This window comes from Streptomyces cyaneofuscatus (assembly GCF_033109485.1).
In the GTDB taxonomy this organism is placed as follows: domain Bacteria; phylum Actinomycetota; class Actinomycetes; order Streptomycetales; family Streptomycetaceae; genus Streptomyces; species Streptomyces cyaneofuscatus.
In genome coordinates, this window is sequence record NZ_CP137002.1 from 2,697,644 (window position 1) to 2,754,891 (window position 57,248).

General features: G+C 69.7%; 48 protein-coding genes (2 of these 48 running past the window's edge). 16 read left to right on the forward strand and 32 right to left on the reverse strand.

All coding sequences use genetic code 11. The annotated features are described in order from the left end of the window. The 4 genes from R2B67_RS11340 to R2B67_RS11355 all read right to left on the reverse strand — a co-directional run. Positions 1–319, reverse strand: the start of a protein-coding gene (locus R2B67_RS11340; RefSeq protein WP_317817636.1) for a YdcF family protein. It extends 692 nt beyond the left edge of the window; the window shows 319 of its 1,011 coding nt (coding positions 1–319); it begins with the start codon at positions 317–319; the stop codon falls past the left edge of the window. A 76-nt stretch (positions 320–395) separates the two neighbouring features. Further along, entirely contained in the window at positions 396–854 is a 459-nt protein-coding gene (locus R2B67_RS11345; RefSeq protein WP_317817638.1) for a hypothetical protein, read from the reverse strand. A 174-nt stretch (positions 855–1,028) separates the two neighbouring features. Next, a complete protein-coding gene (locus R2B67_RS11350; protein WP_161266024.1) occupies positions 1,029–1,697 on the reverse strand; it encodes a GOLPH3/VPS74 family protein in 669 nt (222 codons plus the stop codon). 152 nt (positions 1,698–1,849) lie between these two features. Further along, positions 1,850–2,440: a hypothetical protein gene (locus tag R2B67_RS11355; RefSeq protein WP_317817640.1), complete on the reverse strand. Its 591-nt coding sequence runs from the start codon at positions 2,438–2,440 to the stop codon at positions 1,850–1,852. Between the two features lie 272 nt (positions 2,441–2,712). Here R2B67_RS11355 and R2B67_RS11360 point away from each other — a divergent pair, with 272 nt between their 5' ends. Next, positions 2,713–3,702 carry a glycoside hydrolase family 6 protein gene (locus R2B67_RS11360; protein ID WP_317817641.1) on the forward strand — a complete coding sequence of 330 codons (990 nt, stop codon included), beginning with the start codon at positions 2,713–2,715 and terminating at the stop codon, positions 3,700–3,702. Positions 3,703–3,824: 122 nt separating this feature from the next. Here R2B67_RS11360 and R2B67_RS11365 read toward each other — a convergent pair whose 3' ends face one another. After that, positions 3,825–4,010 carry a hypothetical protein gene (locus R2B67_RS11365; RefSeq protein WP_317817642.1) on the reverse strand — a complete coding sequence of 62 codons (186 nt, stop codon included), beginning with the start codon at positions 4,008–4,010 and terminating at the stop codon, positions 3,825–3,827. Between the two features lie 264 nt (positions 4,011–4,274). Here R2B67_RS11365 and R2B67_RS11370 point away from each other — a divergent pair, with 264 nt between their 5' ends. Together R2B67_RS11370 and R2B67_RS11375 are read left to right on the forward strand one after the other, a co-directional pair. Beyond that, positions 4,275–4,682, forward strand: a complete 408-nt coding sequence (locus tag R2B67_RS11370) for a YciI family protein (protein WP_018510225.1) — start codon at positions 4,275–4,277, stop codon at positions 4,680–4,682. 44 nt (positions 4,683–4,726) lie between these two features. Next, the gene (locus R2B67_RS11375) at positions 4,727–5,872 is read left to right on the forward strand and encodes an RNA polymerase sigma factor (protein ID WP_317824823.1); all 1,146 of its coding nucleotides are present in this window, start codon (positions 4,727–4,729) and stop codon (positions 5,870–5,872) included. A gap of 7 nt (positions 5,873–5,879) precedes the next feature. On the opposite strand, the gene R2B67_RS11380 is transcribed toward R2B67_RS11375, so the two are convergent. The 3 genes from R2B67_RS11380 to R2B67_RS11390 form a co-directional block, all read right to left on the reverse strand. Further along, on the reverse strand, positions 5,880–6,632 hold the full coding sequence (locus R2B67_RS11380; protein ID WP_317817644.1) for a dienelactone hydrolase family protein: 753 nt from the start codon (positions 6,630–6,632) through the stop codon (positions 5,880–5,882). Between the two features lie 214 nt (positions 6,633–6,846). Next, a complete protein-coding gene (locus R2B67_RS11385) occupies positions 6,847–8,364 on the reverse strand; it encodes a DUF6056 family protein (protein WP_317817645.1) in 1,518 nt (505 codons plus the stop codon). Next, positions 8,361–9,917, reverse strand: coding sequence for a glycosyltransferase (locus R2B67_RS11390; RefSeq protein WP_317817646.1), 1,557 nt, complete (start codon positions 9,915–9,917; stop codon positions 8,361–8,363). The genes R2B67_RS11385 and R2B67_RS11390 overlap by 4 nt, the downstream gene beginning before the upstream one ends. Positions 9,918–10,194: 277 nt before the next feature. Between R2B67_RS11390 and R2B67_RS11395 the strand changes: the two genes are divergently transcribed. After that, on the forward strand, positions 10,195–12,339 hold the full coding sequence (locus tag R2B67_RS11395; protein WP_317824824.1) for a TPM domain-containing protein: 2,145 nt from the start codon (positions 10,195–10,197) through the stop codon (positions 12,337–12,339). A 107-nt stretch (positions 12,340–12,446) separates the two neighbouring features. Next, positions 12,447–13,163, forward strand: a complete 717-nt coding sequence (locus R2B67_RS11400; protein ID WP_018510231.1) for a PspA/IM30 family protein — start codon at positions 12,447–12,449, stop codon at positions 13,161–13,163. 8 nt (positions 13,164–13,171) lie between these two features. Here the strand turns inward: R2B67_RS11400 and R2B67_RS11405 are convergent, their stop codons facing one another. From R2B67_RS11405 to R2B67_RS11425, 5 genes are all read right to left on the reverse strand, one after another. After that, positions 13,172–15,739 carry a SpoIIE family protein phosphatase gene (locus R2B67_RS11405; protein ID WP_317824825.1) on the reverse strand — a complete coding sequence of 856 codons (2,568 nt, stop codon included), beginning with the start codon at positions 15,737–15,739 and terminating at the stop codon, positions 13,172–13,174. Positions 15,740–15,932: 193 nt separating this feature from the next. Further along, positions 15,933–16,421: an ATP-binding protein gene (locus R2B67_RS11410; protein WP_030561259.1), complete on the reverse strand. Its 489-nt coding sequence runs from the start codon at positions 16,419–16,421 to the stop codon at positions 15,933–15,935. A gap of 140 nt (positions 16,422–16,561) precedes the next feature. After that, positions 16,562–16,966 carry an NUDIX hydrolase gene (locus R2B67_RS11415; RefSeq protein ID WP_317817649.1) on the reverse strand — a complete coding sequence of 135 codons (405 nt, stop codon included), beginning with the start codon at positions 16,964–16,966 and terminating at the stop codon, positions 16,562–16,564. A gap of 135 nt (positions 16,967–17,101) precedes the next feature. Continuing rightward, positions 17,102–17,305, reverse strand: coding sequence for a hypothetical protein (locus R2B67_RS11420; RefSeq protein WP_018510235.1), 204 nt, complete (start codon positions 17,303–17,305; stop codon positions 17,102–17,104). 223 nt (positions 17,306–17,528) lie between these two features. Next, positions 17,529–18,281, reverse strand: coding sequence for a GntR family transcriptional regulator (locus tag R2B67_RS11425; RefSeq protein WP_018510236.1), 753 nt, complete (start codon positions 18,279–18,281; stop codon positions 17,529–17,531). A 340-nt stretch (positions 18,282–18,621) separates the two neighbouring features. Here R2B67_RS11425 and R2B67_RS11430 point away from each other — a divergent pair, with 340 nt between their 5' ends. Further along, positions 18,622–20,040, forward strand: a complete 1,419-nt coding sequence (locus R2B67_RS11430) for a glycoside hydrolase family 18 protein (RefSeq protein WP_317817650.1) — start codon at positions 18,622–18,624, stop codon at positions 20,038–20,040. A gap of 97 nt (positions 20,041–20,137) precedes the next feature. Here the strand turns inward: R2B67_RS11430 and R2B67_RS11435 are convergent, their stop codons facing one another. After that, positions 20,138–21,730 carry a S8 family peptidase gene (locus tag R2B67_RS11435; protein ID WP_317817651.1) on the reverse strand — a complete coding sequence of 531 codons (1,593 nt, stop codon included), beginning with the start codon at positions 21,728–21,730 and terminating at the stop codon, positions 20,138–20,140. A 238-nt stretch (positions 21,731–21,968) separates the two neighbouring features. Between R2B67_RS11435 and R2B67_RS11440 the strand changes: the two genes are divergently transcribed. Continuing rightward, positions 21,969–23,075, forward strand: a complete 1,107-nt coding sequence (locus tag R2B67_RS11440; protein ID WP_381075145.1) for a threonine synthase — start codon at positions 21,969–21,971, stop codon at positions 23,073–23,075. Here R2B67_RS11440 and R2B67_RS11445 read toward each other — a convergent pair. Next, a complete protein-coding gene (locus R2B67_RS11445) occupies positions 23,072–23,878 on the reverse strand; it encodes a MerR family transcriptional regulator (protein WP_317817654.1) in 807 nt (268 codons plus the stop codon). The two genes, R2B67_RS11440 and R2B67_RS11445, sit on opposite strands and share 4 nt — an antisense overlap. A gap of 69 nt (positions 23,879–23,947) precedes the next feature. On the opposite strand from R2B67_RS11445, the gene R2B67_RS11450 reads away from it, so the two are divergent. The 3 genes from R2B67_RS11450 to R2B67_RS11460 all read left to right on the forward strand — a co-directional run bounded on the left by R2B67_RS11450 (position 23,948) and on the right by R2B67_RS11460 (position 28,267). Further along, on the forward strand, positions 23,948–25,153 hold the full coding sequence (locus R2B67_RS11450; RefSeq protein ID WP_317817655.1) for an erythromycin esterase family protein: 1,206 nt from the start codon (positions 23,948–23,950) through the stop codon (positions 25,151–25,153). A 118-nt stretch (positions 25,154–25,271) separates the two neighbouring features. Continuing rightward, the gene (locus tag R2B67_RS11455; RefSeq protein ID WP_317817656.1) at positions 25,272–27,923 is read left to right on the forward strand and encodes a glycosyl hydrolase family 65 domain-containing protein; all 2,652 of its coding nucleotides are present in this window, start codon (positions 25,272–25,274) and stop codon (positions 27,921–27,923) included. Between the two features lie 95 nt (positions 27,924–28,018). Further along, complete coding sequence (locus R2B67_RS11460; RefSeq protein ID WP_026241147.1) at positions 28,019–28,267, forward strand: SCO4226 family nickel-binding protein; 249 nt, start codon at positions 28,019–28,021, stop codon at positions 28,265–28,267. Positions 28,268–28,276: 9 nt separating this feature from the next. On the opposite strand, the gene R2B67_RS11465 is transcribed toward R2B67_RS11460, so the two are convergent. The 3 genes from R2B67_RS11465 to R2B67_RS11475 all read right to left on the reverse strand — a co-directional run bounded on the left by R2B67_RS11465 (position 28,277) and on the right by R2B67_RS11475 (position 30,981). Further along, on the reverse strand, positions 28,277–29,254 hold the full coding sequence (locus tag R2B67_RS11465) for a quinone oxidoreductase family protein (RefSeq protein ID WP_317817658.1): 978 nt from the start codon (positions 29,252–29,254) through the stop codon (positions 28,277–28,279). Positions 29,255–29,392: 138 nt separating this feature from the next. Then, positions 29,393–30,487 carry an SPFH domain-containing protein gene (locus R2B67_RS11470; protein ID WP_317817660.1) on the reverse strand — a complete coding sequence of 365 codons (1,095 nt, stop codon included), beginning with the start codon at positions 30,485–30,487 and terminating at the stop codon, positions 29,393–29,395. Between the two features lie 56 nt (positions 30,488–30,543). Continuing rightward, positions 30,544–30,981 carry an NfeD family protein gene (locus R2B67_RS11475; protein WP_317817661.1) on the reverse strand — a complete coding sequence of 146 codons (438 nt, stop codon included), beginning with the start codon at positions 30,979–30,981 and terminating at the stop codon, positions 30,544–30,546. Positions 30,982–31,188: 207 nt separating this feature from the next. On the opposite strand from R2B67_RS11475, the gene R2B67_RS11480 reads away from it, so the two are divergent. After that, positions 31,189–32,001, forward strand: a complete 813-nt coding sequence (locus R2B67_RS11480; RefSeq protein ID WP_317817662.1) for an acyltransferase — start codon at positions 31,189–31,191, stop codon at positions 31,999–32,001. A gap of 99 nt (positions 32,002–32,100) precedes the next feature. Here R2B67_RS11480 and R2B67_RS11485 read toward each other — a convergent pair whose 3' ends face one another. The 11 genes from R2B67_RS11485 to ychF all read right to left on the reverse strand — a co-directional run bounded on the left by R2B67_RS11485 (position 32,101) and on the right by ychF (position 50,255). Beyond that, positions 32,101–33,168 carry an NAD-dependent epimerase/dehydratase family protein gene (locus R2B67_RS11485; RefSeq protein WP_317824826.1) on the reverse strand — a complete coding sequence of 356 codons (1,068 nt, stop codon included), beginning with the start codon at positions 33,166–33,168 and terminating at the stop codon, positions 32,101–32,103. 5 nt (positions 33,169–33,173) lie between these two features. Next, complete coding sequence (locus tag R2B67_RS11490) at positions 33,174–33,890, reverse strand: IspD/TarI family cytidylyltransferase (RefSeq protein WP_161268341.1); 717 nt, start codon at positions 33,888–33,890, stop codon at positions 33,174–33,176. A 4-nt stretch (positions 33,891–33,894) separates the two neighbouring features. After that, a complete protein-coding gene (locus tag R2B67_RS11495) occupies positions 33,895–35,463 on the reverse strand; it encodes a CDP-glycerol glycerophosphotransferase family protein (protein ID WP_030561289.1) in 1,569 nt (522 codons plus the stop codon). Between the two features lie 1,199 nt (positions 35,464–36,662). Then, positions 36,663–36,917 (reverse strand): Txe/YoeB family addiction module toxin, encoded by a 255-nt coding sequence (locus R2B67_RS11500; protein WP_317817664.1) that lies wholly within the window; start codon positions 36,915–36,917, stop codon positions 36,663–36,665. Continuing rightward, positions 36,914–37,195: a type II toxin-antitoxin system Phd/YefM family antitoxin gene (locus R2B67_RS11505; protein WP_317817666.1), complete on the reverse strand. Its 282-nt coding sequence runs from the start codon at positions 37,193–37,195 to the stop codon at positions 36,914–36,916. The genes R2B67_RS11500 and R2B67_RS11505 overlap by 4 nt, the downstream gene beginning before the upstream one ends. Before the next feature lie 627 nt (positions 37,196–37,822). After that, complete coding sequence (locus tag R2B67_RS11510) at positions 37,823–39,973, reverse strand: AIPR family protein (protein ID WP_317817667.1); 2,151 nt, start codon at positions 39,971–39,973, stop codon at positions 37,823–37,825. Between the two features lie 58 nt (positions 39,974–40,031). Next, positions 40,032–41,543, reverse strand: coding sequence for an HsdM family class I SAM-dependent methyltransferase (locus R2B67_RS11515; protein ID WP_317817669.1), 1,512 nt, complete (start codon positions 41,541–41,543; stop codon positions 40,032–40,034). A 131-nt stretch (positions 41,544–41,674) separates the two neighbouring features. Further along, positions 41,675–43,306, reverse strand: coding sequence for a class I SAM-dependent DNA methyltransferase (locus tag R2B67_RS11520; protein WP_317824827.1), 1,632 nt, complete (start codon positions 43,304–43,306; stop codon positions 41,675–41,677). 5 nt (positions 43,307–43,311) lie between these two features. Then, positions 43,312–44,865 carry a restriction endonuclease subunit S gene (locus tag R2B67_RS11525; RefSeq protein ID WP_317817670.1) on the reverse strand — a complete coding sequence of 518 codons (1,554 nt, stop codon included), beginning with the start codon at positions 44,863–44,865 and terminating at the stop codon, positions 43,312–43,314. Beyond that, positions 44,862–48,545, reverse strand: coding sequence for a DEAD/DEAH box helicase family protein (locus R2B67_RS11530; RefSeq protein ID WP_317817671.1), 3,684 nt, complete (start codon positions 48,543–48,545; stop codon positions 44,862–44,864). The genes R2B67_RS11525 and R2B67_RS11530 overlap by 4 nt, the downstream gene beginning before the upstream one ends. Positions 48,546–49,166: 621 nt before the next feature. Next, positions 49,167–50,255 carry a redox-regulated ATPase YchF gene (gene ychF, locus R2B67_RS11535; RefSeq protein WP_237327711.1) on the reverse strand — a complete coding sequence of 363 codons (1,089 nt, stop codon included), beginning with the start codon at positions 50,253–50,255 and terminating at the stop codon, positions 49,167–49,169. Between the two features lie 353 nt (positions 50,256–50,608). Between ychF and R2B67_RS11540 the strand changes: the two genes are divergently transcribed. After that, a complete protein-coding gene (locus R2B67_RS11540; RefSeq protein ID WP_381075305.1) occupies positions 50,609–51,211 on the forward strand; it encodes a DUF6542 domain-containing protein in 603 nt (200 codons plus the stop codon). A gap of 15 nt (positions 51,212–51,226) precedes the next feature. Here the strand turns inward: R2B67_RS11540 and ppgK are convergent, their stop codons facing one another. Together ppgK and R2B67_RS11550 are read right to left on the reverse strand one after the other, a co-directional pair. Beyond that, complete coding sequence (ppgK, locus tag R2B67_RS11545) at positions 51,227–51,964, reverse strand: polyphosphate--glucose phosphotransferase (protein ID WP_030561297.1); 738 nt, start codon at positions 51,962–51,964, stop codon at positions 51,227–51,229. A gap of 57 nt (positions 51,965–52,021) precedes the next feature. Then, positions 52,022–53,011, reverse strand: a complete 990-nt coding sequence (locus tag R2B67_RS11550) for a 4-hydroxy-3-methylbut-2-enyl diphosphate reductase (protein ID WP_199784453.1) — start codon at positions 53,009–53,011, stop codon at positions 52,022–52,024. A gap of 88 nt (positions 53,012–53,099) precedes the next feature. On the opposite strand from R2B67_RS11550, the gene R2B67_RS11555 reads away from it, so the two are divergent. From R2B67_RS11555 to R2B67_RS11570, 4 genes are all read left to right on the forward strand, one after another. After that, positions 53,100–54,503 carry an APC family permease gene (locus R2B67_RS11555; protein WP_317817674.1) on the forward strand — a complete coding sequence of 468 codons (1,404 nt, stop codon included), beginning with the start codon at positions 53,100–53,102 and terminating at the stop codon, positions 54,501–54,503. 101 nt (positions 54,504–54,604) lie between these two features. Continuing rightward, positions 54,605–55,834: an exodeoxyribonuclease VII large subunit gene (gene xseA / locus R2B67_RS11560; RefSeq protein WP_317817676.1), complete on the forward strand. Its 1,230-nt coding sequence runs from the start codon at positions 54,605–54,607 to the stop codon at positions 55,832–55,834. A 72-nt stretch (positions 55,835–55,906) separates the two neighbouring features. Next, positions 55,907–56,167, forward strand: coding sequence for an exodeoxyribonuclease VII small subunit (locus R2B67_RS11565; RefSeq protein WP_317817677.1), 261 nt, complete (start codon positions 55,907–55,909; stop codon positions 56,165–56,167). A gap of 135 nt (positions 56,168–56,302) precedes the next feature. Next, positions 56,303–56,893 carry a malonic semialdehyde reductase gene (locus R2B67_RS11570; RefSeq protein WP_018510262.1) on the forward strand — a complete coding sequence of 197 codons (591 nt, stop codon included), beginning with the start codon at positions 56,303–56,305 and terminating at the stop codon, positions 56,891–56,893. 79 nt (positions 56,894–56,972) lie between these two features. On the opposite strand, the gene R2B67_RS11575 is transcribed toward R2B67_RS11570, so the two are convergent. Beyond that, positions 56,973–57,248, reverse strand: partial view of a DUF4245 domain-containing protein gene (locus tag R2B67_RS11575; protein ID WP_043184210.1) — the end only. 294 nt of this gene lie beyond the right edge of the window; the window shows 276 of its 570 coding nt (coding positions 295–570); its start codon lies off the right edge, out of view; the stop codon is at positions 56,973–56,975.

Genomic DNA, 57,248 nt, shown 5'->3' on the forward strand with positions numbered 1-57,248 from the left:
GCACGGCGAAGATACCCACACCCGCCAGCCCCGACAGGAGGTTGGCCGGGCGGCGGCCCTCCTTGCGGACCATGGTCAGTCCGTTGCCGATGAGGAAACCGCCCAGGAGCACCACCGCCAGCGCGGGCACGAAGAAGACCAGCGAGTACACCAGGACGGCCAGATTGCCCGGCAGCCGGTCCACCTGCGTCAGCAGGGCGAAGGACAGGCACAGCACGGTCAGTCCGAGCAGGACCGCGTTGCGGAACTGCCGGCGGTCCTGCCGGACGCCCCAGCAGAACCAGAGGAAGAAGACTGCTGTCGGTACGAAGGCGATCACAGGTGACCTCGGATGCGTCGGCCGCGCGGGGGCGGGAGGGGCCGGAGGGGGCTGGGCCCCCCCCCGGGGGGGTGTCCTACTCCGCGGAGGACGACCGGCGGTTCTCCTCCATCCAGTCCCCGTTCGTCTGCCAGGCGTACAGCGTGTGGCCCTCCAGCGAGACGTAGTAGGAGCCGCAGCGGCCCCGCGCCTCGCCCGCCCGGTCCGAGGGGAACCAGGAGGCGCTGATCTCCGGGTCCGGGGCCTTCTTCCCCCGCAGCTGCTCGCAGGAGCCGGGGAGCCGGTCGCCGTTGAGCGTGGCCTTGAGGATGCGCTCGCCGCCGGTGGTGCGCATGGCGTACTCGACGGACGCGGCGTCGTCGGGGAGCCAGCTGGGCACGGAGTCGCGGTCGGCCTTCGCCGCCTTGCCGGTGGCGTAGGAGGAGGTCTGCTCGTGGCGGCCGTCGTACCACTCCCTGGCCTCGGGCACGACCACCGCGGCCGTGATGCCGAGAACCACCACGCCACCCAGGGCACCTATCAGAACGCCACGCATCTTCGCTTCTCTCCTCTGCCGGTATCCGCTTCGTCTGCCGCGAGCCGGGGAACGCCCTTGCTCGCTTACGTCCATTTTCCTAGCCGTATGGCTGGAAAAAGTCAGACTATGAGGCATATGGGGGGTACGCCTCTGGTCGCACACCCCTGATACCGACCCGGACCCGACGCCGTTCTAGCTGCTCACGGCAGCCGCCGAACCGGCCGCGATCGCCGCCACGGTCCGCAGCACGGCGGAGTTGACCGCCTCCGCACCCCAGCTGGCCCGCTCCAGCTCCTTCGCCCGGTGGTAGACCTTGCCGGACCACGGGACGGTGCGGTGCAGGTTCGGCAGGGACCCGCTCGCGGAGAGCAGGCCGATCAGCGAAGCCGTACGGGCATCGGGTTCCGCGCCGTCGATCAGGACGGCCCGGACCTGCTCCAGGAGCGCCTTCTTGTACGCGCTGTCCGCGATCGTGTGCGACGTCGTACGGAAGAGGCCCAGCGTCTTCTTCGTCTCCCGGCGCAGCGTGCCCCGCTCGACGAGCCGGTCGAACACCGGCTCGCGCAGCCCGGTGCCGATCTCGATCAGAAGCGTCTGGACGCCTCGTACCTTCTCGGAGACCTTCTTGTACGCGTCGCGCAGCAGCGGGTCCTCCGGCGGCCGGCCGACGACGGCGTGCACCCGGATGCCGGTCAGCCCCTGGTCACCCTCGTCGACCCGGACATGACCGGCGAGCCCCAGCTCCACCAGGACCGCACCGCCCTGCGTGTAGTAGAGCGTGCCCGCCGTCGGGATCGCGCCGGAGGCGTCGTCCATCAGCAGCAAGGTCAGGTCTTCGACGATCAGCAGCTTGCTCGGCATGTCTCTTCCCACCGTCGGATAGGGGCCTTTCGGCCACGCTATCCACGGCGGGGCGGGGCGGCGCGGTGCGAGCTGTCACCGGCGTCGATGACAGATGTCATGACGAGCGCCGGGGAACGAGGACCGGGGACAAGGGCGACGAGGACAGGGGCTCAGTACACGCGAGGTCCGGCGTCGGTGAGGTGCACCTTCTGGTTGTAGCCGGTCGGTTCCTTGCCCTTCCAGACCTCCTCGCATTCGTAGGTCGTCTCACCGAAGGGGACGGCCATGGCCTCGGGGATGTCGTTGCAGAGGGCGTATTCGATCTCGTGGTTGTTGCCGAAGATGATCCGCGCCACTCCTTCGCGCGTGAGCAGGCCCGTCTGCGGGACGGCCTGATACTCGACGACGCTGTCGGACCAGCCCTTGTCCCCGATCGTGACGTTCCACTCGACGTCGACGCCCTTGAAGGAGACGGTGCAGGTCACCTGCGTCCCGGCCTTGGAGCTGACCTTGTCGGGGCATGTCCCGGCCGGCTTCCCGGTGGCGTTGGCCAGGCTCAGCGTCTTGCGCTCCAGTTCGTGCGCGACGATCTCGGTGAACGGGAGGCCGTCGGGTGCCTCCGGGTACTCCGGCACCTTCCCCTCGGGCGGGGTCAGCTTCTGCGGGAGGAGCGAGGGAGCCGGAGCCGCCGCCTTGTCCGAGGCCTCGTCGCCCCCTCCCCCGCACCCGCTGACCAGGAGACCAACCACACCGACAGTCACCGCAACACGCTTCATCCGCATAACCCGCCACCCTAGAGGGGCGTCAGGAACGTCTGGGGAGAGGGCCCCGCCCTCCGACGCCGGGGCGTGCCCGACTCATTGACAGCGAGGTGCCGCCCTGTCACCGTCTCGACTGACGGCGGCAGTTCCCGGACCCGGACCCCCAGGGGGCCCAGGGCCCACCGCGCGCATCCCCCACCCCACCCCGCGCCTCCCTCCCCCACCGCTCGGCCGCCGTCGAGTGGGAGCGCTCCCAGAGAAGGGCCGCACTCGTGAGACGACTTCTTCGTACGCTCGCCGCCTCGGCGTTCGCCTGTCTGCTCCTGCCGCTCAGCGCCGCCCCGAGCAGCGCCACGACCACGTCCGTCCAGGCCAGCCCCATCGACCTGACCAGCGGTTTCTACACCGACCCCTCCTCCGGCCCCGCCGCCTGGGCCGCCGCGAACCCCGGCGACGGGCGGGCCGCCGCCATCCGCGACAACATCGCATCCCGCCCCATGGCCCGCTGGTTCGGCGCCTGGAGCGGGGACATCGGGGCCGCCGTCGGCTCGTACGTGGGCGCCGCCGACGCCGCCGACAAGCTGCCCGTGCTCATCGCGTACAACATCCCCGGCCGCGACGCCTGCGGCGGCCACTCCGGCGGCGGCGCGGGCACCCCGGCCGCGTACCAGGCCTGGATCTCCGCCTTCGCCTCGGCCATCGGCTCGCGCCCCGCACTCGTGGTGATCGAGCCCGATTCGCTCGGCGACTTCAGCTGCCTGAGCCAGGCCCAGATCGCTGAGCGCAACGGGATGCTCCGGGGCGCCCTGGCCCAGTTCCGCAACCGCGCGCCCAACACCTGGACCTACCTGGACGCCGGAAACCCGGCCTGGATCGGCGCGGCCACCATGGCCCAGCACCTCGACGGCGCCGGTGCCCGCGAGGCGCACGGCTTCTCGCTGAACATCTCGAACTACTTCACCACCGGCGAGAACACCGCCTACGGCAACGCCATCAACTCGGCGCTCTCCTCGTCGTACGGCTACACGAAGCCGTACGTCGTCGACACCAGCCGCAACGGAAACGGCTCCAACGGTCAGTGGTGCAACCCGGGCGGACGCCGGATCGGAGCCGTCAGTCAGACGGGCGGCGGGGGCGGCGCCGAGATGCTGCTCTGGCTGAAGACCCCCGGGGAGTCCGACGGCAACTGCGGGGTCGGCGGCGGGTCGGCGGCGGGGCAGTTCCTGCCGGAGGTCGCTTACAAGATGATCTACGGGTACTGAGGACCCGGACAGCGGCGGCGGGCGGCGGGGCCTGGTCCGGACAGAAGGTCGGGCGGAAAGCTGCCGCCTGCCGCATGAGTGCGGCCGCCCTGCGAGTCAGGATGGCCGCACTCATGGTTTCTCTAGTTCTTCTGGGTCTTCTGGGTCTTCTGGGCCCTGATGATCACCAGGACCGTGAGCCCGCCGCAGGCCAGGCCCGCGAGAGCCCAAGGGATGCTCGGTGTACCGCCATTGAGGTGGTAGCCGATGGTGCAGAAGATGAGCGTCTCGATCAGGACGATGAGCAGCCACCAGCGCCTTCCTGGCATCCGGGCCCCTCCTTTTCGTTCATGAAATCCCGGGTTCACGCGATGTGGCGTTGCCGTGATTCTCCAGGAGAGGCGGAGAGCCGAACGCCGGGGCCTCGGACCTGCCCCTCAGGCCGCACCCGGACCTCCGGGAATCGCCCGACACCCCTGGCCCGCTCAAGAAATCCGCGAGGAGATTCAGCGACCATGTCGAGAACCCGCGTCCCGCTCCGTCTCCCGGGTGAAGGCGGCCGGAACGGGTCGCCCCGCACCGAGGAGAACCCCATGGCCAAGTACCTGATGCTCAAGCACTACCGAGGCGCCCCGGACCCGGTCAACAACGTGCCCATGGAGCGGTGGACGCCCGAGGAGTTCTCGGCGCACATCCAGTACATGAACGACTTCGCGGCCCGGCTGGTGGAGACCGGGGAGTTCGTCGGCGAGCAGGCGCTCGCGCCCGAGGGGGCGTGGGTCCGGTACGACGGGGAGGGGCGGCCGCCGGTCACCGACGGGCCGTTCGCCGAGACCAAGGACCTGATCGCCGGGTGGATGATCATCGACGTCGACTCGTACGAGCGTGCCGTCGAGCTGGCCGGTGAGCTGTCGGCCGCCCCGGGCGCGGGCGGCAAGCCGATCCACGAGTGGCTGGAGCTCCGGCCGTTCCTCACCGCGCCGCCCACCATCGCGGAGTGACCTCAGCGATGCCGACGCCCAGGCCGAAGCCCATGCCCATGCCCATGGACGAGGTGCTGCTCCGGAGCATCGTCCCGGGCGTGCTCGGGGTCCTCGTCCGCCGCGGAGCCGACTTCGCGGCGGCCGAGGACGCCGTACAGGAGGCGCTGATCGAGGCGGTCCGGGTCTGGCCTTCCGATCCGCCGCGCGATCCGAAGGCCTGGCTGGTCACCGTGGCCTGGCGGCGGTTCCTCGACGCGACCCGGGCCGATGCCGCCCGGCGCCGGCGCGAGGACGTCGTGGAGGAGGAGCCGGCGCCCGGTCCCGTACCCGGCACCGACGACACCCTCCAGCTCTACTTCCTCTGCGCCCACCCCTCCCTGACGCCCTCGTCCGCCGTCGCGCTCACCCTGCGCGCTATCGGCGGGCTGACCACGCGCCAGATCGCCCAGGCCTACCTGGTGCCCGAGGCGACCATGGCGCAGCGCATCAGCCGGGCCAAGCGCACGGTCTCCGGTGTGCCGTTCGACCGGCCCGGCGATGTCTCCACCGTGCTGCGCGTCCTCTACCTGGTCTTCAACGAGGGCTACTCCGGCGACCTCGACCTCGCCGCCGAGGCCATCCGGCTCACCCGGCAGCTCGCGGCCGCGATCGACCACCCGGAGGTGGCGGGGCTCCTCGCCCTCATGCTGCTCCACCACGCCAGGCGCGCCGCCCGCACCGCGCCCGACGGCAGCCTGGTGCCGCTCGCCGAGCAGGACCGGGGGCGGTGGGACACCACCGCGATCGCCGAGGGGGTCCGGATCCTCCAGGCGGCCCTCGCCCGGGACCGGCTGGGCGAGTACCAGGCCCAGGCCGCCGTCGCCGCGCTCCACGCCGACGCGCCGACCGCCTCGGAGACCGACTGGGTGCAGATCGTCGAGTGGTACGACGAGCTCGCGGGCCTGACCGACAGCCCGGTCGTCCGGCTCAACCGCGCGGTGGCCGTCGGTGAGGCGGACGGGCCGCGCGCCGGGCTCGCCGCCCTCGCGGAGCTGGACGGCGCGCTGCCCCGGTACGCGGCGGTGGCGGCGTACCTCCACGAGCGCGACGGCGACCTGGAGCGGGCGGCCCAGCTCTATGCCGAGGCCGCCCGCAAGGCCCCGAACCTCGCCGAACGCGACCACCTGACCCGCCAGGCGGCCCGGCTCAACAGCGGCCGGGGGCGGTGACGCGCAGTCAGCTGCTTTCCCAGGTGCGGCCGAGGAGGGGGAGCAGGCGGTCCCAGTGCAGCTTCAGCCCGGCCGGGTCGAAGGCGTCGGTGTCGGACATGGTGAACCCGTGGACGGTGCCGGGGTAGATCTCGGAGGTGTGGTCGACGCCCGCCGCGTCCAGGGCCTTGTTCAGCTCGCGCAGGGCCTCGGGCGTCAGGTCGCTCGCGGCGTGGCCGAAGTGGGCCCGGGCGGTGATCCCGGCGAGGGCGTCGGGCCCGTCGGCACCCACGGGGGCGTGGAGCGCGGCGAGGGCGGCCACCTGGTCGGGGTGGGCCGCCGCGGTGCGCACCGCCAGGAGGCCGCCGAAGCAGTAGCCGGTGACAGCGACCGGTCCGGGGGCGACCTCGGGCCGGGTGGTGAGGAACCGGAGGAAGGCGTCGGCGTCGCGGAGGGTGCGTTCGGCGGTGTGCTCCCGGATCAGGGGCATCAGCCGGCCGAGGACGGCGGACCGTTCCTCGCCCCCGATGTACGCGGGGAGGTCGATCACCGGCGTGGGGCCGTGCCGGTGGAAGACGTTGGGGACGAGCACGTAGTACCCGTGCCCGGCCAGTTCGGCGGCCATCTCCCGCAGTACGGGCCGGATACCGAAGCCGTCCGGGTACATCAGCACCCCTGGGTGCCGGCCCCCGGTGTCGGTGAAGGCGCCCGGGAAGGCGGCGAAGGCGTCGGCACGGCCGTCCGGGGTGGGGATGTGCAGAGTCCTGGTCTGGATGGGCATGCGTTCTCTCCTGTCGTGGCTGACGTCATGAACTGCGGTCGGCACGACAGGAGGCGGGGCCCGCGCGGCGCTCAGAGCGGCGCCGGGTAACCGATCGGTGAGTGGCGCGAGGCCGTCCCGGTAGTCATCGCCGCCAACGTAGCCCACCGCGCCGAACCGGTTCCAGTGAGGTGATTACCCGTCAGGGATCAAGGATCAGGGATCAGGGATCCCCTCAGCGCGTCCGCGCCCCGTCCGTCACCCGCTCCAGCCCGTAGAAGTTCGCCACGCACCCGCCCGGCCAGTAGTTGGCGCCGCCCCGGCCGAACGGCTCCAGCATGGCGCTGACGACGAGCCGTTCGTACGGCATCACCCGCTCGCCGTCCGCCGCCCCCTCCCGCAGCCGCCGGTCCTGCGCGTCCCACTTCTCCGCCCTCGCCCGCATGTTGGTGTCCAGGTTGAGCAGCGAGACGGCCGGGCCGGCGCAGACCAGCACGCAGAGCGCGGCACACACGGCCTGCGCCGGGGCCGTACGCCGTACGCGCTGCCGCACCGCGAGGCCCAGGAGCGCCCCGGCCGCGGTGAGGAGGACCACGTACAGCAGGAGGTAGTCGTTCCAGAGCCGGTTGGCGCTCGGGGCGCTCACCCGGTCCTGGAACACCGGGTACGCGATCACCGTGCACAGGTAGCCCGCCAGCAGGAGGGTCAGCAGGCCGGTCCAGGCGAGCAGCGGCCAGTGGGCCGGAGGGCGCGGCGTACGGCCGTCCCGGCGGTCGCCGAGCAGGCCCAGCAGGACACCGACCGCGACCGCGCCGACGTACTGCCACGTCGTGACCGTCTGGACGGTGATCTCCGCGAAGTGCCGCAGGGAGGCGGCGAGCGAGTCGGGGGCGAGCAGCGACGTCGTCTCCGCCCCGAACCGTTCGCGGCGGCGGATCGAGCCGGGTGAGGTGATCAGGACGAGTCCACCCGCCAATGTTCCGGCCAGACCCGCCACACACCAGCAACGGGCGAACGCCCTGACAGAGGGCGGGATGAGACGGCCGCTCAGGAGCAGCGTGGCCAGCAGCACCAGCACCATCACGATCGCCGTCTCCTCCGAGAGGGTGGCGATGAAGGCGCCCGCGAGCAGCGCGGTGGCGAGGGCGAACCCCCGGCCCCGGCGGGTACGGGCGAGCAGCAGCGGGATCAGGGCGGCGCAGGCCAGGACCGGTGGCAGGGTGTGGGAGACCGAGGCGGCGGGCCAGTAGAACGTCTTGTACGTGTTCGGCGTGACGAACAGGAAGAGCGCGGTCACCATCGCCGCGACCAGCAGCGGCAGCCCGCGCGGCACGGTGATTCCGCCCCGGCGCAGCGCCGGCACCGTCACCGCCCACAGGACCGCGAGGGTCAGGATCCCGCTCACTGCCGGGAACCACTGGTGCCCGGCGACCTGGAACTTCGCGTAGGCGCCGACCAGCATCGCGTTGGCGACGCGTCCGTTGTCGTCGAAGTAGAACTTTCCGACGAGGCCCGTGATGCCGTCGTCCCGTACGGCGGGGAGGAAGCACCAGTCGTCGGCGCTGGGCCGCACCCAGCGGCCGAACCAGGAGGCGGCGGCGAGCAGGGCGAGGGGCGGGAGCGCGAGGGCGCTGACCCAGAGGGCGGTGCTCGGTCGGGTGTGCTGTGGAGGTGACGGATGGTTCGGGTCGGCGTTCGGGTCGGCGTTCGGGTCGGCGTTCGGTGTCGTCGTGTCGCGGGTCCCCTCGGTCATCGCTTCTCGCCCGGCCTCGGTGCGAGCGTCCGGTCCGCCATCGGACGGGCGGTCAGCGGCTGTCGTGGCTCCGAGCGGTCCGTGACGGCCGCCCCGGGAACCTCCGCCGCCTCCGTGCGGCGGCCCGACATGATCGCCCACCGGGCCAGCAGGAACGAGACGGGCGTGACGATGACACCGGCCGCCAGCGCGGCCAGGTTCTTGTCCATGCCGAGACCACTGACCGCGCCGTAGAGCAGCGCTCCGGACGCCACCAGGTTGACCAGGGTGGAGACCGGATAGCGGACGAACGCGTGCCAGGTCGGCTTCGTCCGGCAGGTCACGTAGGAGTTGAGGAGGAACGAGCAGACGATGCCGACCGCGTAGCCCAGCACATGGGCCGCGAGGTAGGGGGTCCAGCGGTTCAGTGAGGCGTAGACGCCCAGGTAGACGGCGGTGTTGACGCAGCCGATGAGGACGAAACTGCCGAACTGGCGTGCCGTACGGGACCGGGTGCCGGGCCTCTCCTGAGCGGCGGGCTCCCCCGGCGCCCCCGGCCGCCCCGGCTTCCCCGGCGCTCCCAGCTCCCCCAGCTCCCCGATGACCAGCGGGCCGGTCGGCAGCCGGCGCTCCGGCCGGGTCCGGGACGTCGCGTCGGTCTCCCGGACCACGTAGGGCGGGCGGTGCTTCGCCTCGTGGTAGATGCGGCCCACGTACTCACCGATGACGCCGAGGGTGACCAGCTGGATGCCGCTGAGCGCGACGACGGCGGTGAGGAGGGTCGCGTACCCGGGGGTGTCCGCGCCGTGCAGGACGACGGTGATCACCGTCCACAGCGCGTACGCCAGAGCCGAGACGAAGACCCAGAAGCCGGTGTAGATGGCGAGGCGGAGGGGGCGGTTGTTGAAGGAGAGGAGCCCGTCGATGCCGTAGTTCAGCAGCCGCCTGCTCCCCCACTTCGACCGGCCCGCCACGCGCTCGCTGTTGCGATAGCGGAAGCTGACGGTGTCGAAGCCGATCCAGGAGAAGATCCCCTTGGAGAAGCGGTTGCTCTCGGGGAGCGAGAGCACGCTCTCCACGGCCCGCCGCGACAGCAGCCGGAAGTCGCCCGAGCCGTCGATCAGCTCGACGTCCATGCACCGCCGTACCAGGGCGTAGTACGTGTGGCTGAGCGTCGAGCGCACCACGCCCTCGCCCGCCCGGTCGCGGCGCGGGATGACCTGGTCGTAGCCGTGGCGGTGCAGTTCGAGCATGCGGGGGATCAGCTCGGGCGGGTGCTGGAGGTCGGCGTCCATGATGACCACCGCCGCGCCGCGTGACATGCGCAGACCGGCGAGCATGGCGGCCTCCTTGCCGAAGTTGCGGCTGAAGGCGGTGTAGTGGACGCGCTCGTCGCGCAGGGCGAGGGCGGCGAGGAGCCGGCGGGTGGCGTCGCCGCTGCCGTCGTCCACGTAGCAGATCTCGAAGGGGGTGCCGGTGGATTCGAGGACGGTGAGCAGGGCGGTGTGGAAGGTGTCGAGCACCTCGGCCTCGTTGAAGCACGGCACGACGACGGAGAGCTGAAGGCCGTTCATGGGGATCCTCCGGACTTCGCTTCGGCGGCGCGGCCGGTCACCTACAACACACCTGGGCATACAACACACCTAGGCACGTTTTGTGTACTTTTCTCTAGGTTTGCCCATCCAGATAAGAGACCAGGCCTTCCCGCCCCGGACGCGCGGACCGCCCCCGCCCTTTCATCCGAACAGCGCAGATCGCCCGGGAGCCGCCGCCGAGGCGCCTACAGGGCCGCCGAAGCTCCGGTCGCGAGCCCCGGAAGCCGGACATAGCCTCACCAACGTGACGCCATCCGTGGACCGTATCCGGAGCTCCGCGCCCGGCAGGGCCCTGCTCACCGGCCTGCTCGCCACGCTCGTCGCCGTGTGCTGGCTCGCCGGGCCCGCGGCGGTGGACGCCCGCGCGGAGGACCCGGTGGAGCTCTCCCGGGACGGCCAGATCACCGACCGGGTCGGCGCGCTCCAGGACCGTGCGGACACGGTGGAGGACGCCCTCGACCGGCTGTACGCGGAGCGGCGCATCCAGCTCTTCGTGGTGTACGTACGCGATTTCTCCGGGCGCTCCGGGCAGACCTGGAGCGACGAGACCGCCAACCGCAACGGGCTCGGCCAGGACGACGTGCTGCTCTCCGTCGCCACCCACGACCGGCAGTACGCCTACTCCGTGGACGCGGGCTCCGAGCTGACTGACGAGCAGCTGCGTGAGGTGGCCTCCACCGCGATCGAGCCCGCGCTGCGCGAGAACGACTGGGCGGGTGCGGCCATCGGGGCTGCGGACGGCTACGTCTCCGTCCTGGACGGACGCCCGGTGACCGCCCCGGCCATCACCCCCGGCCCGGCCGACCCCGGCTCCGGTGCCTCCGGCCCCTCGTCCGGTGCGGGTGACTTCCTCCTGCCGGTGGTCGTCGTCGGGGGCGCGGGGGCGCTCGCCCTGTTCGCGTTCACCCGGCGCAAGCGGCGCTCCTCGACCCGCACCACCCCGGCCGCGACCGGCTGGGGGCGGCCCCAGGATGCGGCGGACGCGCCGGTCCCGCTGGAGGAGCTGGACGCGCGGGCGAAGCAGGTGCTGGTGGACACCGATGACGCGGTCCGCACCAGCGAGGAGGAACTGGGCTTCGCGACCGCCCAGTTCGGCGAGGAGGCGGCGAAACCTTTCACCAAGGCGCTCGCGCGGGCCAAGGACGAGCTGACCCGGTCGTTCCGGCTGCGCCAGCAGCTCGACGACGCCTTCCCCGAGGACGACGCGACCCGCCGCCGGATGCTGGAGGAGATCCTCGCCCGGTGCACGGCCGCCGACGAGGGGCTCGACGCGGTGGCGGAGGACTTCGACCGGCTGCGCGCCCTGGAACGCGACGCCCCGGAGGCCCTGGCCACCCTGGAGCCCACGTTCGCCACGCTGACCGGGCGCGTCTCGGGGGCCGAGGCGACGGTCGCGGGGATGCGCGAGCGGTACGGGGACGGGGCCGCCGCCCCCGTCGCGGGCGACCTCGACCAGGCGAAGGACCGGCTGGCCTTCGCCGGCTCCGCCCTGGACCAGGCCCGCCAGGCGGTGGAGGGCGCCGACCACGCGCGGGCCGCCGTCTACATCCGGGCCGCCGAGGGCGCGGTCGGCCAGGCGGGCACCCTCATCGACGCGGTGGACCGGCGCGCGGCCGAGCTGGCCGAGGCGGCCGGGAAGCTGCCCGCCGCCCTCACCGAGACGGAGACCGACCTCGCCGACGCGCGCGGCCTCCTCGAAGGCACCGCCCAGGCCACCTCCACGGCCGACCTGCGGGGCCGGATCGCCCGCGCGGAGGCCGTACTCACCGACGTACGGGAGGCGATGGCGGCAGGCCCGTACAACCCGGTCGACGCGCTGCGCCGGGTGGAGGAGGCCGACGCGGCACTGGACGAGGCGCTCGCCGGGGCGCGGGAGCAGGAGGCGGGCGGCCGGCGGGCCCGCTCGCTCCTCGACCAGGCGATGCTCACCGCCCGCTCCGCGATCGCGGCGGCGGCCGACTACATCACTACGCACCGGGGCGCGGTCGGCGCCCCGGCCCGCACCCGCCTGGCGGAGGCCCAGCGGCGGTGGGAGCAGGCCCGGCAGCTGGCCGACGGCGACGCGCAGGGCGCCCTGGCCCAGGCGCAGCAGGCGGACGCGCTGGCCCGGCAGGCACAGGGCCTGGCCGAGCAGGACGTACGCGGCTTCCAGGGGCCGGGGGGACCGGGAGGCTTCGGCGGGGGCGGCGGATCGCGGGGCGGCGGGATGGGCGGGGCGGTGCTCGGCGGGATCATCCTCGGCGGGCTGTTCGGGGGCGGGGGCGGCCGGGGCGGCATGGGCGGCGGCTTCGGCGGGGGGTTCGGGGGCGGAGGCGGCCGGTCCGGGGGGTTCGGCGGCGGTCCCGGCAGTTTCGGCGGGGGCGGCACGCGGGGGCGCCGGGGCGGTGGCGGCCGCTTCTGAACGACCTGGCCCTTCCCCCCTGACCCGTACGAACGATGTCCCTTCACACGTACGAACGATGTCCCCTCACCCGCACGAAGCGATCTCGATCCCCAAGGAGCCGTGCCATGACCAAGCAGACCATCCTCGGCCGCGTCACCCAGCTGGCGAAGGCCAACATCAACGCCCTGCTGGACCAGGCGGAGGACCCGCAGAAGATGCTGGACCAGCTGATCCGCGACTACACCAGCAACATCGCCGAGGCCGAGCAGGCGGTCGCCGCCACCATCGGCAACCTGCGGCTGATGGAGCAGGACCACAAGGAGGACGTGGAGGCGGCGGCCGAGTGGGGCTCCAAGGCGCTGGCGGCCAGCCGGAAGGCCGACGAGCTGCGCGGGGCCGGGTCGGGGGCGGAGGCCGACAAGTTCGACAACCTGGCCAAGGTGGCGCTGGGCCGTCAGCTCCAGTCCGAGCAGGAGGCGAAGACAGCCATGCCGACGATCGCCTCCCAGACCGAGGTGGTGGACAAGCTCAAGTCGGGGCTGGACCAGATGAAGGCCAAGCTCTCCGAGCTGAAGGCCAAGCGCGACGAGCTGGTGGCGCGCGCCAAGTCGGCGCAGGCGCAGAACCAGATGATGGACGCCGTGAAGAGCATCGACGTCCTGGACCCGACGAGCGAGCTGAGCCGTTTCGAGGACAAGGTGCGGCGCGAGGAGGCCCGGGCGCTGGGCAAGCAGGAGCTGGCCGCCTCCTCGCTGGACGCCCAGTTCGAGCAGCTCGACAGCCTGGGCGCCAGCGCGGAGGTGGAGGCCCGGCTGGCGGCCCTGAAGGCGGCTTCCGCGTAACGACGGGGTCAGTACATGCTCAGCAGTTGCTCCACGGAGAGTTCGGCGGCCGGCGCCCCGGTCGGCAGGGCCAGTTCGAACCAGACGGTCTTGCCGCGCGGGGTGCGGCGCGCGCCCCACGCCGCGCTGAGCAGGCCGACCAGCTGGAGCCCGCGCCCGCCCTCGTCGGTGTCGCGGGCCCGGCGGCGGCGCGGCTGGACGAGTCCGGCGTCCCACACCTCGCAGACCAGGGTGCGGTCGCGCAGCAGCCTCAGCCGGATCTCGCCCTCGCCGTAGCGCAGGGCGTTGGTGACCAGCTCGCTGACGAGGAGTTCGGTGGTGTCGACCAGGTCGTCGAGGTCCCAGGCCATGAGCTGGGAGCGGGCCAGTTCGCGGGCGCGGCCCACCGAGCGGGGTTCGCGCGGCAGCGTCCAGTCCCCCACCGCCTCGCCGGGCAGCCCTTGGATACGGGCCATCAGCAGGGCGATGTCGTCCTCGCCGTGCCGGGTGTCGAGGGTGGAGAGGACGAAGTCGCAGGCGTCCTCCAGGGGCATCTGCGGCCCGGTCAGCACGGCGCGCAGGGCGTCCAGGCCCTCGTCGAGGGTCTGGTCGCGGGATTCCACGAGCCCGTCGGTGTAGAGGGTGAGCAGGGCGTTCTCGGCGAGCTCCACCTCCACCTCCTCGAACGGTTCGCCGCCGACGCCCAGCGGCATCCCCGGCGGTACGTCGATGAGCCGGGCGGGCCGGCCGGGCTCGACGACGGCCGGGGGCATGTGCCCGGCGTTGGCGAACGTGCAGCGTCGGGTGACCGGGTCGTAGACCGCGTACACACAGGTGGCGAGGTACACCTCGGAGAGGTCCGCCTCCCGCGACTTCTGCGCGGCGCGCGAGGGCCACTGGGCGCCCCCGCTGCCGCCGAGCCCTTCGCTGCGCTCGCCGCCGCCCGGGGAGCCGAGGCCGCGCGCGACCTCGTCGAGGGCGGAGAGCACCTCGGCGGGCTCCAGGTCGAGGAGGGCCAGCGTGCGTACGGCGGTGCGGAGTTCGCCCATCGCGACGGCGGCCCGCAGGCCCCGGCCCATGACGTCGCCGACGACCAGGGCGGTGCGGTGGCCCGGCAGCTCGATGACGTCGAACCAGTCACCGCCGACCTCGGTGGCGGTGTTGCCGGGGAGGTAGCGGCAGGCGATGTCGAGCCCGGCGGCCTCGGGGTCGCCGGGGGGCAGCAGGCTGCGCTGGAGGATCAGGGCGCGTTCGTGCTCGCGGCGGTAGAGGCGGGCGTTGTCGATACAGACGGCGGCGCGGGCGGCCAGCTCGGTGGCGAGGACCCGGTCCCGCTCCCCGAACGGCTCGCTCCCCTTCGTACGGGAGAACTGGACGAGGCCGACGACGGTGTCGTGGGCGACCATCGGCACGGCGAGCGTCGACTGCACGAACCCCATGTCGTCGCCGGGCACCGCCTCGACGTGGCCCGAGCGCAGGGCGATCGCGCAGGGCGAGCCGAACGGGAAGCGGTGGACGGAGCCGAGCGCGGGCGGCAGGTCGTCGGGGCCCGGTGGGCCGCTGCCCGCCACGGCGGTCGGCAGGGCGTCGGCGACGGCGCTGGCGTGGGCGACCCGGCGCAGCTCCGCCGATCCGCCGGCGGACTCGCGGTGGGCGGGCGCCCAGGAGCCGGGCGCGGCCTCCTCGCCGGTGAGGAGGCCCTGGTAGAGGTCGACGGTGGCCAGGTCGCAGAAGCCCGGGACGGCCACGTCGAGGAGTTCGCGGGCGGTGGTCTCCAGGTCCAGGGAGTTGCCGATGCGGGCGCTGGCCTCGTTGAGGAGGGCCAGGTTGCGGCGGGCGCTGGCGGCCTCGCGGGCCGCGATGTGGCGGCGGGTCACGTCGGTGGCGAGGCCCGCGACGCCGACGGGGCGGCCGGCGCCGCTGTGCACCCGGTAGAGGTTCATGGACCAGTGGCGGCGGCCGGTCCCGCCAGGGGTGGGGCCGACCAGTTGGAGGTCGGTGACGGACTCACCCGTCTCCATGACCCGTTTCAGCGTGGCGCCCAGCCGTTCGGCCTCCGGGCCGGGGAGGTAGTCGTCGACCGTACGGCCCCGGTGGTCGTCGGCGGCGCCGCCGAAGACGGTGGCGAAGCGCTGGTTGGCCCTCACGACGGTGAAGTCCGTACCGAACAGCACGAAACCGAAGGGAGATTGGCCGAATATGGCCTGCGAGGCGGCGAGGTCCGTCTCGATCCTCCGCAACGCCCGGACGTCCACGACGATGCAGAGCGCGGCCCGGTCACCGTCCGCCGTCTCACTGGGCATCACATAGACCTCGGCGAGCCCGTGCGCCCCGCCCTCGCCCGGCATCCGGAACGGGACGAGGCCCGTCCACTCCTTGCCGTCGAGGATCTCGCCGACTCTCCGATGGCCGTCGACGCGCAGCTCGGCGGGCATGAAGGCCTCGACCGGGTCGCGGCCTATCGCCTCGTCGGCGGCCATGCCGAAGAGGCCGGCGGCCCGGCGGCTCCACTGCTCGATCAGACCGTCGGCCCCGATCGAGAAGGAGGCGACCCTGATGTAGTCGTAGATCGAGCCGGGCGGACTGCTCTGCCACACGACGTCGCCCGTTGTCCCAGGTATTTCGCTCACGCGACCGTCCCCTCCAGCTCACACACCGGACCGGTCCTGCCCGCAGTATTCAGCACTACGGCCCCGACCGACACGGCGTTCACGATCACAGCAAGGTCTCAGTCCCTTTCAGCCAGGTCCTGCCCGACCTCTGGTGATCGCTGTGCGTCCCTCCCCACTCCTAACCAGGGAGAGCGAGCTCGAACCACACCGTCTTGCCGCTTTTTCCGCGACGAGTCCCCCAGCGGCGTGCGGAACAAGCCACGAGCTGCAGTCCGCGGCCGCCCTCGTCGTCGGGTCCCGCACTGCGTTCGGTGGGTGGATCCGGAAGCGGATCGGAGACTTCCACCAGCAGTCCCGGGGTGGCGGGAGGGCGGTCGGTGTCGAGCCGGAGGTCGGTGGAGAAGTCTCCGGTCAGCTCGCCGGACCCGTTGCTCCCGGCGTCCGGGTGCGAGCGTTCCAGCCGTACGCCGATGGGGCCGGAGGCGTACCGGAGGGAGTTGGTGACCAGCTCGCTGACCAGCAGAACGGTCAGGTCGCCGACCGCCACGTCCAGGCCCCAGCAGTCCAGGGCGTCGCGGACGGCGTGCCGGGCGCTGCGCACGGAACCCGGTTCGGCCGGGAAGCTCCACTCGGCACAGTCGCCTTCGGTATCGATCACGCCGATCACTTCCCAGGGCCGGCCACGGGCTCACCCCATAGGCAAATGGGGACTAAACAGCCCATACCCACCATTTATCGCTTACTACCGCAGACCCCTGGGTTTGGTGCAGACGGCCGTACCGCCCCCGCCCGTCCCGACGTCGCGGATCAGCGCAGCTCGCCCGCCGCCGCGAGGTCGTCGAAGAGGAGCTGGTCGACCGGCGGCACGAGGGGGCGGTCGGCGTAGGAGAACCACGCCACCTCCTCGATCTCGCTGCTCGCGGCCAGGGTCCCCCGGTAGTCGGCGTAGTAGCAGCTCATCGTGACGAGGGGGGCGCCCGGACCGTCATGGACGTGCGCCTCGTACGTACCGGCGTGGACGACGGTCTCCGGGATCAGGCCGACCGTCAGCTCCTCCTCGATCTCCCGCAGGAGGGTCTCCAGGTCGGTCTCGGCGCCTTCGCGCTTGCCGCCCGGGATGTAGAAGACGTCCTTGCCCTTGGGGCGGGCACAGAGGATCCTGCCGCCCTCGATCCGCACCCATGCCACCGTGTCGATCAGCACCGACATCACCGCTCCGCCCTCGCTCGCCGCGTCCGGGGCGCTCTACCGGACGGGCGGGACCCTACCGCCTGCGCGGCAGGGTCCCGGAACCCGGCGGGGGTGCTTCAGACCCTCAGCCACTCAGACCCTCAGGCCCTCAGCCACTCAGGGCCGGCCGCCGCCCTGGCCGACGCGCTCCACCCGGTACACCTGGCGGTGTTTGCGGTCGTCGAGGCCGTCGGCGACCTTCTGCGCCTCGGCCTGTGTGGCGTATCTGCCGATCCGGTAGCGGTTGCCGCTGTCGTCCTGCCGTATCACCAGCCACGGGAGCACGGCACCGCTGTCGCTCATCGTGTCGCTCCCCCGCATGTCGCCCCTCTTTCCACCGGCGTGCACGTCTCTAAGGATCCCCAGGAAACCGCAGTGCGCATATGCCCGAGCGTACGCCTGACCTTCACTCAGCGCAGGCGTCTTTGCACAAAGAGATACACATCCGGCCATGACGAAGGGGGCGCATCCGCTGGATGCGCCCCCTTCGCAGCCCCATCACCCCTGCTCGCGAAGGAGCGGCGGGGCCCGACGGGGCGTCAACTCATCTGACCGGCAAGTGATAAGCGATCCGGTAGCGGTCGGCAGGCACCACCACGTCGGCGGTCTCCACCGCGCGCCCCGAGGCGTAGTACGTACGCCCGATCACGATGACCACATGGCCCGGCACCCCGCCGAGCGCCAGGAGCTCCTCCGCGAGACCCGGGCGCGCGCCGACCTCCTCGGCCACGTTGTCCACGACGATGTCGATCGCCGCCATCCGGTCGACCACCCCGCAGCCGCCCAGCGGACCCTCCTCGGGGAGCATCACCGGCGTACGCCCGGTGACAGAGAGGGGCTCCCAGGAGGTGGAGAGCATGATCGGTTCGCCCGCCTCGCGGAACACGTAATGCGTCCGCATGACCCGGTCACCCGGCTCGATGCCGAGCCGCTCGGCGACCTCGGCACTGGCCCCCTCCTGCTCGCTGCGGGACTCCCAGGTCCCGCGCACCCCGTCGGCGGTCTGCTCCTGGCGGAAGGGGCTGGCACCCTTCTCCGGCCGGTACCCGGAGCGGGCGATCATGCGGGGGACGGGGCGCTCGCGCACATACGTGCCGGAGCCGGAGCGGCCCTCGACCAGCCCCTCGGCCATCAGGACCTTGCGCGCCTCCAGGGCGACGGTGTCCGAGACCCCGTACTCCTCCCGGATGCGGGCCTGCGACGGCAGGCGGGTATGGGGCGGCAGCGCGCCGTTCACGATCTTCTCCCGCAGATCGCTCGCCACGCGCAGATAGGCGGGCTGCTCACCGAAAGTCACAGGCCACTCCCAACAGGTTGACAGTCTGCAACAGCCTGACAACCGTGGGTTGTACACCGCAAGCATGGGCCAGAGTTTCACTCAATGTGATGACAGTGCGACGGATCATGCATGGATCGACCGCCGGCACCAGAGCGCTTCCCGGACATTCCCCCGGACCGGAGCCGCCTCGAATCTGCCCCGGATCGCACGGATCGACACCATGGCCTCGACACCAGCCGAGGCCGCAACTCCCCACCCCTTGACCATTTTTGGTCCAGACCAATACCTTCCTGTGCACAGCACGGCTCCGCAGCTCCGCATGTCCCTCCCCACCGGATCACGCACAGGAACGAGCCTCATGCCCCGAAGAAACCTGTCCCGACTGACCATCGCGGGCGTCACCCTCGCCCTGCTGGCGAGTGCCGCCCCGGCCGCCGTGGCCGGCCCGGACCGCGGCCAGAGCAGCGGCGGCGACCGCTCCAAGGGCCACCACCGGCCCGCGTACAAGAACATCGGCTACTTCACCCAGTGGGGCGTCTACGGGCGCGACTTCCAGGTCGCCGACCTGCAGACCAGCGGCTCCGCAGCCAAGCTGACCCACATCAACTACGCCTTCGGCAACGTCAGCGCCGAGGGCAAGTGCTTCACCGGCAACATCGCCGGCCAGGCCGACGCCTGGGCGGACTACGCCCGCCCGCTCGACGCGGCGAACTCGGTGGACGGCGTCGCCGACACCGACACCCAGCCGCTCGCGGGCAACTTCAACCAGCTCCGCAAGCTGAAGGCCAAGAACCCCGGCCTCAAGGTCATGATCTCGCTCGGCGGCTGGAGCTGGTCCACCCACTTCTCCGACTCGGTGCGCACGGCGGCCTCCCGCAAGGCGCTCGTCGCCTCCTGCATCGACCTCTACATCAAGGGCAACCTGCCCCAGGACGGGGTGCGCGGCGGCCAGGGCGCGGCGGCCGGCGTCTTCGACGGCATCGACGTCGACTGGGAGTGGCCCGGCTCGGCGGCCAACGAGGGCACGGTCTTCCGCCCGGAGGACAAGAAGAACTTCACCGCCCTGATCAGCGAGTTCCGCACCCAGCTCGACGCGTACGCGAAGAGCCAGGCGAAGGCTCTCAAGAACAAGGGCAAGGGCGACAAGGGCAAGGGCCACGGGCACCACAAGCCGAAGCCCAAGCACTACGACCTGTCGGCCTACGTCCCGGCCAACCCGAAGGCGATCGACGCGGGCTTCGACGTGAAGCGCCTCATGAAGGACTTCGACTTCGTCAACCTTCAGGGCTACGACTACCACGTGTCGGGCGAGAAGAAGACGGCACAGCAGTCGGCGCTGTACGCGAAGAACGACTTCAGCGTCGACCAGACCGTACGGGACTGGGTCAAGCGCGGCGCCCCCAAGCACAAGCTCGTGGTGGGCATGCCGACGTACGGCCAGGGGTGGACCGGAGTGAGCGGCGGCGGCAAGGGCCTCGGCCAGCCGGCCACCGGCCCGGCCCCGGCGACCTGGGCGAACGGCTACGAGGACTACAAGGTCCTGAAGAAGCTGGCCGCCTCCGGCACGTTCAAGGTCCACCGCGACACGAAGAACGGCCACGCCTGGCTCTTCGACGGCACGACGCTGTGGACGTACGACGACCCGCAGGTGCTGCGCGCCAAGACCTCGTACATCCGGGACAAGGGCCTGGGTGGCGCGATGTTCTGGTCGCTGGACGGGGACACGGACGACGGTGAGCTGGTGACCACCGTGGACCGGGGTCTCAACCGGCGCTAGGTCTCGACCGCCGCCGGCGGGAACGAGGTTGGGGCGGTCGCGTGATGCGACCGCCCCAACGTCATGTCACCGGTTCACTGCTGCCGGTCCACCGGGATCAGAAGTGCAGACCCCAGCTGTTGATCCGGCCGGTGTCGGCCGCGTAGTTGTCGGCGACCCGGAGCTTCCAGGTGCCGTTGGCGGCGACGGAGGAGGCGTTGACCGTGTACGTGGTGACCACGTTGTCGCTGCTGCCGCCGGAGCCGAACGCCTTCAGGTTGAAGACCGTGCCGTTGGGAGCGACGAGGTCGATCTTCAGGTCACCGATGTAGGTGTGCGAGATGTTGACCGGAACCTTCAGCGCCGACGGGGCGTTGCCGGTGATCCCGGTGACGGTGACCGGCGACTCGACGGTGGAGTTGTCGTTGATCGGGTAGCCGGTGGTGTTCTCGAACTTCTTGCCCGGGTCCGGCGGGGTGGTGCCGCCCGCGCCCACGTACAGGAGGCGGTTCGGCGAACCGGTGCCCGGGTTGCCGACGACGTTCGGCGTGGAGGCCGCGACGAGACCGGCGGAGACCTGGGCGGGGGTCGAGCCCGGGTTGTCGGCGAGGTAGATGGCGGCCGCGCCGGCGACGTGCGGGCTGGCCATCGACGTACCGGAGATGGTGTTCGTGGCGCTGTCGCTCGTGTTCCACGCCGAGGCGATGGAGGAGCCGGGCGCGAAGATGTCCACGACCGCGCCGAAGTTGGAGAAGCTGGAGCGGGCGTCGGTGTTGGTCGTCGAGCCCACCGTGATGGCCTCGGCGACGCGCGCCGGGGACTTGGTGTTGGCGTTGGTCGACTCGTTGCCCGCCGCGACGGCGTAGGTGATGCCGGAGGCGATGGACCGCTGCACGGCCGCGTCGAGGACCGAGTCCGCGCCACCGCCGAGGCTCATGTTGGCGACGGCGGGCTTGACGGCGTTGGCCGTCACCCAGTCGATGCCCGCGACGACCTGCGCGGTGGTGCCGGAGCCCTGGTTGTTGAGGACCCGGACGCCGACGATCTTCGCCTTCTTGGCGACACCGTAGGCGGTGCCCCCGACGGTGCCCGCCACGTGCGTGCCGTGGCCGTGGCCGTCCTGCGCGACGTTGTCGTTGTCGATGGCGTCGTAGCCGTTGAAGGCCCGGCCGCCGAAGTCGCTGTGGCTGATCCGTACCCCGGTGTCGATGACGTAGGCGGTGACGCCCTCGCCGGCCTTGTCGGGGTAGGTGTAGCGCTGGTCCAGCGGGAGGGCCCGCTGGTCGATGCGGTCGAGACCCCAGGAGGGCGGGTTGTTCTGGGTGGCGGAGACCGTGAAGGTGCGGTTCTGCGAGACGGACGCGACGGCCGGATCGGCGGCGAACTTCTTCGCCTCCGCGGCGGTGGCCTCGACCGCGTAGCCGTTGAGGGCCGAGCGGTAGGTCCGTTCGATGGACGCGCCGTACTTCTTCGCGAGGGCCTTGCCCTGGGCGGAGTCCGACCTGGCGGCCGAGTCCTTCAGCGTGACGATGTAGCTGTCGCTGATGGTGCCCTGGGCGCCCGCGTTCAGAATCACGCCTTCGGGTGCGCTCTCGGCCGCGGTCGCCGGGAGGGTGCCGGCGGTGGCGAGGGCGACGGCGGCTGCGGTGGCTATGACGGTCGCCGCGGCGAGTCTTCGACGTGCATGGGGGGTGTGACGCATCACTGACATGTGAGGGGTCCTCCTCATAGGCGGTGCGCTGGTGGGGGGTGGTGCCGGAGCCGCGCGAGACTCCCGGCAGGGGCATGACAAATCAACCGTCCGAACGCTCCGCTTTCCGCGTCGTCCGTGACCGGCACGCCCTGCTGCCAGCGAAAGATTGACCGATCCATGGCAAACCCACAAGGGTGCCTTGAGCCACGCCATACGCACGCCATTCACCTGCCATATGCCTGACATCCTGGCGACCATGACCACCTATCACTGCCCCCAGGACGGAACCCGGTCCCCCATTTCCGCCCTGACCTGGTGCTGTCCGGTCTGCCGGGGCCCGTGGGACCTGGACTTCCGAGCCGCCCCAGGGCTCACCCCGCATGTGCTCCCCGGACGTGCCAATTCACTCTGGCGTTACGAAGAGATCTTGCCGCTCGCCGGCCCCGAGGTCTCCCTCGGCGAGGGCCGCACCCCGCTGGTCCCGCTCACGGACACCGTCTCGGCCAAGCTCGACTACCTGATGCCGACGCTCTCCTTCAAGGACCGGGGCGCGGTGATGCTGGCGGAGCTGGCCCGGCGGCTGGCCCCGGACCGGGTGGTGGCCGACAGCAGCGGCAACGCGGGCACGTCCATCGCCGCGTACTGCGCGCGGGCGGCACTGCCCTGCACGGTGTACGTCCCCGAGGGCACATCGCCCAAGAAGACCGAGCAGATCCGGGCCCACGGCGCGGTGCTGGTGACCGTCCCCGGCGGCCGGGAGGCGACCGCCCTGGCGGCCCGCGCGGCGGCGGACGAGCCGGGCGTCTTCTACGCCTCGCATGTCTTCAACCCGTATTTCCTGCACGGCACGAAGACGTACGTGTACGAGCTCTGGGAGGACCTGGGCGGCCGCCTCCCGGACACCCTGGTGGTCCCGGTCGGCAACGGCACACTGCTCCTCGGCGCGGCCCTGGCCACCGCCGAGCTGCACACCCTGGGCCTGATCGCGGACCGGCCGCGGCTCGTGGCCGTACAGGCGGAGGCGGTGTCGCCGCTGGCGGAGGCGTTCCGGGCGGGGGCGGAGGATCTGCTGCCGGCCGGGTCCGGTGCCCCCGCCCCGACCCTGGCGGAGGGCATCGCGATCCCGCGTCCGCCGCGCGCCCGGCAGATCCTGGCGGCGGTACGGGGCTCGGGGGGCACGTTCCTGACGGTGTCGGAGGACGAGATCCGGGACGCCCAGCGGGACCTGGCGGCGCGCGGGTTCTACGTCGAGACGACGGGGGTGGCGTGCTGGGCGGCGGTACGGGACGGTGCGGCACGCGGGCCGGGGAGCGTGGTGGTGCCGTTGTGCGGGGCGGGGGTGAAGACGGGGATGGCGGGTTAGGGGCTGTCGCCGGGCGTGCCGAGCTCGGGCGGGTGGGCCTGCGTCTCTTCCCGCTTCCGCAGGTACGCGTCCAGCTCCGCGGCTCCCGTCAGCAGCGCACGCCCGCGGGCGGCGAGCCGGGCCCGCCAGTCGGTGAGGGCGGTCTCCAGGGGCGCGAGGCCGCCGACCGTACGGACCTGGTCGATCAGCGGGGCGATCTGCTCCAGCAGGTAGCCGCCACGCCGGAGTTGGTGGACGAGCCGGGCGTCCCGCACGTCGGCCTCGCCGTACACGCGGTAGCCGGTCAGCGGGTCGCGGCGCGGGCGGACCAGCCCGGCCGACTCCCACTTGCGCAGGGTGGCGGGCCGGATGGAGAGCCGGTCCGCCAGGGGTCCGATGAAGGTGGCGGTGGCGGCGGGGCTTCCGGGCGGCCCGGACTCCCCGGGCCCGGTCACCTCGGGCTCCCCCGCCTCCGGCCCCAGATCACGCAGGGCGCTCTCCACCGCCCGCAGGGTCCGCCGGTCCTCCAGGAGCTGGGCGTGGCTCTCGTCGATGAGGAGGAACGCCTCGTCGGCCGCGCCCCGGTTCACCGCCCGCATGATGCCCGTCGCCGTCGGGTGGCCGTGGCCGGGCAGCAGGGCGAGGAAGGTGGCCAGGGCGCTTGCGTGGAGCGGGGTGTAGGTGCGGTAGCCGCTCTCCGTGCGCTCGGCGGGCGGGAGGATGCCGGCCTCCTCGTAGTTGCGCACGGCCTGCGTGGACAGACCGTGCGGGCGGGCCAGATCGACCGGCCGGAGCCGCGTACGGCTTTGAAGGTTTTCTTCCACACCAACCCCTGAATCACGGTGATCGCGCACAAAAGTCTCCACCGAATGTTCAACGATACCGTTGAATCCATGGCCACTGACATCACGCACACCACCCATGCCGTCGACGCCGCCGCCGTCCTGAAGCTGCTCCCGTCCCGCCCTCGGCTGCTCGCCCTGGGCGAGCCCACCCACGGCGAGGACACGTTGCTCGACGTACGCAACGAACTCTTCCGGCACCTCGTCGAGCAGGAGGGTTACCGGACGATCGCGATCGAGAGCGACTGCCTGGCGGGCCTGCACGTGGACGCCTACGTGACCTCCGGCACCGGCACCCTGGACGAGGCCATGGCGCACGGATTCAGCCACGAGCTCGGCACGTCCGCAGCCAACCGCGAACTCGTGATCTGGGCACGGGAGTTCAACACCGGACGCCCGGCATCCGACCAGCTCCACCTCACCGGTTTCGACGGCCCGCTGGAGATCACGGGCGCCGCGAGCCCCCGGGAGGCCCTGACCGCGCTCCATACCTTCCTCGCCTCCTGGCTGGACGCGGACCACCTGCTGCCCTGCACCGCCGCCACGCTCGACCACCTCCTCGGCGCCGACGACCGCTGGACCGAACCGGCGGCGATGATGGACCCCTCCCGGTCCTTCGGCCGCTCCTCCGAGGCCGCCGAACTCCACCTCCTCGCAGCCGACTTGGTCTCCCTGCTCGACGAGCGGACCCCGCACCTGATCGCGGCGGCCGGGCGGGAGGCCTGGGACCGCGCCCGGCTCCACGGCCGCACCGCGACCGGCCTGCTGCGCTACCACTTCTGGATGGCCGACACCTCGCCCGCCCGCCTGACCCGGCTGCTCGGTGTGCGGGACCGGATGATGGCCGAGAACCTGCTCGCCCTCGCCGCACGCGGCCCGGTCCTGGCCTTCGCCCACAACAGCCACCTCCAGCGGGAGAAGAGTTCGATGCGGATGGGCGGTGAGCGGCTGGAGTGGTGGGGCGCCGGCTCGCTCGTGAGCACGCATCTGGGAGCGGAGTACGGGTTCCTCGCCACGGCCCTCGGCACGATCCGGCACCAGGGCGTGGGCGCGCCGCCGCCGGAGACCGTGGAGGGCCTGCTGTACGCGCTCCCCGAGGACCGCTTCCTGGTCGACCCCCGCGCGTTGGCCGCCGCGCTGGGCGACCCGCTCCCCGCGCCCCGCGTCTCCCCCTGGTTCGGCTACTTCGGCCTGGACCCGGCGCATCTGGCGGAGACGGACGGCCTGGTCTTCGTCAAGGACGTCGCGCAGAGCTGAGGGCAGCATCCGGAGACAAGGGCTGGGCAGGGCCATCCGGCGGGCGCGTTCACGCCACGTTCCGGGGGCGGGCGTGCCGTTCCGCGCGCCCCCGCTGCCGCCTCCCTACCTTCGTACCGTGAGCCTCTCGCGTATCTCCGTCCTCGCACCCCTGGTCGCGGCCGCCCTGATCGCACCGCTGCCGCCCCTCTCCTCGGCGGCCTCCGCCACCCCGCCACCGCCGTCGTCGTCCCCGTCCGTCCCCGCCTGCGGCCGGACGGACGGTCAGGACCCCGCCTGGGCCCTGTCGTCCACCCGGTTCGGAGAGTCGGAGGGCTACGACCCGTACGTGGGCAACGGCTACCTCGGCCACCGGATCCCCGCCACCGGCACCGGTTACGCGGCCACCGGAGAGAAGACCGGCTGGCCGCTCTACACCCCCCGCTACGACGGCGCGTTCGTCTCCGGCCTGTACGCCCGGGACAAGGCGGTCTCCGAGGGCCGCGAGGTGATCGCCGCGCTGCCGAGCTGGACGACGATCGAGGTGGGCGTCGGCAGAGAGAAGTTCGGCACGGACACACCGGCCGGCCGGATCTCGCACTACCGGCAGACGGTCTTCCTCAGCTGCGGCCTCGTCCGCACCTCGCTGCGGTGGACGACGGCGGACGGCCGCGCCACGGACCTGACGTACGACGTCCTGGCCGACCGTTCCGACGTCCACACCGGCGCCGTACGCCTGCGGATGACCCCGCGCTGGAGCGGTACGGCGACGGTCACCGGCCGGCTGGACGACCGGGGCGCACGCCGGATCACCCTGCGCAAGGACGGCACGTTCAGGACGCTCGGCACCGGCGTGGAGGGCGCGGTCGCGCAGACGATGCGCCGCGGCTCGGGTGTCGTGGAGACGCTGCGCCCCGAGTCGCGTACGGCCCCGAGGCCGACGCCGGTCCGCGAGGGGCGGACGTACACCTTCGAGAAGTACGTCGGCGTCGACACCGCCCTCACCTCGCCCGCCCCCGCCGAGGACGCCCGCGAGGCGGCGCACCGGGCGGCCCGGCGCGGCTGGGACCGGATCTTCGCGGCGAACGAGACGGCCTGGCGCGAGGCCTGGTCGGCCGATGTCCTGGTCCCGGGCGACCGTCGGCTCCAGGGGTGGCTGCGCTCGACCCAGTACGGGCTGCTGGCCAACACCCGGCGCGGCTCCTCCGACAGCATCGCCCCAGCGGGCCTGACCAGCGACAACTACGCGGGCATGATCTTCTGGGACGCGGAGACGTGGATGTTCCCCGGGCTGCTCGCGACCCGCCCGGAGCTGGCGCGCTCGGTCGTGGAGTACCGCTACCGCACCCGGGACGCGGCCCGCGCGAACGCGGAGAAGTACGGCCACCGGGGCCTGTTCTACCCCTGGACCAGCGCGAGCCGGGGCCGTATCGACTCCGAGTGCCAGAGCTGGGACCCGCCGCACTGCCTGACCCAGAACCACCTCCAGGGCGATGTGTCCCTGGCCGTCTGGCAGTACTACCTTGCCACCGGTGACCGCGACTGGCTGGCGGCGAGGGGCTGGCCGCTCCTCAAGGGCATCGCCGAGTTCTGGCAGTCACGCGCCACGGCGAACCCGGACGGCAGCTACTCCGTCAAGAACGTTGCCGGGCCCGACGAGTACAGCAACGGCGTGGACGACGGCGTCTTCACCAACGCCGTCGCGGCCACCGCCCTCCGCAACGCGACCCGCGCGGCCGAACTCCTCGGCCACCGCCCGCCAACCGCGTGGAACCGGGTGGCGGGCGGCCTCCGCATCCCGTACGACTCCGGCCGGAAGGTCTTCCTCCAGTACGCGGGTTACAACGGCTCCACGATCAAGCAGGCGGACACGGTCCTGCTGATGTACCCGCTGGAGTGGCCGATGGAGCCGGGCGCCGCTGCCGCCACCCTCGACTACTACGCGGCCCGCACCGACCCGGACGGCCCGGCGATGACGGACTCCGTGCACGCGATCGACGCGGCGGCGATCGGGGAGCCGGGCTGCTCGACGTACACGTATCTCCAGCGCGCGGTACGGCCGTTCATGCGGGGCCCGTACGACCTGTTCTCCGAGGCGAAGGGCGAGAAGTCGGGCGCTGAGGACCCGCTCTCCGGCTTCCCGGCCGAGGACTTCCTGACCGGGAAGGGCGGCTTCCTCCAGGTGTTCACGCACGGTCTGACGGGCCTGCGCCTGCGCGAGGACGGCGTGCACCTGGACCCGCTGCTGCCGCCCCAGCTGGGTGAGGGCGTGCGGCTGACGGGGCTGCGGTACCGGGGTGCGACGTACGAGGTCGAGATCGGGGCCCGGACGAGCACGGTCCGCCTGACGTCGGGCACGCCCTTCACGGTCCACACGGCGCAGGGCGCACGCCGGCTCTCCTCGTCCCTCACCCTCCCCACCCGCCGCCCCGACCTGACCCCGACGGCCGACGCGGCGCGCTGCCGCCCGGTGACGGCCACCTCGGAGGCCCCCGGCCTGTACGCGGAGGCGGCGGTGGACGGCTCGCCCGCGACGTCCTGGTCCCCGGACGGGGCGACGGGGGCCCTGACGGTGGACCTGGGGCCGCACCCCCTGCGCATCACCTCGGTGACCCCGCGCTGGAGCGACGTACCGCCGGCCTCCCACACGTTGGAGACCTCCGTCGACGGCCGCTTCTGGCGCCCTTACCTGGCGGGCGACACGGCTCGGAAGGTGCGGATGACGGTGCGGTCCCAGGACCCGGAGAAGCCGGCGGGGGTGGCGGAGCTGCGGGTGGAGGCGGGGCGGTAGGCAGCGGTCCGCCCCGCCCGTGCGGCAAGCCCCGGCGCGCCATCGGATGCACCATGGAAAGGGGACCGCATCCGACCATCGGAGGTGTGCGGACCATGACCATGTACATGGATGTCCACCGGGGCATGAAGGGCATCACGGCGGCGCAGCTGAAGGAAGCGCACGCGGCCGACACGGCGATCGAGAAGGAAGAAGGCGTCCACTTCGAACGCGCCTGGGCGGACCCGGAATCCGGCACCGTCTACTGCCTCTCCACCGCCCCGTCCGCCGACGCGGTCCAGCGCATCCACGAGCGGGCGGGTCACACGGCCGACGAGATCCACGCGGTGCCGCTGGCCGTGTGACGCGCGGCCTCAGGGGATGAGCAGGGTCTTGCCGACGGTGGTGCGCGCCTCCACGGCGGCGTGTGCCGCGGCCGCCTCCTCCAGGGGGAAGGTCTGACCGACGACGGGCCTGATCGCCCCCTCGACGGCCAGGTCGAGGATGCCGGTGACCAGCTCGCGGGCCTGGTCCGGCCGGCTCCAGAGGGCACGTGCGCTGAAGCCGGTGAGCGTCAGGTTGCGGCTGAGCAGCTCCAGCGGCTTCACGTCGAGCGGCGCGCCGCTGGAGAAGCCGAAGACCACCTGCCGCCCGGTCTCGGAGGCGAGCAGCCCGAACGCCTCGCGGCCGAGGGTGCCGCCGATGTGGTCGAGGACGACGTCGACACCGCCGGCGACCTCCCGTACCCGGTCCGCCCAGTCGGGCAGCGCGTGGTCGACGGCGTGATCGGCGCCCAGCTCCTTGACGAGGGTCAGCTTCTGCCCGCCTCCCGCGGTACCGATGACCGTGGCGCCGCGCCGCTTGAGCAGCTGCACGAGGATCGTGCCGACGGCTCCGGCGGCGGCCTGGACGAGGACCCGGTCGCCGGGGGCCACGCGGGCCGCCCGGATCAGGGCCTCGGCGGTGGCACCGTGCCGGTAGAGCGCGACGGCCGCCCCCGTGTCCAGGGCCTCCGGGACGGGGATGAGCGAATCGGCGGGTACGACGGCGAGTTCGGCGTATCCGCCGACGGCGGCGGTCGTGGCGAGCACCCGGCTGCCGAGGACCGCCTCACCGACACCGGGCCCGGTCGCGACGACCTCGCCCGCGACCTCCTTGCCCAGCACCAGGGGCAGGGGCGCCTGCCCCGGCACGTCCCGCATCAGCCCGGCGCGGATCTGGGTCTCCAGGAACTGGATGCCGACGGCGCTCACGCGGACCGTCACCTCGCCGGGGCCGGGCCGAGGGCCGGGCACCTCGGCGACGGCCAGCCGGTCGGGGGGTCCGAAGTCCTTCAGCAGGACGGCGCGCACGGATCCTCACTCCTTCATGGGCGGGTGCACGTCCTACGCTCCGCACCCGGGTCGGCAACAGTCGGCCAACTATTGCCGCCCGCCAAGACCCGACGCAAGGGCCGCCTGCCTCCCCGCTCAGCCGCCGGACACCCGCACCTACACGGGCCCCCGCCCCGGCCGCTGGACCTCCCCCGCCGCCTCCGCCTCGGCCTTCGCGTCGCTCACCGCGACGGCGGCCTGCTTCGCGGCCTCGTCGGCGGCCGCGGCGGCGTCCAGCGCGAGCGTCGGGTCCGCCTCCATCTCCGGGGCGCCGTCGCCCTCAGGCGTACCGTCCTCGTCGGCCGCCTCCTCGCGCTGCGCGGTGACGGGGGCGCCCATCGCCGACCGGTCGCCGAACGCGCTGGTGACGGCGCGGACCGCCTCGGTCAGCTCGCCCGGGATCACCCAGAACGTGTTGTTCTCGCTCTGCGCCAGATGCGGGAGCGTCTCCAGGTACTTGTACGCGAGGACCTTGGCGTCGGCGTTGTTGCGGTGGACGGACTGGAAGACGAGCTCCACCGCCTTGGACTCGCCGTCCGCCCGCAGGATCATGGCCTGCTGCGTACCCTGCGCCTCCAGGATGTCCTTCTGCTTCGTACCCTCCGCGGTGAGGATCTTGGCCTGCCGCTCCCCCTCGGCGTGCAGGATGGCCGCGCGCTTGTCGCGCTCGGCCCGCATCTGCTTCTCCATCGCCTCTTTGATGGTGTTCGGCGGATCGATGGCCTTGATCTCGACCCGGTTGACGCGGATCCCCCACTTGCCGGTCGCGTCGTCGAGGACGGCGCGGAGCCGGGCGTTGATCTCCTCACGCGAGGTGAGCGTCCCCTCCAGGTCCATACTGCCGATGACGTTACGCAGCGTGGTCACGGTGAGCTGATCGATCGCCTGCAGATAGTCGGCGACCTCGTAGGCCGCCGCCCGCGGGTCGGTGATCTGGTAGTAGAGCACGGTGTCGATGTTCACCACGAGGTTGTCCTCGGTGATCACCGGCTTGGGGTCGGACGAGTAGACCTGCTCACGCACGTCGAGCTTGGTGTTGACCCGGTCCGCCACCGGCAGGACGAAGTTCAGGCCTGGCTGCAGGGTCCGGCGGTACCGGCCGAACCGCTCGATGTTGTAGCGGCGCGCCTGCGGAACGATCCGCACGGTCGCGGCCACGAGAAACACCACGACGATCGCCGCCACGAGAATCGGGATGACCACCGGATCCATGCGTCCTCCCTCGCTAGATGCGCTACGTGTTCAGCCGTTCACGTTCACGGTCACGTTCATGGAAGAAGCTCGCGCGGGTACACGACGGCTGTGGCGCCTTCGATCTCCATGACGTCCACCAGCGCTCCCACCGGGATCACATGGGTCTCGTCGAAAGCCCGGGCGGACCATTCCTCACCGGAGACCTTGACCAGGCCGTGGGTGGCGGTCACCTCCTGCATGACCTCGGCCCGCTTGCCGATCAACGCGTCGCTGCCCTCACGGGTGATGGGCGAGTTGGCGAGGGCCCGCAGAGCGACCGGACGTACGAGAACGAGTCCGGCAGCCGCCGCCAGGGCGAGCGCCACGAGCTGACCCAGCAGGCCGATACCCACACCCGCCACCACGGCGGCGACCAGCGCGGCACCGGCCAGCAGCCCGAAGACCAGCGTCAGGGTGAAGAACTCCGCGACGCCAAGCGCCGCGGCGGCGAGCAACCAGGCGAGCCACGGCATCGGATCAGCCTCCCTAAGGGGACTTCTTCCATCAAATCTACCCTTCAGGCGCGTACGGGAACCGCCTGTGCCGGTTCCATCACGCCAATTCGGCAATAGTCTCGTCTGATAAATTGAGCCGGAATCCCATGCCGGAACGGAGGTACGAGGGGCAGGCCCGACCCCTGACCGGTCAAGGTCGAGGTCGACACCACCCCTCAGATCGCGATGCTGCAAGTGCGCAAGCTGGAGCGCTACAAGGACGATCAAGGAAACGAGATCGTCTACGACGGCGAGGTCCGCGAGGAAAAGATCGATATCCGGTTCAAGGGGGCGAACAACAAGCTCGTCATCAGCCCTGAAGCGGACATCAAGGACCTGCTCGTCATCTTCACCGGAAACAACGGGCAGATCGATATCGGGCGCACCACCAAGCGGCGTGCGGGTCTGCGCTTCGAACTGCGCTGCGGGCACGAGTCCACGATCCGGATCGGTGAGAACGTCGGCTGCGCCGGCCGGACCTTCATATCCGCCGTCGAGGGCGTCTCGGTGACGATCGGCGCCGACGTGATGTTCGCCAAGAACATCGAGGTGCGCGGCGACGACACCCACCCGATCTTCGACGTACGCAGCGGGAAGCGCGCGAACGTGTCCCAGTCGATCGTCGTGGGCGAGCACGTCTGGATCGCGAAGCACGCGGTCGTGATGGGCGGCGCGACCATCGGCAACGGCTCGGTGATCGGCTTCCGTTCCATCGTCACCAAGGCCATCCCCAACAACTGCGTCGCGGTGGGAGCGCCGGCGAAGGTCGTCAAGCGGCACATCGCCTGGGAGCGTCCCGAGGTCGTCACCCGCCTGCCCGGCGAGGAGTTCCCGCGCAAGGGTGAGAAGTCCGAGCAGTACTGGAACCTCACCGACGACGACGGTGGCAGTGGTGTCCAGGAGAAGATGGTCGTGCGGCCGCAGCCGAAGAGGCGGCGGCTGGCCTCGTACGCTCCGGCTCCGGTGAAGCGACTGGCGAGGAAGCTCCGCTCCTCCTGAACCGCCTGCCTCCGGCGGCTCATCGGCAGCCACGAACAACGGCCTCGGGCCCGGACTTCCGTCCGGGCCCGAGGCCGTTGTTCAGTGCGGGGACACGCTCTAGGCGTCGCCCACGACCGTCGACTCCAGGTGGGTCACCATCCGGTCCAGACCGGTCGGCAGATCGACCACCGCGCTCCAGCCGAGCCCCGCGAGCCGGGCGCTGTCCAGGCCCTGCTTCTTGCTCATGCTGTACGCGCGGGCGTCGGCCTCGTTGGTGAACCGGAGCTGCTGCCCGCGCTCCGGGCGCACCTCGGTGAAGAGCTCGGCCAGCCGGCGGATCGAGACCAGACCGGCCGGGTCCGCGACGTTGTAGGCCGCCTCGTCGCCGCGGAGCAGCGCGTAGAACAGCCCGGCGATGGCGTCGGCCACGTAGGTGTAGGTCCGGACGCCGGAACCGTCGCTGTTGAGGACGATGTCCTTGCCGGCCACCACGTTCGCCGCGAAGTCGGCCTGCACCCGGCCGTCGTCGAGCGCCATGCCCGGCCCGTAGACGTGGCCGAACCGGACGACGTGGCTGCGGATGCCGTACTGCGCCTGGTAGGTCGCGCCGATCGTCTCGGCGGCGCGCTTCCCCTCGGCGTAGCAGGCCCGCGGGTTGAGGATGTCGAACCCGCCGTAGCTCTGCTCGTCGATGAGCTCGGTCTCCGGGGCCTGGGCCCCGTAGACCTCCGCCGAGGACATCAGCAGGAAGCCGCGGCTGGCCTTCTCCACACAGAGGTCGAGCAGGTTGAACGTGCCGAGCAGGTTCGCCTTGATCGTCAGGACCGGCTGGCTGCCGTGCAGGGCGGGCCGTGCGGCGCTCGCCCCGTGGATCACGTAGTCGACGGGGCCGGGCAGCTCCAGCGGAGCCGACACGTCCTGGACGACCAGGTGGAAGTCCGGGCGGTCGAGCACGTCCGCCAGAAGCCGCCGGGCCTTCTCCTCGTTCCGCACCAGGCCGTGCACGGTGATGCCCGCGCCGTGCCGGTCGTTCAGTGCGAGCAGGGTGTAGACGACGTACGACGGCAGCATGCCGCTCGCACCGGTGACGAGCACGGTGGAGCCGGACAGCTCGCCCCACGGCAGGTCACGGTCGAGGATCTCTTCGAGGTCGCGCGCCACGACCGGGCTGGAAACGGTGGTCATGGCGCTCACAGCCCTACGATCTGCTGGTTCTCGAGGATCTCGAAATACGTCCGGCAGAGGTAGAAGTCCTCGGCCGTCGTGATCTTGATGTTCGAGCGGGGGCCGACGACGCGGTAGATCTTGCGGCCGTAGCGGTGCATCAGGGAGCACGAGTCGATGCTGTCGTGCTCGCCCTCCTCGACCGCCCGGTCGTACAGCGAGAGGATCTCGCCGAGCCGGAAGCTCTGCGGGGCCTGGGCGGCGTAGATGTGGTCGCGCGGGATCACGTCGTCGATGTGGTCGTGCTCACTCGACACCACGGTCTCGTTGAACTTGGTGCAGGTGATGGCCGAGCCGTGCTCCAGAACCGTCGAGATGTTGGAGCTGATCAGCTTGGCGTCGATCAGCGGCCGCACGCCGTCGTGGACGAGCACGACGGTGTCCTCGGGACACTCGGCGGCGACGGTCCGCAGCGCGTTGTGGCGCGACTCCTGACCGGTCTTGCCGCCGTCGATGACCCACTTGACCTTCTGGATCTCGTAGCGCGTCAGCAGCTTCATCATGTGCTCGCGGTACTCCGGGAGGATCGCGATGGCTATCGCGTCTATCTCGGGGTGCGCCTCGAAGTGCTGAAGGGTGTGAATGATGACGGGCTTGCCGTGGACTTCCAGGAACTGCTTGGGAAGGGCACGGCTGTTCATCCGGGAGCCGATGCCTCCGGCGAAAAGCAGGGCGACGTTCATGTTTTTACTCCTCCGACTGGTCACTGAGCGGCTGGTCTCCCACCGCGGTATCGTCCGGGACGGGTGCGAGCCACGGCTGGAATCCGCCGGTCTCGTTGCCGTGATCTCCGACGACCAGCCAGTCGATCACGCGGTCCGCCGAATTCGTGTCGACGTAGTCGAAGTTGTCCCGCCGGAATTCCTCGACCTTGGAAAGGTCGAAGTCCTCGTCCTGCAGGGACTTGAGCAGTTCATCGAAGGTCACGCACACCTTGCCGGGGGCAACGGCGTCGTAGTCGCGGTGGAATCCGCGGACCACGGAATACGTGTCCTTGTCGTACGCGTAGAACAGGATCGGCTTGTCGAGCAGCGTGTACTCGTAGATCACCGACGAGTAGTCCGTGACGAGCACGTCGGTGACGTGCAGCAGGTCGTTCGTGTCCGGGAACTCCGCGAAGTTGATCAGCCGGTCCGCGTACTCGGCCGGGATCGGCGGCTCCTCCGAGATGAAGTGGTGCATCCGGAAGAGGACGACGTACTTGTCGCCGCAGACCTCGTGGAGCTTCTCGAAGTCGATGCGGTCGTAGTCGTAGTGCGCGTCCCCGATGCTCTTCCCGCGGAAGGTCGGCGCGAACAGCACGATCTTCTTGCCCTTGAGGTGCGGGTAGGAGGCGAAGAAGTCGTCCTTGACCTTCCGCGAGTGGTCCTCGTTCAGGAAGGTGTCGATACGGGGCAGACCCGTCGGGACGACCGCCGACTCCTCGATACCGAACGCCTCGGCGTACACCGGCACCAGGTGCTTGGACCCGGTGATGACGTAGGTGTACTTGCGGTGGGCGTTGGAAAGCTTCGGCGAACCGTACTTGCCGAACCGGCTGTAACCGACGGCCTTGAAGCCACTGCCGGCGTGCCAGAGCTGAATGATCTTGGTGTCCGGCGAGATGTTGAGGTTCGCGAGGAGACCGAAGTAGTCGTCCATCAGGACGGTGTCCGACGTCGCCAGCCGGTAGATCAGGCGGAGCGTGCTCCACTTGTTCGCCGTCGCCGGCACACGGAACGAATAGTTGAACGTGTGCTTCTTGTCGAGACCGCGCTCGATCATCCGGTCGTGGACCCGCGCCAGGTTGCCACCGAGACCGGTGCGCATCTCCGAGGCGAACAGGATCCGGTTCCCCTTCGGCGGGTTCAGCCGACGGGCCGTCCGGTAGAACTTGTTGGCCATCTTCCGGCGCCGGGCCCGCGGGAACACCTTCAGCGATATTCGCTTGCCGAGCGGCTTCTTCTTCGCCGGCTTCTTCGCCCCGGCACCGCGGAACAGCTGGTACGTCCGCATGAGGAACGCGGGGTGGTCCTCGTCGTCCGAGATCCCGAACGCGATCACGTACACGGACCGGTTCTGGTCGTACAGGAAGGTACGGGAGTCGGAGTCGAGCCGGTCCGCGGTCTTGAGGTCGAAGGTCGCCTCAGGCAGTCGCTCGTCATCGATCACCGGGACGATCCGCCACGTACCGTTGGGCACCTGGCGCCGGTCCCGGAAGTTGGTGACGTTGATGTCCAAGCGGTGGTGTTCGGCGTCGATTTGCTGAGAGTTCACCGGGAATTCTCGCCCGTTGTCAACTATCAGGAAGCGCAGAGCACTAGGATCTCCAGTGAAGTCGGAGACCGCCACATTGAGAGTGAGATGCACGCGCTCCCAGGATATGGCCGCAATTGAGCAACGCGCCATCGTCGTCCTTCCATTCGTGATCCGTCGTGCCTTCGTTCCGAGGCGTGCGCGACGGCTACGAAGCCTGCCAGCGCCAGGTGAGACGGTTATCGGAGCATAGCGTACGGGGTCCCACGCACCCCAAACCAAGGACGGGAGCCGGAGCCCCCCAGGACTGCGGTCGAGCGCACCCGTCGGGACCCCCGCAGAACCCTCTCATCTCCGCCCCCGACCTGCTTGAACGACGTCGCCGGCGAGTTCACACCTCGGTTACGCACATGTGACATCCGGGCTTTTCCCACTTCAGGACGAGGCGCGATGAATGGCGAGGACCACACCAGGTAGGTGGTGGCAGAAAGTAACGACGCCGACACGCAAAACATTGCTGGGCGCGGCCGCACCGAAGTGCCGTTGCCGGACAGTCAAGAGTTCGCCGGTGTGGCGGAGTTCACACATTCGGTGAAGCTGCCCCTAGGTATCTGCGTGACCGAAATGTAGCGCAATATCAGCACCTGCCTTACATGCCGCCCTCGCCGTGTCCTCGGTCGTCAGCCGGGCCCTGGAGGTGATCCGTCCCGAGGAGCCCGGCCGGGCCGGCTTCGCGCGGTATCTCCTGGAGGGGAAATGGGCGCCCCGCTTTCGGACTGGAGCGGACGGGTGGAGGCTCCGGCGGCCGATGTGACGCTGACCCTCGCGCCCGCCGACCGCGAGCGCCTGCGGAAGTTGAACGACCTTCGCAAGGATGAGGAGCTCTGGGAGTACAAGCGACAGCACGAGCGCAACAAGCGACGCTACCTCGGTGACGACGTACTCAAGAGCGCGGGCGGCGCGGTGGTGTGGTGGTGTGGTGGCTGGCCCGCCACGAGAACGAGATCGAGAAGGCAAAGCCCACGCCGGTGCCGCATCCCGCCCACGCGACGAGAACGACGAGAACGACGAGAAAGCAGCATGACCCCACGTCACACGCCGGGCCAGGAATCCGGTACGGGATGAACGAAGGGGCCGGACTCTCAAAAGTCCGGCCCCTTTTCACCTGCGTGTTCGCCACGTCGAGCGGATCATCCCAGCACCCACCGAACACTCGTCGATCAGTAGTGGTAGCGGGCGGCGAGGATGATGATCTCCTTGTCCGTAACCAGGTAGACAAGGCGGTGCTCGTCATCGATCCGTCGCGACCAAGCCCCCGGCAAGTGGTACTTCAGCGGCTCAGGCTTGCCGATTCCTGAGAAGGGATCACGTCTGGCGTCCTCGATGAGCTTGTTGATCCGAGCGAGCACCTTGCGGTCGTTCTTGAGCCAGGACGTGTAGTCCTCCCAGCCCTGGTCCTCGAAGACAAGCCTCACGCAGCACCCGCACCGGCGTCCGCCGCGTCCGGATCGATCAGCTCGCGCTCCGACAGGTTGAGGTGGGACAAGGCGTTCTCGTACGCCTTCAGCAACCGCCGGGCGTTCGCCGGCGAGCGCAGGAGGTACGAGCCCTCGCGCAGCGCCGCGTAGTCCTCGGCCGCGACCAGCACAGCGTTGCCGTGCTTCGAGACGATCTCGATGGCCTCGTGATTCTCGTTGACCTTCTTGATCAGCGGAAACAGTTCCTTGCGGGCTTCACTCGCCGTTATGGACATGACCTGCCCCTTCCATCATGTGGTACCAGATAACGTACCATTTTCTGTGCGGTCGAGGAGGGAAAGGCCAGGGGCCCATTCCCGGCGGAATGGGCCCCTTTCGACCTGGGCACGTCGCCAGATCGGCGCCGCGGCGTCACGCCACCCGCTACACGTTGAAGCGGACCCTGTAGTACAGAGCTCCCACCTGCGAAAACGCGGGTTCTGCAGGAGTCGTCCCAGCACCATCCCAGCACGGGCGTTGGCCGCATGGAGCGCGGCAAGACTTCCCGGCAGCGCTCCCACGCGCCGGGAAGCAGATGCCCGTAGTTCCTCGCCGGGTGCCACGTCGTACCCGTCGGCATCGAAACCGCCAAAGCCGCAGGCATCTTCTGCGGCAAGGCTGGCACCTCCGATATCGTCGACGCCACCGTCGTGACCATGGCAGCCAGCCTCGGCGCCATCATCTGGACCTCAGATCCGGACGACATCCGCCCCCTCATCGACGCCCAGGACATCAAACCCGCTCCTGTCATCCGCACCGTCTAGCAACTGATGTGCCCCGGCTCCGATGGAGTCGGGGCACATCAAACTCTACGAAACCGAGGTCAGCTCAGGAATCCGGCGCTAGTTGGCGCCAACCAGCCCCTAAACCTCAAGGTTTGTCAGGAGGCGTTCGGCGAGTTCGGCAAGGGTTTCGCCATCCTGGGTCATCCAGCGGGCGGTGCCCTGGTTGGAAACCGGTCGTCCCTCCCAGTCAGCCAGTTCCCACATGCGGGAAACCAGGCCGCTGGGCGAGTAGCGGTGGCGGTCATACTCCCAGATAAGGGCCTTGCCGGTCTCCCCTGTCCACGAGGCACGCGAGCGGCTCTCATCTGCTGCGAGCCAAGTGTCCAGTGCTTCTTTCTCGGCTGGTACGTAGAGGTTTAGGCGAAGGGGTGCGCCTTCCGGGAGTGCCCCTTGGTTGACGATAACGTGGACCGAGTTGGGGCGGCGCGGCTTGCGGGGCCGTTCTTCCTTGCGGAGGTACGGGGACACGTCCTGTGTCTGGCCTCCTGCGGACAGCACGTCCATGACATCGGTCACGAGCGCTGCGCACTCCGCGTCGTCGATGCACACTCGCTTGAGGTCCGAGCGGGTTCCGTGCCGGGAGTCCAGTACGCCGAGCATCACGGGTACGGTGAGCTCCAACAGTTCGGGGATCCGATTGCTTGCCTTGACGAACCAGGTGGCGGTGGGGTCTGCAGGGTCCGGCTCGCCCATGCCCGCGTCTTCTGCGAGCAGTTGGCGGAAGACGAGGTGGGTGAGGAGGAAAGCTCCGTCGTCGATGACGGCGGCTCCCCGCTTCTCGTACCCGTCGCGCACGGTACGTAGGGCTTTACGGGTCTCACGGAGGACGCGTACGGCGTTCCAGACCTCGAAGACTCCAGGTACGGAACGGAACAGCGGGTCGTAGATGGATCCGCTGCCTCGCTGCCATATCACGTCGGTGGAGTCGGCCGACACCAGCCGGGCCGTGAAGCGGCTGGCGAAGTGTGCACAGGCCAGCGCACACGCGGCCTCGACGACGGAGCAACCCTCGTCCCCCTGGGGCTCCAGTTCGCCTCGACGGACGCTGTACACCAGGTCCAGTTCGGCCCGGAACTCCTCGATCAGGACGGCCTGCACGGGGTCCAGGGCGATGCGGTCGCGGTCGGTGATGTGGTTCTGCCGGTTGGTGGCCTGGGTGGTGCGCTGGGCGAAGTCGGTGGCCCCGCCGGTGACGATGATGCGGACCCCGACCTCGGCCGACTCCGCCTGCTCGTCCTCTTTCGCCGCGTCGATGACGGCCCGTACGGTCTGCGCCCCGTTCACCACGCTCGCACCGTGCGCGGTGAGGCGGAGCGGGAGACGTTCCGGCTGCTTCTTGGATCCCTTCTCGATCTCCAGGGAGTCACACAGAATGGTGATGCCGTTATTGAAGTACCAGAAGTTGGCGGGCTCTTCGGTGAGCGTCTCCACCAACTCGCTGTTGATGGGTGTCAGCCCAAGCGGGTTGCGAATGTTGTGGTCGAAGAGTCGGTTGCCGTACTCCGCCCATTCCACGATCTGCTCGGCCTGCACCACGCCTTGGTATGCCTGTTGGTCGGAGGGCGAGCATGCGAACCATGGAGACATCGTCACTTCGAGGGTGATCGGCTCGGGTCTCTGATCGTCACGGGCTCGCGCGTAGATCTCCGGCGAGTGGATCACACGGTGAAAGATGTGAGTTCCGTAATGGTTGAAGTCCTTCTCCCCATTCTCGATGGCCTGGCGTACCCCTGGGGCGAGTTCCTTCGTGCCCATGAGGACGATCACCTGGGTCACTTTGGTCAGGTCCGAGCCCAGCAGCGACTTGGCCTGCTCGGCCAGGACACGGCCGCGCGGATTGAACTGGCGGGATTCCCCCGCGTCAATCAGGGTGAGTCCCGAGAACAGTTTGAGGACTGCGGTTTCATCGGCTTTGGCAGTGCCGGTCTCGCTCCATTTGGACTGGACGAGGTAGATCTGCGCGGCGTCCTGGTCAACGGCGATCGCGTCGATTCCCTGGTCGTTGCCGCCGTCGATGACGCAGGCCGCTGCCTCGGCGGGCGTCCAGTTGGTCACCATGCGCACGGCATGCGCGGCAAGGGCACGGGACCGCCTCGCGATGACGAGGTCGTCCGGCCTCCGGTTGCCGAAGTCGCTCATGTCGATGAGGCCGCCGTACGTCGCATCGAGGAAGTTGGCGACTTGGCGAACCTGGGTGGGAACGTCGGGGCGGCGCGGAGGGGTGCTCATCGTTCTCCCGTGCGGGGCTGTCAAGAGTGTGGGGCGTGGGAAACTCGGAGGGTGCGCGTCACTGGCCGGGGGCGAGTGAGTCCACGACGGCCTGGAAGCTGCTGCTCGCGCTGTTCAGTTCGGCGACGATGGAGGCCGCGATGTCGCGTGGGGAACCGAGGTCCTGCTGGTCTTCGGTGAGGTCGGCCCAAAGCTCCAGGCTGGTGCTAGGGCGGGCCAGAAGATCGGCTACGGGGTAGGGCTTGAACTGGCGTGACGGGGTACGGCTGCTGTGGTCGGGGTCGTCCGGGCGGTAGGCGGCGAGGAAGTCGGACAGGTCGTCCTCGGTGAGCGGGTTGCCGGTGTCCGTGCGGTGGTTGCCGGTGCGGGCGTCGTAGACCCACAGGGCACGCGTGGCGGGCTCGCCGCTGGGGCGAGGGGCGGACTTGGTGAAAAAGAGGATGTTCGCCTTGGAGTTGGTGCCCCGGAAGATGCCGGTGGGCAGACGCAGCAGAGTGTGCACGTCGCAGTTGAGGAGCAGATTGCGGCGTACGGTGGCCGCGGCGCCCTTACCGAATAGCACGCTGTCGGGGGCGAAGACGGCGGCTCGCGCACCTTGCGGCAAGGTAATGGCGATGTGCTGGAGGAAGTTGGTGGGCAGGTCCGCCTTGGGCGCCCAGAAGTCGTCGCGGTGGGTGGTGTCAACGGCCGCGTCGGTGCTCTTGAAGGGCGGGTTGCACAGAGCCACGGTCGCCGCGACATCCCGGTCCTGCCGCTGAATGGCCTTTGCCCTGCGGGAAAGGGAGTCCGACCGCTGTATCGGGGGAATCCCCGCGAACAGCCGGCGGGTGTTGAGGAGCACATTCATGGTGGCGAGACGGCACATCTGGGGATCGATGTCGGCTCCCGCGATGGCGGAGTCGTCCACCTTGGTGCCGTGGCTGTCCATTTCCCGATGGGCGGCGATCAGCGTGCTGCCAATGCCGCAGGCCGGGTCGATGATTCGGTCGTCCGGGGTGAGAGCGAGGGCCTTGGCGACCACGGCGAGGAGCGGCGGCGGGGTCAGGAACTGCCCGGTCTCGCGCTTCTTGAGCATGTCGTCGTAGCAGTCGGAGAGAAGTTGAGCGAAGGCCCGTCCGAGCTCGCCGTCGGGGACCTGGGCCCAACGGTACGGGTTGATCTCCTCGGTGATGAGCTGCCGCAGCTCGCTCATCCGGTCGATGTTCCACGGCTGTGCGTCATGGAAGAGAACACTGGCGGTGGTGCGACGCTGGTTGTCCGGGGTTGGCGTGCCGAGCGTGCGCATGGTGCGGGCCAGATAGCTGTGGAGGTCTTCGCCGCCGCGTTCGACCAGGTGCGGCCAGGTGTCGATCGACGGCGCGACCGGGCGGGAGGCGAACTTGCCGGGCCGGTTTGCGCGTTCGTGGTCGAGCTTGAGGAAGAGCAAGTAGGCGATGTGCTCAGCGAACTCGATCTTAGTCAGGGCCCGCGTGCTGGTCTTGTCGTTGTAGAACGCCCACCAGCGGCGGACGATCGATTCGGCGGTCCAGTGCCTCTCAAGCTGCCCACTCTGCGGCGGAATCCCCGACATCCCACTCGTGTTTTCCGGCCCAGTACTGCCCCGCCCCGGAGTCATCCCGTTCTGCTTCCCTTCGCTGTCACCCGAGTTCGGTCCACCGCCGGTTGCCTCCCGGCCCGGACTCGGGTGGCGGAAGGACGGGCCTACCTCGCGCGGGCTTCCCCTGCTTCATCGCTGTCGTCGGTGGTGCTGGTCGTGCCTGTCTCCGCAGCCTCCTCCTTCTTCAGGGCCCGGGCAACGAGGGTGAAATCGGCCAAAGCGGACTCCAATTCGTCCACGATTTCCTGGGCGATCACGTCAGGCGACGCGAGGGCCGTCTGTGTGGAGTCCGTTCCCGATCGGAGGACGGTCAGATCGAGATTCACCTTGTCACGAGTGATCAGTTCTTCGTAATCGTAAGCCTGGAAGCGATCAGTGGGCTTGCGAGCGGAGAAATCGGTGCCGCCCGAGTGGAAGGCGGCGACGAAGTCGTCCAGGTGCTCGCGGCGCAGCTGCCGCTGCTTGAGGGTGAACCGCTGGTCGGTGCGGAAGTCGTAGACCCACAGCTGCCTGGTGCCGGGGCGGCCTCCGGTGCGCTGGCCGGTCTTGTCGAAGAACAGGACGTTGGCCTTGACACCGTTGGCGTAGAAGATGCCGGTGGGCAGGCGCAGCAGCGTGTGCACATCACACAGGTTCAGCAGGTTGCGGCGGATCGTCTCGCCAGCACCTGACTCGAAGAGCACGTTGTCGGGGAGGACGACGGCTGCCCGGCCGTTGGTCCTCAGCAAGTTGTAGATGTGTTGGACGAAGTTGAGCTGTTTGTTGGTGGTCTGGGTCCAGAAGTCCTTGCGGGCGGTGTACGCCTCGCCCGTCACCGAGCCAACGCCAAAGGGCGGGTTGGCGAAAACGATGTCGTAGAACCGCGGGGGAGACTTCGCCAGAGAGTCCTGCACGGAGATCAGTGGCTTGGCCTCGGATGTGCCGATGTTGTGCAGCAGCATGTTCATCAGCGCCAGACGGGCAGTCTCCCGGACCAGCTCGTAGCCGGTGATCGCGCCGGTTTGCAGCTTGCGGCCCTCATCACCGTAGAGCTGTTCCTGGTAGTGCCGATTGAGGTGGGCGTGGGCGGCGATCAGGAAGCCGCCGGTTCCGCAGGCCGGGTCGGTGATGGTCTCGCCGACCTGGGGCCGGACACAGTCGACCATGGCGTCGATGACAGGGCGGGGAGTGAAGTACTGGCCGGCGCCGGTCTTGCGGTCCTCGGCGCCGCGCTGCAGCAGGCCCTCGTACGCGTCGCCCTTGAGGTCCTGGTCCTCGGTGGTCCAGCGGTACGGGTTGATCAGGTCCTTGATCAGCCGCTCCAGGACGGCAGGTTCGTGGATCTTGTTGCTCGACTTGGCGAAGACCTCACCGAGCATGGTGCCGCCGCGCGAACCGAGGTCCTTGAGAATGAACTCGTAGTGGTCGAGCAACGCGTCACCAGAGCGGGTGGTCAGGCTCGCCCAGTCCCGGCCCGGAGGAACGAGAGGCTCCTCCGGCAGGTTGCGGCGGAACTTGGCCGGGCGTTTGGCCCGCTCGTCCGCCATCTTCAGGAAGAGGAGGTACGTGAGCTGCTCGACGTAGTCGAGAGTGGAGACCCCGGAGTGGCGCAGGAGCTCGCAGTACGACCAGAGTCGGTTGACGAGGGTGCTGGTCGACTCGGCCGCGGTGGCCTTGGGCGTGGTCTGACGCCCAAGGAGAACAGTTTCCTGGGGCGAGTCCTGCTCCAGGGCGGTGGCGGGCTTGTCGGTGCTCATTGTGCTCACAGGGGCAGTTCTCCTTGACCGGGGTCGCCGGCCGACTTGCTGGTGCGCGGGGTGCGGCGTCGCGTGCTCTTCGCGCTGGCGGCAGCGGAGCGCTGAGCGCGGATGCGGTCGAGCAGTGCGGAGGCGGGCTCGTCGGTAGGGTCCTGGGGGACAAGGGTGCCGGTGAAGGCGGCATGGAGGAGGGCAGCGCGGAGGCCATCTGGCATGGATGCAATCACATCCACCTCGCGATTCAGTAGGTCCAGCCGCGAAAGTTCACTTCGGAGGTACCCGCACAACCTTTCCTGTACGGGCATCGGCGGAACTGGGATCGGGAGCTCTCGACACGTTGAAAGTGCGATATTAAACTGCCCAGCGGTTGCTCTAGCTGTTGCTACGAGAAGATTGATGACGTAAGGGGATAGCAAGACGAACCGAAGCCAATCCGGCAAGATTTCCCCGCCGGCACGAAACGCGACAATCGCTTGATTGATGTTCCATTCTTCATGGGTGTCGGGTACCACTGCGCTCTTGCCGAGAGGGGGGCCCACGATGTTAGTCAGGACATCGCCAGGAAGGATCCGCGACTTCTTCAACTTGCCCTCGTGGACTGCACGGTCCACGAAAGTGGGGCGAATTGAGAAGTCAACCTCTCCCTGCTTGTTGATGTTGTAAACCTTCAAGAATGGGATCTCGCCGGATCCGCTGTGCATGAGCGATGCCTCAGGTGTAGCCCCTGATGTGATCAGGGGGCAGATTTCCTTGGCAATGCGCCAGTACCAGCCACGGGGCAAGGGGGGAAGCAGTCGGTAATTGAACTTTGCACTCTTGTGCTGAGTGATAGATTGCAGGCTCTCCGGGGCGGGCCCTTCGCCTCGTCCTAGGACGTATCGATCCAGAAGGCTGTCCCGCAGGGATCGCCGGAGTGTCACTGCCGCTTCAAGCGAAGCCACGCCAGATTCGACGTGGGCCAGCTGCTCGTTCAGCTTTGCGACAATGCGGTGCTGTTCAGGAAGAGGGGGGATTGCAATTGTTGTTTCAAGTAGTGCTTTCCGTGGCACGCTTGCCTGGTTTACATGGTTGTTCAAGACGGCCTTGAAGTAGCCGTTCGACCACAATGCGTGAAGCTGAATCGCCAAAAATTGGCTATCGACTCCTTCTGGGGGGCGAAGGCGTGTCATGTGGTTGGAGTAAGCCAAGGGCTCGTCCGAGTTGACCCAGGCTGTCTTTCCTACCAGTGCCGGGCTGTTGGTGTTGTTGAAGAGAATGTCTCCATGCTGCACTCGGCGCTCCGACTCGTCCTCAATGAAACGTGCGTCAGAGATATCGATGACACCGCGACGTGTGATGTTCATCGGACGTAGGTGCAGGACACCATTGCCATCGCGATTGTGTTTACCGCTGGCAAATCCTGGCTGCACCTCGACACCAAGCTCGCCAAGCGTCGCGCGAGCCCAACCTTCAGGCAGGTCCGACTCGCCTTTGCCGCCCACGATCCCAGAATTCCCGCCACCGGACACCGTGCCCTCGGCTTCCCTGATTTCCGCGACGTTCGCGGCGGTCCCCGTCACGCGCTCAGCTCCCTGTCGAGTTCGTCGATGATGTACTCGGCCTGTCGTTCGCCGAATTCGGCGAGGAAGCCGTCCGTGCCGTTACGGGCGGCAAACGGGGCATAGTCGAGGTCGGCGGTGTCGAAGCGTACACGTTCGATCGTGGCGGCTGCGATGTGGTCGAGCCACCAGCGCTGACGGTCGCTGAAATGGGCGCCTGTCTGATGCTGGCGGGTGAGCCAGGCCGCGTAGCGTTCGCGGACGCGCTCCTCGTGCGGGATCGGCTGGGGGGCGCCGCGTTCGGCCCCGCCGGCGAGTTCGTAGCGGAGCAGGGCGAGGAGGTCGGCCGCAGTCCGGCGCGTCTGAGCACCGCGTAGGGCGGCTTCGCCGACCTGCTCGTAGGCGGTCCACAGGCGGTCCGGGGTCCAGGCGCGTGGGGGACGGGCGATGGCACGGGCCACGTTTTGCAAGCGTCGCAGGGCATCAGCCGGTGGGGTGTCGGAGCCGGCGTTAAAGGCGACGGCGAGGATGGCGATTTCGTCACGGTTGTCGTCAATGTACTGCCGCCAACTGGTGACGACGTCGCGAGCAGCCGCCTCGTCCTCCACCACGGCACCTGCTGTAACCAGCTCGTCTCGGCTGGTCTCGTCGTAGAGGATGTCCTTGGCACGACGCATCTCCAGCAGCCTGGCACGCAGCTTCGGGGCGGCGGCGAGGGGCTGGACGGCGTGGTCGATGAGCGCCCGCACCTCCCGCTCGGGGTCGCGGCCAGTGAGGTGGGCAGCGTCCCGCACTTTCTGCTGGTCGTCGGCCGAGACCGCGCGGACCATGCCGTGAATGATCTCCTTGAGTGGGCGGCCGCCGGTGAGCTGCTCGATCTCGCCGCGCTCCTCAGGCGTCATCTGAATGTCCAGTTTGGCAAGACGAGCGGCGAGGGTGGAAACCTCTTCCTCCTCGATGGTGCCGGACCCAGCCTTCCGCAGCAGCTTCTCCAAACTGACCTGCTTCTCGGTGTGACGCTCCAGAGGGGCCGCGTCGACCTTCTTCTTCTGGGTGACGCCCACCGCGTCGACGATGACGAAGCGGGTCTTGGGGCCGACGCCGGGCGTCACCTTCTCGAACTCTGTGAGGGAGAGAGTGCGGGCGCCACGGCCCTTCATCTGCTCGAAATAGGCCCAACTCTTCACGTCACGAAGGAAGAGCAGGCATTCCAAGGGTTTGACGTCGGTACCGGTGGCGATCATGTCGACGGTGACGGCGATCCGCAGCTGAGGCAGGTTACGGAAGTCCGCGAGGCGCTCATCAGCCTTTTTCGCCGCGTGCGTGATCTTGGCACAGAAGTCGTTGCCCTTGCCGAAGACATCACGGACGACTTCGACGATCTCTTCGGCATGGTTGTCGTTCTTCGCAAAGATCAGGGTCTTGGGGACGTACATCTCGTCCCACAGCAGCTCACCGTTGGAACCGTCACGCTTGCCGCGCTCGGGGAAGATCTCGGTGAAGAGCCGCTCTCGGAAGGTGCGGATCACGGTGCGCAGCTGGTCCTTGCTGATGACCCCCACACCGACTTGGTTCGCGCCGTACTCGACGTCCTCGTCGAGGTCCTCGTAGCGCTGGCGTCGGGTGCGGCGGTCGCGGACCGGGATGGTGCCCTGGGCGATGACACCGCCCTCGGCCGTTATCCGGGTACCGATCTCGTACACAGAGAAGTCGACGTTGACACCGTCGGCGACGGCCTCCTGGTAGGTGTACTCGCTGACCAGGTTGCCGTTGAAGTAGCCGAAGGTTTGAGCGACCGGAGTGGCGGTGAGGCCCACGATAGGGGCGTCGAAGTATTCCAGTACCGAGCGCCACTTGCCGTAGATGGAGCGGTGGCACTCGTCCACCACGATCAGGTCGAAGGACTCCGGCGGGATGTCCGGGTTGTAGCCGACCTCGACCGAGCCGGGAATGTCGTAGGGCTGTTCTCCCTCCGCGTCTTCCCCGAGGGCGCCCGTAGGGCGTTCGCCGGTGAGTTCCATATACAGGCGTTGGACCGTGGACACGACCACCTTGGAGGAGGGTTTCATGCCTTCGGCGCCAAGTCGCTGGACGTAGTAGAGGTCGGCGAACTTGCGCGCACCGTCGGGGGTGACGAAGTTCTCGAATTCGGCGACTGCCTGGTCGCCCAGGTTGTTGCGGTCGACCAGGAAGAGGATTCGCTCGGCGCGCGCATGCTTCAACATCCGGTACGCGAAGGTCACCGCGGTGAAGGTCTTGCCAGCGCCGGTGGCCATCTGTACCAGAGAGCGGGACTGGCCCATACCCTGCTGGCCCCTGCCGAGGGCTACGGAGTCCTCCACTCCGCGGACAGCGGAGATCTGCGCGGGGCGCAGTGGGCGCTCGTCCAGTTCGGGCATGCGCCAGCGGAGTCGGGCGCGGTAGCTCGGCGCCTGTGGGTCTTCGTCGGCCTGGCGGATCCAGCGGGCCAGAGTGCGCGGCTGGTGGAAGGAGAAGATCCGGCGGGTACGGGAGTCGGGGTCGAGGGTGCTGCGGAAACGGGTCTCGCCGCCGTCGCTCACATAACGGAACGGCAGGGGTTCTTCTCGTCTCCAAGCGAGCATGCGCTGCTGGGCGTCGGTAGGGTGGTCGGCGTACCGGTCGGCCTGAGCCTCGGCAGCGGACAGGTCTGCCCCTTCGCGCTTGGCCTCGATGACACCGACCAGCTTGCGGTCCACGTACAGAGCGTAGTCGGCCCGGCCGCGTGCTGTCGTTGTCTCGCGGACGGCGACGCCGTTGCCCCGGTGGTCGCCCTGGTGCCAGAGGTTCTGCTCCGCGATGTCCTGGACCTGCCAGCCAGCCTCGGTGAGCATCTGGTCGAGGCTGGCGCGAACCTGCACCTCGGTGAGGGGCTCACGGGCGGCCGCTTCGGCGTTGTCGAGGAGGCGGGCGCGCTCCGCGACGGCGGCGGAGGCCACCGAGCTGTCGGTGGCCTCGGCCCGGCGCTGCCGTGCGTAGTCGGCCTCCTGGGCCGCTTCGACCTGCTTCAGCTGCTCCTGGAGCGCAGCGATCGAACGGGCGAGACCCTCTTGCTCGGCGCGAGCCGCGGAGAGTTCACGTTCGGCGGCGGCCCGAGCCGCCTGCTCGGCCTCCGCCTTGGACGCCTGGTCATGGTAAGTGAGTCGGGCTTCTTCGAGGGCCTTGCGGGCCTGGGCCACCTCACCGCGCAGACGTTGGTTGCGTGCGGCCGGCGTACGGGCCGGGTCCGGGGGTACGAATGCGATCTGCTCGCGCGAGCCGGTCAGCAGGCGGTGGTACCAGACTCCGAGCCTGAAGCAGGATCGCAGGGCCCGGAATGCGTCGTCGGAGTTGTCGTGGTCACCGTGGTTGGCATCGTTACCGAGGGCACGGACCTCGTGGAAGGCGGCACCGACATTTCCGTGCAGGTACCCCTCCGTGTCGAGGGCCTTCAGCCGCTCGAACTGTGTGGTGCCCGCGTTCCTGATCCGAGCCCTGCGGACCAGGGCCGCCGCGAGCGTCTCACCGAACTGCCTCGACTTGATCAAGGAAGTATTGGGGTCGCTGAAGACATAACTCTCGGCTGCTGCCCCGTAGGCCACGAGCAGGGGAGTGTGCGGCAGCAGAAAGCCGAAGTTCCGCGACTGCCGGGCCAGCCTGGCCAGTTTGGCGTCCTGGGTGCCGGGCGAGCCGACCGCACTCATACTGTGTCACCACTTTCTGGGGCGGGTGAGCCGCGTCGCGCGACTTGATCGCCGTACGACCCTACTTTGGGATGTTCGAAGTTGGATCGGCTTTTGCGTGTACCGAAGCGCGGACTTTCCGGCGTCTGGAGACGGACGTGGGTACATCGAGGACTGACACCTACGCATGCCCGTCGTAACGCCAGGCGGTCGAGCCACACATCTCCGTCACTGACACTGCACTCTTCGACTCGCGCCGTCGAACAAATCCGCAGTTCAGCCGCACATGCGACGAGCTGCGGTGTGTCGCCGCTGTCCAAAAGTCGAACCTATGGCCAACTGCGTGACCACTTCACAGGCGGTGCCCGCACTATCCCCACGACGCCACGGCCGACGACAGCGCGGCGGATGCCCCCGCCGTTCATGCGGACCTACAACGCCTTGTCCTCAGTGAGCGACGCTGTCGGTCAGGCCCCGAGTGTCTGGTCCACTCCATACGCTGCTCGGGCCCCGAGCTGCTGCCAGGCACCCCTGAGGGTGGGTTGAAAGACAGACTGACGGGGCTAAGAAACACTCGTCCCAGCCCCGTCAGCCACTTGTACCTTTGAACTGAACTCCACCACATCACCGACGTGATGGAGTTCAGACGTTGAAGCGGAATTCCACGACGTCCCCGTCCTGCATCACGTACTCCTTGCCCTCCATGCGCGCCTTGCCCTTGGCGCGGGCCTCGGCGACCGAGCCGGTCTCGACCAGGTCGTCGAAGGAGATGATCTCCGCCTTGATGAAGCCCTTCTGGAAGTCGGTGTGGATCACACCGGCCGCCTCGGGGGCCGTGGCGCCCTTCTTGATCGTCCAGGCGCGGGCTTCCTTCGGGCCGGCCGTGAGGTAGGTCTGGAGGCCCAGGGTGTCGAAGCCGACGCGGCCGAGGGTGGCGAGGCCGGGCTCCTCCTGGCCCATGGACTGGAGGAGCTCCAGGGCCTCGTCGTCGTCGAGCTCGATGAGCTCGGACTCGATCTTGGCGTTGAGGAAGATCGCCTCGGCGGGGGCGACCAAGGCGCGCTGCTCGTTCTTGAAGTCCTCGTCGACCAGTTCGTCCTCGTCGACGTTGAAGACGTAGAGGAAGGGCTTGACCGTCAGGAGGTGCAGCTCGTGGAGGAGCTTGCCCTTCTCCGTGGCGGCCGTGATCCCGGCCGAGAAGAGGGTCTGGCCGGACTCCAGGATCTTCTGCGCGTCCTCGACCGCGGCGAGCACCGCGATCTTGTCCTTCTGGAGGCGGGACTCCTTCGTCAGGCGCGGGACGGCCTTCTCGACGGACTGGAGGTCGGCGAGGATCAGCTCGGTGTTGATCGTCTCGATGTCGTCCTTGGGCGAGACCTTGCCGTCGACGTGGACGACGTTCTCGTCCTTGAAGGCGCGGATGACCTGGCAGATCGCGTCGGACTCCCGGATGTTCGCGAGGAACTTGTTGCCCAGGCCCTCACCCTCCGACGCGCCCCGGACGATGCCGGCGATGTCGACGAAGTCCACCGTGGCCGGCAGGAGCTTCTGGGAGTTGAAGATCTCCGCGAGCTTGTCCAGACGCGGGTCCGGGACGCCGACCACGCCGACGTTCGGCTCGATCGTGGCGAACGGGTAGTTGGCCGCCAGCACGTCGTTCTTGGTCAGGGCGTTGAACAGGGTCGACTTGCCGACATTCGGCAGACCGACGATTCCGATCGTGAGCGACACTTTGGCGACTTCCTGGAGTGAGGAGGGGGTCAGGGGCGTCCGGGGCCGGCTCAGCTGTTCGGGCCGGGTCACGGAGTGGACCGATTCTCCAGTTTACGGGCGGGGGCGCGCGGGCCCGCACGGGTCCGCCGCAGGCCGTACGGCAGCCGTGTATCGAGCCGTATGTACACCGCCGAACAGGTTCGTTTCGGCCGGACTCCATCGAACGCAACGCCAAGGTCGGCCAAAGCGCGTGTCCAACGCCTGATTCCTCCCGCCCCGCGACCTACGTTGTCCCCGTGGAGCAGCACAGGACACGTCCCCCGCAGCGCAGGCCGGCCCCGCAGGCCGCGTCCGCCCCTCCCGTCCCGCCCGTGCAGGGTGCCTTCGGCGAGTCCGCCACCGTCTACCGGGCGGGGGGCAGCGGCGGGCGGGTGCGTGCCGTGCCGCCCGTGCTGCTCGCCCTGCGGCGGTTCCCCAACCCCCGGCTCACCGGGATCGGGGCCGGGCTGTTCGCCGCGCTGACCATGTTCGTGCTCGCCTGTCTGGACCGGCTGCTGTTCGACAGCTCCGAACTCGTCTACGGGCTGCTGTTCCTGCCGGTCAGCGCGCTCACCGCGCTCTGGGTCCGGCCCGCCGACCTCGTCACCGCGCCGATCAGTGTGCCCATCGCCTTCGCCGTCGGGGTCTTCCCGATCTCCGGGGGGTCGGAAGGATTCGGCGGCCAGGTCATGGCCCTGGTCACCGCGCTCGCCGTGCACGCCGGGTGGCTGTACGGCGGAACGCTGGTCGCCGGTCTCATCGCCTCCGTACGCAAGGTTCTGCACATGCGGGCCCGGCAGCGGTATCTGCTGGCCCAGGAGCGTACGGGAGGGGCGGAGAAGGCCCCGCGGCCTGCTCCCCGGGAGCCGAAGAAGAAGGTCGCCGGGGCCGGCGCTCCGGCCGGCCGGGCCGAGCGGCCCCGCGCCAGCCGGTAGCCCCCGGCTCGTCCGCTACTTTCCCGCCGCCGCCATCGCCGCGCCGACGATCCCCGCGTTGTTCTGCAGCTCCGCCGGGACCATCTCCGCGCGCACCTTCTCGATCAGCGGCAGGAACTTCTCCGCCTTGCGGCTCACCCCGCCGCCGATGATGAACAGCTCGGGCGAGAACAGCATCTCCACGTGCAGCAGGTACTTCTGCACCCGGTGCGCCCAGTGCTGCCAGCTGAGGTCCTCGTCCTCCTTGGCCTTCGTGGAGGCGCGCTTCTCCGCGTCGTGGCCGTGCAGCTCCAGGTGGCCGAGCTCGGTGTTGGGGACGAGGCGGCCGTCGACGAAGAGCGCGCTGCCGATGCCCGTACCCAGGGTCAGCATGATGACCGTGCCCTTACGGCCCCGGCCCGCGCCGAACGTCATCTCCGCGACCCCGGCCGCGTCCGCGTCGTTCAGGATCGTCACCGGCTGGCCGACCCGCTCGCCCAGCAGGGCGCGGGCGTCCGTGTCGATCCAGCCCTTGTCGACATTGGCCGCCGTGCGCGTGACGCCGTCCGTGACGACGCCCGGGAACGTGATCCCGATGGGGCCCTGCCAGTCGAAGTGGCCGACGACCTCGGCCACGCAGTCGGCCACGCGGTCGGGCGTGGCCGGATGCGGTGTCAGCACTTTGTGGCGCTCCTGCGCCAGGTCCCCTCGGTCCAGGTCCACGGGAGCGCCCTTGATCCCTGAACCGCCGATGTCCACGCCGAAGATCTCCATGGAAACACCGTACGGGCAGGCCGGGCCCCGTGCCCTGCTACTCGGCCTACTCGGGGCCTACTCCGCGGAAAGGGCGGCCGCCTCGGCGCGCAGGTCCCGGCGGAGCTCCTTGGGGAGGGAGAAGGTGATCGACTCGTCGGCCGTCTTGACCGTCTCCACGTCCTCGTAACCGCGCTCGGCGAGCCACTCCAGCACCCCGTCGACCAGGACGTCGGGGACCGAGGCGCCGGAGGTCAGGCCGACCGTGGACACGCCTTCCAGCCACGCCTCGTCGATCTCGCTCGCGAAGTCGACCAGGTACGCGGCGTCGGCTCCGGCGTCGAGGGCGACCTCGACCATGCGGATGGAGTTCGAGGAGTTCTTGGAGCCGACCACGATGACCAGCTCGGCGTCCTCGGCCAGCTTCTTCACCGCGATCTGGCGGTTCTGCGTGGCGTAGCAGATGTCGTCGCTGGGCGGCGAGAGGAGGTTGGGGAACTTCGACTTGAGCGCGCCCACCGTCTCCATCGTCTCGTCGACGGAGAGGGTGGTCTGGGAGAGCCAGACGACCTTCGACTCGTCGCGGACCTCGATGTTCGCGACGTCCTCGGGGCCGTCGACCAGCTGGATGTGGTCGGGGGCCTCGCCGGAGGTGCCGATGACCTCCTCGTGGCCCTCGTGGCCGATCAGGAGGATGTCGTAGTCCTCCTTGGCGTACCGGACGGCTTCCTTGTGGACCTTGGTGACCAGCGGGCAGGTCGCGTCGATGGTCGCGAGCTTGCGCTCGGCGGCCTCCGCGTGGACGGTGGGCGCGACTCCGTGCGCGGAGAACATCACGATGGAGCCCTCGGGCACCTCCGCGGTGACGTCCACGAAGATCGCACCCTTCTTCTCCAGGGTCTGCACGACGTACTTGTTGTGCACGATCTCGTGGCGGACGTAGATCGGGGCCCCGTACTGCTCCAGGGCCTTCTCGACGGCGATCACGGCGCGGTCCACGCCCGCGCAGTAGCCACGGGGTGCGGCGAGCAGGACACGGCGGGCAGGCGTTGCAGTCATGCGTCCCATCGTAAGGCCGTACCGAACAGGCGCCACGACGGCCGGGTCGGGAGACTGATCCAGACGCGGGTCGGTGGCCGGTGACTGTGGAGGGTTCATGACGTCTGTCTCGGGGAGCGGTACGGGGGCGGGTGGCGGTGGCCCGTCCGGCAGCAGCGTCGAGGAGGGCAAGCTGCGGCGGACCCTCGGCTTCCGGGACCTCGTCGTCTACGGGCTGCTGTTCATCGCCCCGATGGCCCCCGTCGGCATCTTCGGCACCCTGGACGCCAAGTCCGGCGGGTCGGTCGCCCTCGTCTACATCGTGGCCACCGTCGTCATGGGGTTCACCGCCTTCAGTTACGCCCAGATGGTGCGGGTCGCCCCCTTCGCCGGCTCGGTCTTCACGTATGCCCGCAAGGGGCTCGGGGAAGGGGCCGGGTTCATCGCGGGGTGGATGGCGATGCTCGACTACCTGCTGATCCCCGCCGTCGCCTACCTCTTCTCCGGGATCGCGATGAACGCGCTGGTCCCGGAGGTGTCGCGGTGGGTGTGGACCGCGATCGCCGTGCTCGTGACCACGCTGCTCAATCTGTGGGGGGTGCGGGCGGCGGCGCGGGTCGGGTTCGCCGTGCTGGCCATGGAGATCGTGGTGCTGCTGGTCTTCGTGGTGTCGGCCGTGGTCGTCCTCGTACGGGACGGGGCGCAGCGCGGGTGGCTGACGCCGCTGACCGGGGACGCGTCGTTCTCCGTGGCGGCGGTGCTGGGCGCGGTGTCGGTGGCGGTGCTGTCGTATCTGGGGTTCGACGCCATCGCCTCGTTCGCGGAGGAGGTGACGGGCGGGTCGCGGAAGGTGGCGCGGGCGGTGCTGTTCTGTCTGGTGCTCGCGGGTTCCCTGTTCATCGTCCAGACCTATCTGGCCGCGTTGCTGGAGCCGATGAGCTCGGCCGAGCTGGCGGCGGATCCGGCGGCGCAGGGCTCGGCCTTCTACGACGCGGTCGACGCCTCCGTCGGGACCTGGCTGCACGACCTGGTGGCGGTGAGCAAGGCGATCGGTGCGGCGTTCGCGGCGCTGGCGGGGCAGGCGGCGGCCGGGCGGCTGGTCTTCGCGATGGCCCGTGAGCGGCGGCTGCCGCACCTCCTCGCGAAGGTCGACCCGAAGTCGGGCGTGCCGCGCCTCGCGATCCTCGGTGCGGCGATCGTGACGCTGGTGGCGGCCGTGTGGGCGGCCCGGCGCGACGACGGCCTCGACCATCTGGTGTCGGTGGTGGACATCGGGGCGCTGACCGCGTTCGTGCTGCTGCACGCGTCGGTGGTCGGCTGGTTCGTCGTCCGCCGGATGTCGGGGCCGCCCGTCTGGTGGAAGCACGTGCTGTTCCCGGTGGTCGGGGCGGGGGTGCTGGTCGCCGTGATCGTGGAGGCGACGACGAGCGCCCAGGTGGTGGGGTTGTGCTGGCTGGCGGTGGGGTTCGTGGTACTGGCGGTGCAGGGGGCGGGCGGGCGCGGGATGGAGCGTCCTCAGTAAGGGGCTGCTCTTGGTAAGCCTCAGTAAGGAGCTGCTCCTGGTAAGGGGCTGCCCTTTCCGGATCGCCGTCGTTGTCGGTGTGTCCCGATACGCTCGGGCGCATGGCTCTCAACACGTCCGCGGAAGCGCCGCTGCCCGTCGGTGAGGTGTCGCGCCTGATCGGGGGGTGGATCGACCGGCTCGGTGCCATCTGGGTGGAGGGGCAGATCACCCAGCTGTCGCGGCGGCCGGGTGCCGGGGTCGTCTTCCTGACCCTGCGCGACCCGTCCCACGACATCTCCGTGAGCGTGACCTGCTTCCGGCAGGTGTTCGACCGGATCGCCGACGTGGTGAGCGAGGGCGCGCGGGTCGTCGTCCTCGCCAAGCCCGAGTGGTACGCGCCCCGGGGGCAGCTGTCGCTGCGGGCCACCGACATACGGCCGGTGGGCATCGGTGAGCTGCTGGTGCGGCTGGAGCAGCTGAAGAAGTCGCTGGCCGCCGAGGGGCTCTTCGCACTGGACCGGAAGAAGCCGCTCCCCTTCCTTCCGCAGCTCATCGGGCTGGTCAGTGGGCGCGCCTCCGCCGCCGAGCGCGATGTCCTGGAGAACGCCCGCCGCCGCTGGCCCGCCGTGCGCTTCGAGGTCCGCAACACCGCCGTGCAGGGGGTGAACGCGGTCAGCCAGGTGGTCCAGGCGATCGAGGAGCTGGACGCGCTGCCCGAGGTGGACGTGATCGTGGTGGCGCGGGGCGGCGGCAGCGTGGAGGACCTGCTGCCGTTCTCCGACGAGCAGCTGATCCGGGCCGTCGCCGCCTGCCGTACGCCGGTGGTCTCCGCGATCGGCCATGAGCCCGACTCCCCGCTGCTGGACCTGGTGGCCGACCTGCGCGCCTCCACGCCCACGGACGCGGCCAAGAAGGTCGTACCGGACGTGGGCGAGGAGCTGGAGAAGGTCCAGCAGCTCCGGGACCGGGCGCTGCGGACCGTACGGGGGATCCTCGACCGCGAGGAGCGGGGGCTCGCGCACGCGCTGGGCCGGCCCGCGATGGAGCGGCCGCAGCGGCTGGTCGACGAGCGGGCGGCGGAGGTGGACGCGCTCGTCGGGCGGAGCCGCCGGGTGCTGGGGCATCTGCTGGACCGGGCCGATTCGGAGCTCGCGCACACCCGGGCCCGGGTGGTGTCGCTGTCGCCCGCCGCCACGCTGGAGCGGGGGTACGCGGTGCTCCAGCGGCCGGACGGCCATGTGGTGCGCTCCCCCGACGAGGCCGGGGCGCCCGGTGAGCCGCTGCGGGCGCGGGTGTCGGAGGGCGAGTTCACGGTGCGGGTGGACCGGGGCGGGGACGGTGACGGATGAGTCGGCCTACCAGCGGCCGGGGCCCGGGCCGTGCCCACGATGACGTAGCAGCTCACATTTAGGGTGGTTCACATGACGGACGACGGTACGGCGGCGGCTGCCGCGACGAGCACGCTCGGGTACGAGCAGGCGCGCGACGAGCTGATCGAGGTCGTACGCCGGCTGGAGGCGGGCGGCACGACGCTGGAGGAGTCGCTGGCCCTGTGGGAGCGGGGCGAGGAGCTGGCGAAGATCTGCCGCCACTGGCTGGAGGGTGCCCGGGCCCGGCTGGACGCGGCGCTGGCCCGGCCCGAGGGCGAGCCCGGCGCGGGTCCGGACTCCGACAACGGCTGAGCACGCGGCGGGGGGCGAGGCGCGGGAAGCTGTGGAGTGGATCACTCCCCTCCGGTTTTAGTTGAAAGTTCACCTATCTCTCCGTTACGGTCGATGTATCGCACCCCCGTGCCCTTTCGGAAGGTTTGCCCTCACATGTCCCTCGTTCTCGACCCCGCCGCCCAGGACCTCCTCTTCCGCGAGGCCCGCACCGCCAACACCTTCACCGACGAGCCGGTGACCGACGAGCAGGTCCAGGCGATCTACGACCTGGTCAAGTTCGGCCCGACCGCCTTCAACCAGTCGCCGCTGCGCGTCGTCCTGGTCCGCTCGGCCGAGGGCCGCGAGCGCCTCGTGCAGCACATGGCCGAGGGCAACCGCCCGAAGACCGCCACCGCCCCGCTGGTCGCGATCCTGGCCGCCGACAACGAGTTCCACGAGGAGCTCCCGGCCCTGCTGCCGCACTTCCCGCAGGCCAAGGACCTCTTCTTCGCCGAGCGCCCGGTCCGCGAGTCGGCCGCCGGTCTCAACGCCGCACTCCAGGCCGCCTACTTCATCATCGGCGTCCGCGCCGCCGGCCTGGCCGCCGGACCGATGACCGGCTACGACGCCGCCGGCATCCAGAAGGAGTTCCTGGACGACGACCACACCCCGCTGATGGTCGTCAACATCGGCAAGCCGGGCGAGGACGCCTGGTTCCCGCGCAGCCCGCGCCTCTCCTACGACGAGGTCATCAAGACCGTCTGAGCGGCCACGCGCCTACGTGAAGGGGCCCCGGAACACCTGGTGTTCCGGGGCCCCTTCACGTACCTACGGCTGGGAAGGATCAGGATGCCGGCGAGGCCGACGGCGCCGGGCCTCCGACCGGCTGCGTCTTCAGCGCCTCGGCCATCTCCACGAGCCGCTCCCTGGGGGCCGAGCCGGTCACCACGGTGGTGTGGCCCTTCTCCGGCAGGACGAGGGCGTCGTACTTCTCGCCCTCCCAGACCTGCCACTCGCGGCCCGCGACCTTCGCGGTGGTCCCGGTGTCCTTGGCCTTCTGGCTGACCTGGGCGACGTACGTCCGCGCGGCGGCCGTGGACTGCTCGACCGCGACGTACTT

What these genes read in the sequence shown, in the direction of transcription:
- R2B67_RS11345 (WP_317817638.1), bottom strand. Translation starts at nt 854, where the DNA reads ATGCGTGGCGTTCTGATAGGTGCCCTGGGTGGCGTGGTGGTTCTCGGC.
- R2B67_RS11350 (WP_161266024.1), bottom strand. Translation starts at nt 1,697, where the DNA reads ATGCCGAGCAAGCTGCTGATCGTCGAAGACCTGACCTTGCTGCTGATG.
- R2B67_RS11365 (WP_317817642.1), bottom strand. Translation starts at nt 4,010, where the DNA reads ATGCCAGGAAGGCGCTGGTGGCTGCTCATCGTCCTGATCGAGACGCTC.
- R2B67_RS11370 (WP_018510225.1), top strand. Translation starts at nt 4,275, where the DNA reads ATGGCCAAGTACCTGATGCTCAAGCACTACCGAGGCGCCCCGGACCCG.
- R2B67_RS11375 (WP_317824823.1), top strand. Translation starts at nt 4,727, where the DNA reads ATGGACGAGGTGCTGCTCCGGAGCATCGTCCCGGGCGTGCTCGGGGTC.
- R2B67_RS11380 (WP_317817644.1), bottom strand. Translation starts at nt 6,632, where the DNA reads ATGCCCATCCAGACCAGGACTCTGCACATCCCCACCCCGGACGGCCGT.
- R2B67_RS11385 (WP_317817645.1), bottom strand. Translation starts at nt 8,364, where the DNA reads ATGACCGAGGGGACCCGCGACACGACGACACCGAACGCCGACCCGAAC.
- R2B67_RS11390 (WP_317817646.1), bottom strand. Translation starts at nt 9,917, where the DNA reads ATGAACGGCCTTCAGCTCTCCGTCGTCGTGCCGTGCTTCAACGAGGCC.
- R2B67_RS11400 (WP_018510231.1), top strand. Translation starts at nt 12,447, where the DNA reads ATGACCAAGCAGACCATCCTCGGCCGCGTCACCCAGCTGGCGAAGGCC.
- R2B67_RS11420 (WP_018510235.1), bottom strand. Translation starts at nt 17,305, where the DNA reads ATGCGGGGGAGCGACACGATGAGCGACAGCGGTGCCGTGCTCCCGTGG.
- R2B67_RS11430 (WP_317817650.1), top strand. Translation starts at nt 18,622, where the DNA reads ATGCCCCGAAGAAACCTGTCCCGACTGACCATCGCGGGCGTCACCCTC.
- R2B67_RS11435 (WP_317817651.1), bottom strand. Translation starts at nt 21,730, where the DNA reads ATGTCAGTGATGCGTCACACCCCCCATGCACGTCGAAGACTCGCCGCG.
- R2B67_RS11440 (WP_381075145.1), top strand. Translation starts at nt 21,969, where the DNA reads ATGACCACCTATCACTGCCCCCAGGACGGAACCCGGTCCCCCATTTCC.
- R2B67_RS11450 (WP_317817655.1), top strand. Translation starts at nt 23,948, where the DNA reads ATGGCCACTGACATCACGCACACCACCCATGCCGTCGACGCCGCCGCC.
- R2B67_RS11460 (WP_026241147.1), top strand. Translation starts at nt 28,019, where the DNA reads ATGACCATGTACATGGATGTCCACCGGGGCATGAAGGGCATCACGGCG.
- R2B67_RS11470 (WP_317817660.1), bottom strand. Translation starts at nt 30,487, where the DNA reads ATGGATCCGGTGGTCATCCCGATTCTCGTGGCGGCGATCGTCGTGGTG.
- R2B67_RS11475 (WP_317817661.1), bottom strand. Translation starts at nt 30,981, where the DNA reads ATGCCGTGGCTCGCCTGGTTGCTCGCCGCCGCGGCGCTTGGCGTCGCG.
- R2B67_RS11480 (WP_317817662.1), top strand. Translation starts at nt 31,189, where the DNA reads ATGCTGCAAGTGCGCAAGCTGGAGCGCTACAAGGACGATCAAGGAAAC.
- R2B67_RS11485 (WP_317824826.1), bottom strand. Translation starts at nt 33,168, where the DNA reads ATGACCACCGTTTCCAGCCCGGTCGTGGCGCGCGACCTCGAAGAGATC.
- R2B67_RS11490 (WP_161268341.1), bottom strand. Translation starts at nt 33,890, where the DNA reads ATGAACGTCGCCCTGCTTTTCGCCGGAGGCATCGGCTCCCGGATGAAC.
- R2B67_RS11505 (WP_317817666.1), bottom strand. Translation starts at nt 37,195, where the DNA reads ATGTCCATAACGGCGAGTGAAGCCCGCAAGGAACTGTTTCCGCTGATC.
- R2B67_RS11510 (WP_317817667.1), bottom strand. Translation starts at nt 39,973, where the DNA reads ATGAGCACCCCTCCGCGCCGCCCCGACGTTCCCACCCAGGTTCGCCAA.
- R2B67_RS11515 (WP_317817669.1), bottom strand. Translation starts at nt 41,543, where the DNA reads ATGTCGGGGATTCCGCCGCAGAGTGGGCAGCTTGAGAGGCACTGGACC.
- R2B67_RS11520 (WP_317824827.1), bottom strand. Translation starts at nt 43,306, where the DNA reads ATGAGCACCGACAAGCCCGCCACCGCCCTGGAGCAGGACTCGCCCCAG.
- R2B67_RS11530 (WP_317817671.1), bottom strand. Translation starts at nt 48,545, where the DNA reads ATGAGTGCGGTCGGCTCGCCCGGCACCCAGGACGCCAAACTGGCCAGG.
- ppgK (WP_030561297.1), bottom strand. Translation starts at nt 51,964, where the DNA reads ATGGAGATCTTCGGCGTGGACATCGGCGGTTCAGGGATCAAGGGCGCT.
- R2B67_RS11550 (WP_199784453.1), bottom strand. Translation starts at nt 53,011, where the DNA reads ATGGGACGCATGACTGCAACGCCTGCCCGCCGTGTCCTGCTCGCCGCA.
- R2B67_RS11555 (WP_317817674.1), top strand. Translation starts at nt 53,100, where the DNA reads ATGACGTCTGTCTCGGGGAGCGGTACGGGGGCGGGTGGCGGTGGCCCG.
- xseA (WP_317817676.1), top strand. Translation starts at nt 54,605, where the DNA reads ATGGCTCTCAACACGTCCGCGGAAGCGCCGCTGCCCGTCGGTGAGGTG.
- R2B67_RS11565 (WP_317817677.1), top strand. Translation starts at nt 55,907, where the DNA reads ATGACGGACGACGGTACGGCGGCGGCTGCCGCGACGAGCACGCTCGGG.
- R2B67_RS11570 (WP_018510262.1), top strand. Translation starts at nt 56,303, where the DNA reads ATGTCCCTCGTTCTCGACCCCGCCGCCCAGGACCTCCTCTTCCGCGAG.